The organism is Grimontia sp. SpTr1 (assembly GCF_947387585.1).
Lineage (GTDB): Bacteria > Pseudomonadota > Gammaproteobacteria > Enterobacterales > Vibrionaceae > Enterovibrio > Enterovibrio indicus.
This window is the reverse complement of the sequence record NZ_CANDOD010000009.1, coordinates 1-56,849: the sequence shown is the minus strand read 5'-3', so window position 1 is coordinate 56,849 and position 56,849 is coordinate 1. Positions and strand designations below refer to the sequence as shown.

The following is a 56,849-nucleotide window of genomic DNA, read 5'->3' as shown; positions in this document are numbered from 1 at the left end:
CAGGTTCATCCCTGATGCCACAAAAGAAAAACCCGGACGCGCTTGAGCTTATCCGTGGTAAGACGGGTCGCGTTTACGGCGCTATGTCTGCGATGATGATGACAGTGAAAGCACTGCCGCTCGCCTACAACAAAGACATGCAGGAAGACAAAGAAGGGCTGTTCGACGCGCTCGACACCTGGTTTGACTGTATTGAGATGGCTGCGCTTTGTTTTGATGGCATCAAAATCAACAAAGACCGCACGCTGGAAGCGGCGATGCAAGGTTATTCCAACGCGACTGAGCTTGCAGATTATCTGGTTGCTAAAGGCATTCCTTTCCGTGAAGCGCACCATATCGTGGGTGTCGCTGTGGTCGCCGCCATTGAAAAAGGTTGTGCGCTGGAAGAGCTTTCTCTTGATGACATGAAGCAGTTCTCGCCAGTGATTGACGAGGATGTTTATCCCATCCTCACCATCGAATCCTGCCTTGAAAAGCGTTGTGCGCTGGGTGGCGTGGCGCCGAATCAGGTGGAATATGCCATTAGTCAGGCAGAAAAGCGTTTGGAAAAACGTTACTCGCCAAGCGTGAAAGTACGTGGCGCGCGCCTTACTGACCTCGATGCGATTGAAGGCATGGTGGTTTACTGGGCGGGGCTGGGTGAAAACCTGCCGCGTGAACGTAATGAACTGGTTCGTGATATTGGTTCTTTTGCGGTTGCTGAGCATCAGGGTGAAGTGACAGGTTGTGCGTCGCTCTACGTTTATGACTCGGGCCTTGCGGAAGTGCGCTCTTTGGGCGTGGAAGCAGGCTGGCAGAACCAAGGGCAGGGCAGCGCGATAGTTCAGCATCTGCTGAAAAAAGCGAGCGGCATGGCCATCAAGAAAGTGTTTGTGCTGACCCGTGTACCAGAGTTCTTTATGCGTCAGGGCTTTATTCCAACTTCTAAATCTTTGCTGCCTGAAAAGGTGATGAAAGATTGCGACCGCTGTCCACGCCTTCATGCGTGTGATGAAGTGGCGCTGGAGTTTACCTTTGATCAGGACAGGTTGATTGCGAAAGCTAACGTCGCTTAAACAAGCATCGAATAAATAAAAACCGGCTTAGGCCGGTTTTTTTGTGTTTTCTAGGTGCTACTTTTTGGGTTCGGGCGCATTCATCCGAAACGGCATCAGAATGAGGTGAAGGGTGAGTAAAATAGCGCTGGCACCTGCACCAAAGAGCAAGGTGATGGACTCTATCGATGTCGGTGTGTCACTGAACCCGATAAACCATATCGGCCACAGCACCAGATTCATCACAGCAAGTTGAATCATGCAACGTTTGCAGCGTCCGAGTTTGGCTCGGATGGTGAGAGAAGCGTCTTTGCAGAAGCGGCAGCTCATGAATAGTAAGCCTTAAAGTATCAACTTGTTGCAGCCTACAAAGAAAAAAGCCCTCCGTAAAGGAGGGCAAATCATAAACCGAATCTTGGGGAGAGTCCGGTGTGCAAGCAAGGGGATTAACTTGTTATTGGAATCTTTTTTAACAGCCTGGACCGCAATCCAGGCAGTGTTTGATCATTTCAGGACCTAAGTGCAGTTTGGCGTTCAGGTCACGAAGTGCGGTACGTACACCTTCTTCAATCACCGGGTGATAGAAAGGCATATCCAGCATCTGTGAAATGGTCATTTGGTTTTGGTGTGCCCAAGCCAACAGGTGTGCTAGATGCTCTGCATTCGGGCCCATCATCTCTGCGCCAAGGAAGCGACCGGTACCCTGCTCACCGTAAACGTGCAGCACACCTTTGTTTCGTAACATGACACGTGAGCGGCCTTGACCTTCAAACGACACAACACCGGTTTCGAAACAGCCACAGGTGCCAAGACGTGAGGTGATTTCTTTGTAGGTTTCACCCACCATGGCAATTTGTGGATCAGAGAACACAGCAGCGATTTTGCTTCGGCGCAGACCCGCACGAATATCTGGGAATCGACCTGCGTTGTCGCCGGCGATTCGACCCTGATCCGCTGCTTCGTGAAGCAATGGGATCTGGTTGCTCGCATCTCCTGAGATGAAAATCGACGCGACACTGGTTTGCATGGTGTACGGGTCAGCCGTTGGTACACCGCGTGCATCGAGTTCCATGCCTGTGTTTTCAATGTCCAGCTTGTCGACGTTAGGACGACGACCGGTTGCTGCCAGCACATAGTCCACTTCCATACGTTGTTCCTGACCTTGCTTGTCAAGGTAACGGATATGGACTTTTTCGCCTTCGCGCACCATTTCTTCGACTTTAGCGTCAGCGTCCAGATAGAACTCTTCGTTGAAGGCTTTATCTGCGTAAGCCATTACCGTTGGGTCAGTTAAAGGACCTACCTGACCGCCAACACCGAAGACTTTCACTTTCACGCCAAGGCGATGCAGTGACTGACCAAGCTCAAGACCGATAACGCCTGGACCGAATACAGCGACAGATCCTGGCAAATCATCCCAATCGAATACGTCATCATTCACAATCAGACGGTCACCCAAATCATTCCATGGCGCCGGCCAGGTTGGGCGTGAACCCGTTGCAATCACAATGCGTTTTGCTTCGATGCGGGTGTGGTCGTCGACAACCAGAGTGTTGTCGTCAACAAATTTGGCGTAACCGGCGATTTTGTCTTCTGCCGGGATTTCATCAACACCTTCGAGAACAAAGCCAACGAAACGGTCACGTTCGCGTTTCACACGATCCATCACTTCACGGCCATTGATTTTAATTTCACCTTGAGGATGCACGCCAAAACCGGGCGCTTTTTCGATGTGGTGAACGGCTTCAGCAGCGGCAATCAGAAGTTTCGATGGCATACAGCCAACGCGCGCACAGGTCGTGCCATAAGGACCGCCTTCGATGATCACGACATTGTCGGTGTGTGCTTTGGCTGCGCGGTAAGCACCCAGACCTGCGGTACCTCCACCAATGACGGCGACATCTACATTCAAGGTTTTCATTATTATTCTCCAGGTAAATCCGGTTACAAGCTTTAGGATTAAGTAGGGCAGCCTAAGCTGCCCTGTTCGGTGTTATGCGAAGTATGCTTCCAGCTCGTCGCTGCCACCGATGTGCTTACCGCCAATGAATACTTGTGGCACTGTTGCGCGACCGCTTACTGCACGCAGGCTCACAGTGGTAGCATCCTGACCCAGCACAATCTCTTCAAACTGTAGCTTGTTGTCGATCAGCAGTTGTTTCGCTTTCGCACAGAAAGGACAACCTGGTTTGCTGAATACCGTAATTGATTCTTGCAGTTTATGGTTTGGCGCAATGTGGCCCAACATAGTGTCAGCATCTGAAACCTTGAACGGGTCGCCCGGCTCGTTTGGTTCGATGAACATCTTCTCTACCACGCCGTCTTTTACCAGCATGCTGTAGCGCCATGAACGCTCACCAAAGCCCAAATCGTCTTTCGCTACTGCCATACCCATGCCACGGGTGAACTCTGCATTGCCGTCTGGGATGAAAGTGATGTTTTCTGCTTCCTGGTCTGCTTTCCAAGCGTTCATCACGAACGTATCGTTTACAGACACACAAAGAATGTCATCAACACCGTGCTCTTGGAACACTGAGTACAGCTCGTTGTAGCGAGGCAGGTGCGTTGAAGAACACGTCGGAGTGAAAGCACCTGGCAGGCTGAATACAACAACCGTTTTACCGGCAAACAGCTCGTCAGTGGTTACGTTTACCCACTCATCACCCTTGCGGGTTGGGAAGGTAACGCTTGGTACTTTCTGACCTTCTTTGTTAATAAATTCCATGGTAATACCCCTTAAATAAATTTTGTTTTTCAGTTCTTTAATCCGGTGTTCCCGGTTGATGTGTGTATATTAGGGCGAAAGGGGTAGATAGTTCTAATTGATTGGGTTTATCATTTTAATAAGTAAAATCTATCAAAGAGGTTTGGTGTGAATATTCGCGATCTCGAATATCTGGTGGCTCTGTCTGAGCACCAGCACTTCAGAAAGGCAGCGGAAGCCTGTTTCGTCAGCCAGCCAACATTGAGCGGCCAGATCCGTAAGTTGGAAGATGAATTGGGTGTGGTGCTGCTGGAGCGCACCAGCCGAAAAGTGCTGTTCACTGACGCTGGCATGCAGCTTGTCCGTCAAGCACAAAAAATCCTGATGGAAGTGAAAGTGCTGGAAGAGATGGCAAGTCAGCAAGGCGAAGAAATGGCGGGGCCGCTGCACATTGGGTTTATTCCGACTGTCGGCCCGTATCTGCTTCCCCATATTGTGCCAGCGCTGAAAGAGGCATTCCCAGAACTTGAACTTTTCCTTCACGAAGCACAGACCCATCAACTTGTGCAGCAGTTGGAAGAGGGGAAACTGGACTGCATTATTCTGGCATCCGTTAAAGAAACTGAGCACTTTAAGGAAATCCCACTGTATCTCGAGCCGATGTTGCTGGCGTTACCGGAAGGTCACAAGTGGTCAAAGGCTGAAACCGTGCCGATGGATGACCTTCGTGGCGAAACACTGTTGATGTTGGCAGATGGGCACTGTCTTCGCGATCAGGCAATGGGCTTTTGTTTTGCAGCAGGCGCGAAGGAAGACTCGCGTTTCCGAGCGACCAGTCTGGAGACCCTTCGCAACATGGTGGCGGCAGAAACGGGGATCACTCTGCTGCCGAAGCTTTCTGTCCCTGAGAGTATGCAGCGTGATGGTGTGGTGTATGTGAAAGCCGTGGATCCTGAGCCTCAACGCTTGATCACCTTGGACTACCGTCCCGGTTCGCCGCTAAGAGCACGCTATGAAAAACTGGCGAAAGTCATTGCTGATGCCATGGGTAAAGTCTGTAATCCGATAGGCTAACCCCAACCGGTTACGTAGAAAAAAACAAAGGCGCCGATGGGCGCCTTTGTTGCTTCTTTATAACTTAGAAAAGCTCTTCACCTTCCGACTCGTAAATATTTCCGCTGCTGGCGGCAGAGGAAACATAGTCAGTTGGCTCGGTGCCCTTCTCGAAGTATTCGAACATTGAGCTTGCATCATTTTTGCGTGTCAGCAAGCCGGTATCACGGTCAATGCGCACTTTCACGATATCGGCTGGAACTTCTTTGCGTTGCTCTGGTACATCAACCAGCGCATCAACCATAAAGTCTATCCAGGCGGGTTGCGCGGTTTTTGCCCCTGCTTCCGCACCGGAAATCTGTGAGTTATCCAGATTCGCATTGCGCGAGGTTTTACCCAACTCGCGTGAATGGTCATCAAAACCAACCCATACTGTTGCGACCATACCTGGCGCAAAGCCGCTGTACCATGCATCTTTGGAGTCGTTGGTGGTGCCCGTTTTACCCCCGATATCACGGCGGTTAAGCGGTTTCTGTGCGCGCCAGCCGGTACCGTTCCAGCCAGTGCCCTGACGCCAGTCGCCGCCACCCCAGATGTTCGCTTCCATCATTTCACGGGTCAGGAAGGCATTTTGCTCACTGATGACTTGTGGCGCGAACTCTGGCTCGTTTTCCATCGCTGCGGTTTCATCCAGCAGGTTTTCCTCTTCCATTAGGTTATCGGAGCTGAGTTTAGACGCATTACTGTCGCAGTTATCACGGCAGATAGTTTGTGGATGTGCGGTGAAAAGCAGCTGTCCAAACGGGTCTTCAACCTTGCTGATGAAATAGGGCTTGAGGTAGTAACCGCCGTTAGCAAACACGCTGAAACCTTGTGCTACTTGCATTGGTGTCAGGCTGCCTGCACCCAAAGCCAGAGTTTCAGAGCGTGGCAGCTCTTCATGCTTGAAGCCAAAACGGGTTAGGAAGTCGATGGTCTCATCCAAGCCAACTTTGCGCAGCACACGAACCGCCATCACGTTTTTAGAGGTTGCCAGACCGATACGTGCACGGGTTGGACCAATGTAGGTTGGTGGTGAGTTTTTAGGACGCCACGCTGTACCTTGGCTTGAGTCCCATTTGTTGATGGGAGCGTCATTGATCAAGGTGGCGAGCGTCATTCCCTGATCCAATGCTGCCGAGTAGATAAATGGCTTGATAGCAGAACCTACCTGACGGACGGACTGGGTGGCACGGTTAAATTTGCTGTGAACGAAGTTAAAACCACCGACCAATGCTTTGATTGCCCCGTTTTCCGGTGACATGGCCACCATGGCGGTGTTGGCGTCCGGTACCTGACTCAGGTGCCAAGCATCGTCGACCTTGCGTACCCAAATTTGTTCACCCACAGCCAGAATATCTGCGGCCTGTTTCGGGGCAGTGCCTTGACGGGTGTCGGTTTTGTAGCGGCGCGCCCACTTCATGCCATCCCAAGGCAGGGAAACCGTCTTGCCGTCTTGCAGCTCCACCTCAGCCGTTTTGCCTTCTACTTTGATGACAACTGCCGGGTTGAGCACACCGTAGGTAGGTTGTTTTTTCAGGTGGTCAGCTATCTTTTCTGCATCCCAAGGTTCTGCGCCGTCTTTCCAAAGTGTTGCGACCGCACCTCGGTAACCGTGACGTTCGTCGTAGGACAACAGGTTGTTGATGGCGGCTTTTTCAGCGGCATTCTGCAGACGTGAATCGAGCGTGGTATACACCTTCATGCCGGATTCATAAACGTCTTCACCGTATTTCTCTACCGCCCAGGCGCGTGCCATTTCTGCCATGTAAGGTGCGTTCAGTTCGATTTCTGCACCATGGTAGCGGGAAACAATCGGCTCGTTTCTCGCTTGTTCGTACTCCGAACGGGTGACATAGCCTTCATCCAGCATACGTTTCAGCACCACGTTACGACGGTTCGTCGCACGTTCTACCGAGTAAATCGGGTTCATGGTAGACGGCGCTTTTGGCATACCGGCTAGGGTAGCAAGTTCGCTCAGCGTCAGATCTTTCAGGTCTTTGCCAAAGTAAACACGTGCTGCGGCGCCAAAGCCATACGAACGGTAACCAAGGAAAATCTTGTTGACGTAAAGCTCCATGATTTCCTGTTTCGTCAACAATTGCTCGATGTGGATCGCGATAAATATCTCTTTGATTTTACGCATAATCTTCTTTTCGTTAGAAAGGAAGAAATTACGAGCTAACTGTTGGGTGATGGTACTCGCACCCTGTTTGGCGCTGCCCGACATGGCGACCACGATCGCAGCACGGGTGATACCGATAGGGTCGATACCCGGGTGATCGTAGAAACGGCTGTCTTCTGTGGCGATCAGCGCGTCAATCAAATCTTGTGGGATGTCGTCGTAAATAACTGGAATACGACGTTTTTCACCAAACTGGGAAATCAGTTTGCCGTCTGCGCTGTACACCTGCATCGGAGTTTGCAGTTCAACATCCTTGAGTGTGGCAACATCTGGCAATTCCGGTTTTACGTAAACGTAAAAACCAAAAATTGTACCCACTCCAAGTAATATGCAAATTATTGCAAGGATAAGCAGTCGCTTAATGAACTTCACTTGATATTTCCCGTAAGTTTTCAGTCGAGTCGTTCAAACATTTAGTGTCCGTAGTATAAAGAGAACTGAACAAAAAATAACGAACCTGCGGAGAGAACTTTCAAAAAAGTTACTTGATGCTGACTTTTAAGAAGGTGGCATTTCAAATGTTTGCTGGAAAAACCGCTATGGGGATCGATGTTGGCACACATTCTATTCGTGCTGCGATGATCCAAAAACGTGGCAAGGCATTAAGGCTTCAGGCTCTCGTTGTAGCACCGCGACAATCCTCCTCTCTCAATGACACCCTTAAGTTGGTTAAGAAGCAACTGCGCAAAGCCTGCGGTGTGCCTTGGAACTGGCCACAAGCTCAGATCATGGGCGTCCCTCAAAGCAGTGTGGCAATGAAGCGATTCCCGATAGCACTCGATATTCCGGAGCATGAGCAATACGTTCAGGTCGGCCTCCAGCTTAGTGAGAGTCTGGGGATGCCGATGGATGAACTGCTCTATGATTACCGCCCTCTGCCGGAAAGTGATGGGGTGGAGGTCTATGCCTGCCGCAAGCCGATGCTCAAAGAAACCCTTTCCGGACTCGAGTCTGCAGGCTTTTCGCTTTCAGTGATTGAGCTTCAAACCCATGCTCTGATGCGTCTTTATAAACAACATATGACCGCCCGGCCGGATGTCGGCGCTTCGCTGATGGTGGATGTTGGCACAGAGCGTCTTCAGATTTGTTTGGGTGACACCAAAGACGGCCATTTCTACCGAGAATTGCCAGTGCCCTTTGAGCAAGGCGATCAAAGTGCCGAGGATCTCCGTGAGCAATACACCCAACAGCTTGCTGAGACCATTCAACGTCAATATCAACTGGCCTCTACCCAGTTGCAGGGAGCCCGTGTATCAACGGTTTGGCTCTCAGGCGATGGGGCGAAAAAGATCGACATCTTTAAACTGGAAAGTGCGCTAGGTTGGCGGGTCAGGGCATTGAATCCACTTCAAGGGCTGAGCTATTCGCCAAAGCTTGTCGACAATCTGAATGAATCAGCGGCGGCTTGGTCCACATCGATTGGACTGGCACTGAGGGGAGTGGAAGATGAACGTTAGTATCAACCTCCTCCCTTGGCGTGAAATGCAGCGTCAGGCGACCCGTCGACGCTTTTTCAATAAATCCGTATTGGTCTTGGTATTGGTTTCCTTTTGCGTCATTGGTGGCCGTTGGGTTGTTTACAACCAACTCACTCTCCAAGAGGAGAGAAATGCGCGTTTGCAGCAGGAAATCGATGAGCTGAATGCCACTCTCCGGGATTTTGCTAAACGAGAAGTGGAGCGTGATGAGCTTCATCGCCGCCTGACCCTCGTAAATTCGCTACAAAAGCAGCGCAACAATGCCACGCTGCTTTTCAATCTGCTGCCACAAATTACACCGGATGGGGTGGTACTCGATAAAGTGTCGATGACCGCAGGTACGGTGACCATTGAAGGGCGAAGCCGCGATAACGCCAAACTCGCCAGTCTGTTAGCCCTGCTTGAAGCTGACTCTGGTGCCAAGAACGTGCAGATCCATTCCATTATTAACAACGCAGCGAAATCGTCCCTGATCGCCAAAAACTTTAAGGCTACCTTTGATCTGGCAGATTACATGTCGCTCGAGTTGCCAAAGGAGGAAAACAATGGCCGCTGATTGGCGTGATTGGGAAATCGATGAAATCCCAGAATGGCCAGCCACAGCACAAAATGTGCTGCTAGGTCTCTTAGCCATTTTAGTGTTGGCTGCCGCTGTTTTTTTTGTCGTCCTCCCTGCAAAGCAAGACGTGGAGTTGGCTAAACAAGATGAAAACCTGCTGCGTACTCAGTTTCGCATCAAAGCTGAGCAAGTGGCTGCGTTGCCAAATGTCGATGAGCAGGTTGAAGAATTGCAGCGCTTTTACGGTCACCTCACCAAACAATTGCCTGCCGAAGATGAGTTGGCGCTGCTGCTTGCCGGTATTAACGATACGGGCCTTCAATACAACCTCAATTTCCAAAAGCTGAACTGGAAACCGGGTCAACGCGTTGGCTGGTTGTATCAGGTGCCACTGGATATTGAGCTTACGGGTGAATATGCCGACATGGGAGAGTTCTCTGCCGCGCTGGCGCGCTTGCCTCGTATTGTAGCTTTGCAGGATTTCACACTGTCCCGTGAAAACGAGAAAGTCGATACCCTAAGATTTGCGGTGAATGCCCATACCTATCGCTATGAAAAGCAACAGGAGGTCTCGCAATGAGATACCTGATTGCGACGCTGAGTCTGCTTTTGCTGTCAGGCTGCATGCAGGAGCCGAAAACGCAGGATCTTGAACGTTTTATCGTTCAAACCTATGCCGCTGCCAAGGTGACGGCAACGCCACTTCCCCCTGAGCCGACTTACTTTCCAACACCATTTAACCCTGGCATTGATACTGATCCTTTCGTGCTACCGATTGCCATGGAGGAAGAGCAATTGGTGAAAGGAGACTGCTGGCAGCCAGAAGACCTGCCGGGGAAAGACCCGCTTGAAAGCTATGAGCTGTCGTCGCTTGAATTTAAAGGCGTGATTGGTCTGCCGGGCAGCTACTGGGCGTTGGTCTCTGCACCGGACGAAAGTATTCACCGAGTCGGCTTGGGACGCATGCTTGGCAACAACCGTGGGCGTGTCGACAGTATCAGTCAGCACACACTCTCCATCACAGAACACCTGCCTGACGGACTTGGCTGCTGGCAGGTACGAAACGTTAGATTGGCACTCAACAATAACTAAAAAGGGTAACTCATGATAAGCCTGAGGAAAGGATGCCGGGGTCTGGGAGCAGTTTCCCGCAGCTTGATAGTGATCGCCAGTTTGCTGGCGGCACCATGGTCGTTCGCGGCCAATCAGCTGCAGCACATCGATGTTAAAGCAGGGGAAAGAGGTAAAACCTTGCTGACACTGACGCTTGAAGATAAGTCAGTGGTCACCAACTTCAATAAGCGCGATGGGGAACTGTCGATAAGCCTGAAAGGCACGTCAGTGGAAGATAATCTGATTGGTGTCAGAAGCCTTCAGGATATTGGTAAAGCAACCGCGAATCTGGAAGTGAAACCCGTCGACGATGATGTTGAACTCAATGTTTCCACCGAAGGGCATTTCGGCTACGACTACTATCAGACGGGCAGTGTATTGACGGTTGAGATTTTCCCGTTTGCCTCACTGCCTTCGAAAGAAAAGTCCGCCGCTGCAAAGAACCAGAAAAACAAGAACATCTCCATTAACTTCCAGGATATTCCAGTGCGCTCAGTACTTCAGATGGTGGCAGAGCACAATGGATTTAACCTGGTGGTGTCAGACACGGTACAGGGGAGCCTGACACTGCGCCTTGACGATGTGCCTTGGCAAAAGGCCTTGCAGACCATCTTGAATGTGAAAGGTTTGGATAAACGCCAGATGGGCAACATTCTGCTCGTTGCACCTAAAGCTGAGCTGGATGAGCAGGAACGTTTGGTACTTGAAAAACGCCGTCAGGAACGTGAGTTGGCATCGCTACGCTCTGAGGTGATTCAAATCAAATACGCCAATGCTGTCGACCTAAAAGACATGTTGGGCGGCGGTAGCGGCGGAGAAGGTGAGGATGAAGGGATCAACCTGTTGTCTGAGCGTGGCAGTCTTGCTGTCGATCCTCGAACTAACTCACTCGTGATCAAAGATTTGGCCGACAATATTGACGTGGTCAAATCCCTGATCGAATCGTTGGATGTGCCTGTCGACCAGGTGGAAATCGAAGCGCGTATTGTGACCGTGGACGAAGGTACGCTGGATGAAATTGGTGTGCGTTGGGGGGTTGTAAACAGAAACGGTTCATTCACACAAGGTGGTTCTATTGAGGGCAACCTAGGCTGGGAGAATGGCCTTGGCTTCGATACGGATAGCGGTGACTTCCTCAACATTAGCAATTTAGATGGTGCTGAATCGTCGACGGGTAACATCGATGACTTTTTGAATGTTAACTTGGCAGCGACCAGCCCTAACGCAGCGAGCATTGCCTTCCAAGTAGCAAGTTTGGGTAAAGATTTGTTATTGGACCTTGAACTGTCAGCCCTTCAGGCTGAATCCAAAGCTGAAATCATCTCCAGTCCGCGCCTTTTGACCACCAACAAACGCCCGGCTTACATTGAACAGGGTACCGAACTGCCATATTTGGAAGCTTCTTCTAGCGGTGCAGCAGCAGTGTCGTTTAAAAAAGCGGTACTGAGTTTATCGGTGACACCACAAATTACGCCGGATAACAAACTGGTGCTCGATCTTCAGGTCACTCAGGATAAACCAGCAGGCACGGTTAAAGCTGGTACGGGTGAAGCAATGGCAATTAACACCCAGCGAATTGGTACTCAGGTATTGGTAAATGATGGAGAAACGGTTGTGCTGGGGGGAATTTACCAGCATGAGATGATGGAAGGGGTGGATAAGGTGCCATTGTTGGGCGACATCCCAGGTCTCGGTCAACTCTTTCGTCGTAACTACGAAACCATGGGTAAACGTGAGCTGTTGATCTTCGTTACGCCTAGGATTATGACGCAATAAATTGAAGTAATTCATTTAATTAGCTTGTTTGTTAATCGTGGTATGCAGTGAGGGTAGGAATCCACATTCGTGTGAATTTCTGCCCTTTTCTTGTCCTTTTGGTCGTCGATCGGGAATTTAAAGGCGAAGCGAAACGTATTTTAAGTTGCCAAACGCCCAGTCGACCTGAGATAATTTTTGGTCTGATCACGAATATACTGTGAGGAATTTGGCGCCTCGGGCTTTCTGATAGCGAGCCTGCGGGCGGTGTTGTTTTCATTAACCGCGCGTAAACTGCTTAAAATGGCTGAAAAACGAAATATCTTTCTTGTAGGTCCAATGGGGGCTGGCAAAAGCACAATTGGTCGACACCTAGCACAACAACTACACATGGAATTTTTCGACTCTGACACTGTGATCGAAGAGCGCACAGGTGCAGACATTGCATGGGTTTTCGATGTTGAAGGTGAAGAGGGATTCCGCGTTCGCGAAGAGAACGTCATCAACGACCTGACAGAAAAACAAGGTATCGTTCTGGCAACCGGTGGTGGTTCAATTAAGAGCCGTGAAAGCCGTAACCGTTTGTCTGCTCGTGGTATCGTGGTTTATCTGGAAACCACCATTGAGAAACAACTGGCGCGTACTCAACGCGATAAAAAGCGTCCTCTGCTGCAAACTGAGCAACCACGTGAAGTGCTGGAAGCACTCGCGGGTGAGCGTAACCCTCTGTATGAAGAGATTGCAGACTATGTTGTACGCACTGATGATCAAAGCGCCAAGGTCGTGGCTAATCAGATCATCGAACTGCTGGAAAATCACTAATCGTTAAAGGAACTCCATGGAAAGGATTGACGTAAGCTTAGGCGACAGAAGTTACCCTATTTCTATCGGTGCAGGATTGCTTTCCGATCCCGCGTATTTTTCTGATGCCCAAGGTCGTCGCGTGGTGGTGGTCTCGAATGACACCGTCGCACCGCTTTATGCGGACCTTCTTATGGAAACCCTGAACAAGGCTGGCGGTGAGCCAGCTTTGTTGACCCTGCCGGATGGCGAGCAATACAAAACCCTCGACACCTTTAACACCATTAATACCTTCCTGCTTGAAGGCAATTACGGCCGTGATGTGCTGATTGTTGCTTTGGGCGGCGGTGTCATTGGTGACGTTGTTGGCTTTGCGGCAGCGTGTTACCAGCGTGGTGTGGACTTTATTCAGGTTCCAACCACATTACTGTCTCAGGTGGACTCCTCTGTCGGTGGTAAAACCGCAGTGAATCACCCTCTGGGCAAAAACATGATTGGTGCCTTTTACCAACCTAAAGCCGTTGTCATCGATATCGATGTCATGCAAACCCTGCCTCAGCGCGAGTTTGCCGCGGGTATGGCAGAAGTCATCAAATACGGCATCATTGCTGATCCAGAATTCTTCGTTTGGCTAGAAGATAACTACCAGCCACTCAACGCCTTAGATGCTGAAGCTTTGGTGTATGCGATCAAACGTTGCTGCCAAATCAAGGCAGATGTGGTGGCAGAAGATGAAAAAGAATCCGGTGTTCGTGCTTTACTGAACCTCGGACATACCTTCGGGCATGCGATAGAAGCGGAAATGGGTTATGGCAACTGGCTACACGGTGAAGCCGTTTCTGCCGGTACTGTGATGGCAGCGGTCACCGCGGTGCATCAACAATTGCTGACACAAGAAGATGTTAGCCGTATCACTTCCTTGCTCGAAAAAGCCAATCTCCCCGTGAAAGCACCCGCAACCATGGGCTATGATGCCTTTATTAAACACATGAAACGCGATAAAAAAGTGCTTTCCGGGCAACTACGTTTCGTGCTGCCAACCTCCATTGGTACAGCCGAAGTGGTTGCGAACGTGACTCCTGAAACGCTTGCTGAGGTCATTAAGACACACTAAGCGGGTTTGTATATGACAGGCTCCCATGAAATGATTTCGTTGGATCTGGATAGCCAGATCCAACTTTTATCTAGAATCCAATTTCTTACCCGATTCAGCTCCAACCTTGTTCAGATCACTGGTGAGCCAGGGGCGGGCAAAACGTGGCTCAGCGAACGATACCTCGAAAACTGGGCAAACGAACCCATCCAATCTCTTCTAATCTGTAATCCGAGCCAGCAGGATGCTCAGCATCGTGCCATTATTCTCAGACAAATCGTGCGTGATGGTGTCTTCAACGAGCAAGACTCGATGCTGCAAAGCCTCGATTACATGCTCGAAGGCCGAAGTGTGCATGCTTTGGTCGTGATAGATGACGCGCAGCGCTTGAGTGCCAATCTCATCGCAGAGCTGTGGGCGCTGGTGACCGAAGCACAGCAGCGTGACAACTGGCAGATTAACATTCTGTTATTTAGCCTGCGTGGCAAGCTCAACAAGTGGCTTCACAAAGTGTCTTATGGCCAGGGTGTGAAACCTTTGGAGTTGGAAATCAGCCCGCTGGCAGACAATGAGCGAGAAATGTTCATTGAAGTCATGATGGTCAGTCGCCAGCTTGATGCTGCCCAACGGCGTGCACTCAAACAAAAAGCCGCATCATTGCCTTCTTTACCCGGAGCCCTTCGCGGGCTGGAACAGCAGGAGACCACTGCAATGGAAGAAAAGAAACGTCGCTCGCCCCTCCCTTTGATTTTGCTGGTGGTGCTGTTGTTAGTATTGGGTGGTGGCTTGGTGTGGTGGGCATTGAATCCCCAGATGACATCGGAAGAGACGACTGAGTCTGTTGTGCCGGATGGTGTGAAAGAGCTTTCCGCTATTCTGGATGAAAAAGAAAAGGAAATGGCGGCGCAGCAAGGTGAAGGTCAGGGTGGTGAACAAGCACTGAACAGCAATGCGCAAGTGACAGACGACACTGCGGCCTTGCCGGAGACGCCCTCGGTAGAAGGCATGACGGTTGGACGCCGCGATGAAAACCGCCGTATTGTGGTGCCTGATCGTGTGGTAGACGCCATCATTGATGAGCAGGCTGTCGGGGGTGACGGCACGAGCGCGGTTGAACAGCCGCTTATTCCTGAGTTGGTGCCACCTTCCGAAACCACTGTGCGTGTTGAACCCACACAGCCAGAAGTGACAGCCGAGACTGTGACTGAAGAAACGGCAGCGGTGGCACCTTTGTCACCGCCGGCAACCAGTGCCGATGTGCCTCTGGCGAACCAGTTGCTATTGACGGTTCCTGAATCGCGTTACGCGCTTCAACTCGCGGCATTGCAATCCAAGCAGGCGGTAAACGAGTTTTTGCAAGAATATGCGATTGCTGACCGCGCACTGGTGTACGAAACCCGCCGAAACGGTGAACCATGGTTTATGGTGCTGTTGGGTGACTACCCTTCGGTTACAGAGGCGCGACGTGCAGAGTTGCAGCTTCCGGCGAATATTCAGGCGCTGACCCCTTGGGCTAAATCTTTCGTTCAGATCCATAAAGAAATCGGACTGGTTAACTAATCCGCCTTGGGAATGACAAGGTACGAATTTACGCTGATTGATGGTTAAAAATGAGATACAATCCGCCACCGTTCGAGCAGCAGTGGTGGTGGATACACATTAATGAAAAAGCATCGTGCCTTTCTTAAGTGGGCCGGGGGCAAGTACTCTCTGGTCGACGATATCCGCAAGCACCTGCCGGAAGGAAAAAAGCTGATTGAACCATTCGTTGGCGCGGGCTCTGTGTTTCTGAACACAGACTACGACCAATACCGTCTGGCGGACATCAATCCGGATCTGATTAATCTCTATAATCTTCTCAAGCAAGAGCCGGAGCGTTACGTCGAAGACGCCAAGCGCTTGTTTACCCAAGAGTACAACCAGAAATCAGCCTATCTGGCGATTCGTGAAGAATTTAACCAGACGAAAGATCCTTACCTTCGTTCCCTGTACTTCCTGTACATGAATCGCCATGGTTTTAACGGCCTGTGTCGTTACAACAAAAAAGGCGGCTTCAACGTGCCGTTTGGTTCATACAAGAAACCCTACTTTCCTGAAGCTGAGCTTGAGTTTTTCTCTGAGAAAGCAAAGAAAGCGACCTTTGTGTGTGAAGGGTACCAGCAGAGTTTCAAAAGTGCCCGCCGTGGTAGCGTGATTTACTGCGATCCACCTTATGCGCCTCTGTCGACGACGGCCAACTTCACGACCTATGCGAGCGGCGGTTTCAGTTTGGACGACCAGGCATTGCTGGGTGAGTGGGCGCGTAAAGTGAGTATCGAGAAAAACATTCCGGTGCTGATTTCAAATCACGATACTGCGCTGACCCGAAGCCTGTATCATGGCTCTCACTTCAACATGGTGAAAGTAAAACGCACCATTAGCCGCAATGGTGGTGGGCGTAACAAAGTGGATGAACTGCTGGCACTGTTTGCTCCAGACGTATCAGAGCTTCTTTAATTTGGCATGATGAGCGAAACTAAGCCCATCAGCCCCAGCACAAACACCACGACAAACACGAAACCGACAACGATATAAGGCACCATGCTGGCTTGCTGAAAATCCCGTTGTCGGTTTTTGTCTGACTGCACGCCAAACATCGCTGCAAACACGCTTTTTACCACATCCATCATGCCCACTTTTTCCTGTTGCGGTTTGTCGTTATCCATTGAGTCATCTTCACCATTCATCTTGATTAATCCCAGCTTAGATCAGGGGGAAGGGCTGCGTCTGTCCCAGCTTCAAAATTCAGGGGTTATGGTTTGAATCAGAGGATCTGATAAGACAGATGCCATGCAATCGGGTAGAATTGCGCCGAAATTCGGGTAACACCGACACCACTTTCGGGTAATGCCAATTTACAGTGAGGCTATAGGATGAAGGATTTTCTCATTGCACCGTCGATCCTCTCGGCGGATTTCGCACGTTTAGGTGAAGACGTTGAGCGCGTACTGGCAGCAGGTGCTGACGTGGTGCATTTCGACGTGATGGACAACCATTATGTCCCAAACCTCACCTTTGGTGCGCCAATCTGTAAAGCGCTGCGCGACTACGGCATTACTGCACCCATCGATGTTCACCTGATGGTGAAACCGGTTGACCGTATTATCCCAGATTTTGCCAAGGCCGGTGCCAGCATGATCACCTTCCACGCGGAAGCGAGCGAGCACATCGACCGCAGTCTGCAATTGATCAAAGAGCATGGCTGTCAGGCAGGTCTGGTGTTTAACCCGGCGACGCCGCTGCACTATCTGGACCACGTGATGGACAAGCTGGATATGATCCTGCTGATGTCCGTTAACCCAGGTTTTGGCGGCCAGTCCTTTATTCCTGAAACCCTGAATAAACTGCGCGAAGTGCGTCGTCGTATTGACGAGAGCGGTCGCGATATTCGCCTCGAAATCGACGGCGGCGTAAAAGTAGATAACATCCGTGAAATCGCAGAAGCAGGCGCAGATATGTTTGTCGCAGGCTCGGCTATCTTCGGTCAGCCGGATTACAAAGCTGTGATAGACGAAATGCGAGCGGAACTGAGCAAAGTAGGAAAATAAACCGTGACGGTAAACTTTGACGACATCAAATACATTGCCTTTGATCTGGACGGAACGCTGGTAGATAGCGTGCCGGATCTGGCGGAAGGTATTCGCATGGCACTGGTAGATCACGATCTGCATTCGCCAACCGATGATGAAGTGCGTAACTGGATTGGCAACGGCGCAGAAATCATGCTCAAGCGTGCCCTGAGCCAGAGTGTCACTATCAAGGCTGATATTGATGAAGCACTGTATCAAAAAGTCCGTGAGCGTTTTGATTTCCACTACGCAAACAATGGCCATGACAAAACCATCGTCTATCCGGGCGTGAAAGAAACCCTGACGGCCCTGAAAGCGGCGGGTTACACCCTTGGAGTTGTCACAAACAAACCTTATCAGTTTGTGCCAGAGATCCTGACCGACCTCAATCTGGCGCAGTTCTTTACTGACGTCATTGGCGGTGATTCCCTGCCAACCAACAAGCCGGACCCGGAAGGTCTTCTCAGCCTGCGTGACAAGCACAGCCTGAACAACGAAAACATGCTGATGGTGGGCGATTCGAAAAACGATATCCTCGCCGCGAAAAATGCAGGTTTCGCTTCTGTAGGCCTGACTTACGGATATAACTATGGTGAGCCAATCAGTGACAGCGCACCGGAATTTGTCGCTGACCACTTCAACCAGCTTTTAACGGTTCTCAGCACCGAAAAAACAGCGTAAATTAAAGCTTCGACTATTTTCTCGAAATGACAGCCAGCAGCGATGCTGGCTGAATTGACTGACAGGAACAGAAAGAACATGAGTAATCCTACGACCAAACCCATTGTACTTAGCGGTGTTCAGCCATCAGGCGAACTCAGTATCGGCAACTACATTGGAGCTTTGCGTCAGTGGGAGCAAATGCAGGATGATTACGATTGCCAATACTGCATCGTAGACCTGCACGCGATCACTGTTCGTCAGGAAGCAGAAAAGCTGCGTGAAGCGACGCTGGACTCACTGGCACTGTGTTTGGCTGTAGGCGTAACCCCAGAGAAAAGTAACCTTTTCATCCAGTCTCACGTGCCTGAGCATGCGCAACTGGGTTGGGTTTTGAACTGCTACACCCAAATGGGCGAGCTGAACCGCATGACCCAGTTCAAGGACAAATCAGCACGCCACGCGGAAAACATTAACGCCGGTCTGTTTGGTTATCCTGTACTGATGGCGGCGGATATCTTGTTGTATCAAGCGAATCAGGTGCCAGTCGGTAACGACCAGAAACAACACCTGGAACTGGCGCGCGATATCGCGACCCGTTTCAACAACGTGTATGGCGAAGTATTCACAGTACCAGAACCTTACATCCCACAAGTGGGCGCGCGCGTGATGAGCCTGCAGGATCCGACTAAGAAGATGTCGAAGTCGGATGATAACCGCAACAACGTGATTGGCCTGTTGGAAGACCCGAAAGCGATCGCCAAGAAAATTAAACGTGCAGTGACTGACTCCGATGAGCCACCACGTGTGCTGTTTGATATCGAGAGCAAACCGGGGGTTGCCAACCTGATGGGTCTGATGTCTGTGGCGACCGGTAAAACGTTTGCAGAAATCGAAGCGGAATACGAAGGCAAGATGTACGGCCACCTGAAAACTGACACTGCTGATGCCGTGGTTGCTATGCTGGAGCCAGTGCAAACCCGTTATCAGGAGTTCCGTGCTGACCGTGCGTATCTGGATCAGGTGATGAAAACCGGTGCAGAAAAAGCGTCTGCACGCGCAGCCGAAACACTGAAGAAAGTGTACGAGGCAGTAGGCTTCGTTGCTCGCCCATAATCACTAGATGGAAACCTGAAAAAAAGCAGCGAATTCTCGCTGCTTTTTTTATTTTCGCCGCCATTCCCTTCACGTTCTTCTCCAATTCCTCCGCCTTATGGCTATTTTTGTTGTTATCTGAAACTGTTGATTGCTGAACGCCATTCTGATTATTGAGTGACGCCTCACTCCTGAAATGCAAACTTGGGGATTTCATCACTTAAATGACATGTCGAGCTGTTAAATCATTTGCAGTGTTTATGACTTCACTCGCAAATAAGGACAGCAAATGAAGATCTTTACATGGAGCCCATTGGCTCTAGCTCTCAGTGCAGCACTCCCGGTCAGTGCTGATGTGATCATCACGGAATATGTCGAAGGCTCCTCTAACAATAAAGCTATCGAACTGACCAATACCGGTTCAACGGAAGCTTCTCTCGACAATCTCTCGCTTAAATTAGCCTTCAATGGTGCCACCAGTTTTGGTAACACGATTGCACTTTCCGGCACTCTGGCTGCTGGCGAAAGTTATGTCGTTGCCAATAGCAGTGCAACGGGTGAAGTCACCGGCGTCAGCCAACAAACTTCAGGCTCGCTTTCTTTCAATGGCAATGATGTGGTGGCCTTGGTCGATGAAAATGACAATGTGCTCGACAGCCTTGGCCAACTCGGTAACAGCAGCAACTATGGCAAAGACGTCACGCTGCGCCGCATAGAAGGCAGTACCGGACGTACAGATGCGTCTTCAGCCTTTGACGCCTCAGATGAATGGCAGTCTTTTGCTCAGAACGCTTTTGATGGTCTGGGTTGTAGCGGCGTTGATGCCTGTGATGGCGGTGGCGGAGGTGGCGGCACCTTCAGCTGTGAAGGCGAAACCTTGACGCCAACCTATGCGATTCAAGGCAGTGGTGATCGCAGCCCACTGGTACCAGATGGCAGTTTTGAAGCTGAGGGTACCTACTATGTCGAAGGTGTTGTTACCGCGGTAACAGAGAGCCTCTATAAAGGCTTCTGGCTTCAGGATGCTAACGGTGATGGCGACAACGCAACCTCAGATGGTCTGTTCATCTTTACGGGAGATGCCCCTCAGGGTATTGAGCCTGGCATGCAGGTTTGTGTGGCGGGTACTGTCAAAGAGTTTTTCAATCTCACTCAACTGGATGCGTCCGACAAGCAGTGGGAGGTGATTGATACCGTGGGCGAGCTTCCTGTCACTGATTTGGCAGTGGAAGAGGGTGAAACGCTGGATGCGGCGCTTGAACGTCATGAAGGCATGAAAGTGCGTCTGACGCAGGAAAGTGAACTGGTCGTGACCCGTAACTTCGGATTTGATTACGATGCTTTCCGAAACAACATGGTACTTTCATACGAAGCGCCCAACTTTAAACCGACACAACTGTATATTGCTGGTTCTGATGACGCGGTAGCCTTGGCTGCAGCTAATGATGCAAACCAACTGTTTGTGGAGTCAGACCGCAAAGCGCCGAATGGTGTTGTGCCTTACTTCCCGGGTCTGGATGCTGAGCAGGGTTATATTCGTATCGGCGATACTGTCACTAACCTCGAAGGTGTGATTGGTTACAGCTTCAGTGATTACCGTTTGGTGGTGACCAATGAGCTGGTGGCGAGTGACTTCGTGCGTGAAGAAGATCGCACCTCAGCGCCAGAAGCGTTTGCTGACACCAACCTGAAAGTGGCCAGCTTCAACGTACTGAATTACTTCACCAGTGCGAGTGCCATAGGCGGCGATCTTAATGTTACCTGTCAGGATCAGGCAGATGCTGATGCTTCCCGTGGTTGTAACCGTGGTACCAAAGACGCCGCAGAGTTCGCGCTGCAGCAGGCGAAAATCGTCAATGCATTGACCGCCATGGATGCAGACATCGTTGGTCTGATGGAAATCGAAAATAACGGTTTCGGTGAAAACGGCGCACTGGCAAATTTGGTGGCTGAGCTGAACGCCCAGTTTGCCGATGAAGCTGATCACTACGCGTATGTGACGCCTGCAGAAGCCGATTTGACCGAAGGTACATTCCTTGGCAGTGACGCCATTCAGGTAGCGCTGATTTACCGTCCAGCGCGCGTAGAGCTGAAAGATGATGCCATGGTTATCCGTATGCCTGAGCAACATATCAGTGGTGAAAACCCTGACGGCGAAACCCGCCAGTTGGATAAATTCCAGCGTGACAGTCTGATGCAGTCTTTCAACCTAAAACGCGGTGAAACCCTGTCTATTGCGGTCAGCCACTTTAAGTCGAAAGGTTCTGGTTGTTACGAGGATTGGGTTGCTGGTGAGTTTAGTGACGATCCGGCCGATCTTCAGGGGCGTTGTAATGAGTTCCGCGTTTCTGCCGCAGAAGCCCTAGGTAACGCTCTGGCAGGCGTGAAGGGCGATGTGATTGCGCTGGGTGATTTCAATGCCTATGCGCAGGAAGACCCAATGCGCGTGCTGACCGATTACGATGCGGATACCGCGGAGCGTAAGATTGTCACTGCAGCAGGCACCTCGATTGCTGGTGTGACGCTGGATGAAACGGCGCGTGAAGTGGGTGACGGTTTTGGATACGTCAACTTGGCAAGTTATGCATTGGGCGATGAAGCCTTTTCTTACACCTTTGATGGCGAGCTCGGTAGTCTCGACCACGCGGTGGGCAATGCCAGCGTGCTGGAGAAAATCACAGGCGTGGAAGACTGGCACATCAACTCAGTGGAAAGCACCCTGTTTGAATATTCCGGCCGTTTCACCGGTGATTTGGTCAAATCGACAAACCCATACTCGTCGTCAGATCATGACCCTGTGATCGTCAGCCTGAATTACCCGGACAAGCCGCAGAAGTTCAAGCTGCGCTTTAAGAACAAGAGCTTCTTCTGGGTTCAGCCGACGGTGAACGGTGAAGTGAATGAAAACCGTCCTTGGCTGCGTTGGAAAACCAACATGAAATACACCGAAAAGAGTGAATTTCTGAAAGACCTGGGTGTTGGGTACGGCGACTCCGTCGAGTTGGGCTTCCGTCTATGGGGCTTTATTGCGATTCCATGTGGAGATGCCGTGCTGGAAGAAAACACACGCGCTGTGTTTAAAGGATTCCAGTGTAAGATCAAATAGTCCTCTACCTATCCTGCCACAGGCTCCTTCGGGAGCCTGTTTTTTTCCGCCCTTTTAATGGGTTGCCTGCTGAATCTTGACTAAGCTTTAGTTATGTCTCATAGACAAGGCAGTGTCTTGTATTTGTGATGTTGAATGTCAGGTGCCTATATTCACCCAGTCACCAGACGGCATTGCAGCATCAATTTTTTGGCTTCGGAAGCTTTCATGTCGATCATTGAATCACTATCGATGTTCCTGTTACCGGCGGCAAGCGAGCAGCTATTGCCAATGGGCTATATTGACCCCTGGCTCCAACTTTTGGCGGCCATGGCAGCGTTTATTGCCGCTTCCATGACCTTCATTCATCGTCCGCTGGAAGAAAAGAAACTGCATTGGTTCAAGGTGTCTCCAGTACCTATCAATGCACTGACACTGACGGTCGCCATGTCGTTGGTTCATGTTGCCAACGTTACAGCCAGTCCGACCTACCAGTCCTTGGGTTTCCAGCCAGCTCTGTTGTATCTGCCATTGGTGTTGACCTTCGGGCTCAACTTTTCTGCGCTCAGGATGATCTCGTTTGCCAAGAACAGTCCATTTCGAATCCTGGTGGCATCTGGCCTCATCACGCTGGCCATGGTATTGCAGAATCTGATGGCTTTTACTGGCGTGAATCTGACGTCAATCTATCAACTTGACGCCGCGATTTATTCTCTTGCTGTCGTGGTTTCAGGTTTTCTGGTGACCATTGCCCTTTGGAGCCGCTTTTCAACAGAGAAAACCGGGTTTTGGGATAAAAACCTTACTGCCGGGCTACTCAGCGGTGCTTGTTTAACGGTTGGCTCGCTGGTGATGGCGTTGGCGTCTTCAGAAGCGGTCGTGTTGTCGCGTCAGCCTCTTCGTGATGAAGCCCTTCTGTTCACTATTCTCGATGTGGTGCTGGTGCAGGCATTTCTTGCCATGTTTGTGATTGTCTTCAATCAGTTGGCTAATGCCTGGCTTTGCAGCCATGCTGAGGCGCACCTATTCAGCAAACGGGAGGAGCAGCTTTCCTCCATCCTGCAAACCGCGACGGAAGCCATTGTGGCGATTGACCGCAAAGGCAATATCACCTATTTCAACAAATCCGCCGAGCGTGTTTTCGGTTGGCACTCTACAGAAGTGCTTGGCAAAAATGTGCGTCTGTTGGTGACCGATGAGCATCAGCACCGCCACGATATGTACATTCACAACTTCCTCGAAAGGGGAGACGCATCCGTAGTGGGATCGGTACGGGAAGTCACGGCCAAACGGCGCGACGGTTCGCAACTGCCCGTCAGGTTGTCTATCGGCCATCATGGTTCTCAAGGGCAACATGAATTTGTTGCCGTGATTTCAGATATCTCGGAACAACGCAGTATGGCTTGGGCGCTTCGGGAAAATGCCAAACAGTACCGGGCGTTGGTTTCCAACCTACCATGTATGGCGTTCAGGGAAATGACCGGAGCGACCCGACATATCGTTTATATCAGTGACGCGGCGAAATCATTGACCGGGTATAGCGCATCTATCCTGACCGGGGAAAATGGCGTTTCCCATTTTGTCGACCGCATTCACCCCAGTGATACCGCCAGCTATCGAAAAGTGCGGGAGCTGGCTTCCCGGCGCAATGGAAAGTACGACTGTGAATACCGCTTTCTGACCCGGGATGATGAAGAGAAATGGTTCTGGGAAATTGGTCACAGCTACCGCGCGGAAGATGGCAGTACCTGGATAGACGGTGTGATCATTGATGTGACCGAAAAGCACGAAGCAGAAGAGGCGTTCGAGGAAAAACTGCGTCTTGCGGAAAAGGCGACTCAATCCAAAGCCTCTTTCCTTGCCAACATGAGCTACGAGTTCCGCTCACCCATGAATTCTATTCTTGGCCTGACGGAAGTCTTGATTGAAGAAACGGCAAGTCCTGCTCATCGACATCATCTGGAAGTGATTCGTGAGTCTGGCAACAGTCTGTTGAAGCTTATCAACGATATTCTCGATACGTCGAAACTGGAAAGCCAATCCCTGCCGCTCGATATCGCTGATTTCTCGCTGGTGCAGCTTTGCCGCCAGATTGAGTTCATCGCCCGAGAGACGGTTCAGGCGCGCGACCTTTACGTCAGCTTGCATTACAACGACGCACTCTGGGAGCACTATGTCGGTGACTCTCGACGCATTAAGCAGCTGCTGCAAAACCTGATGCGAAGCGCTCTGACCAAAACGGAAAAGGGCAACGTCGCCCTCCATGTTGTGCCAACCAATGACATCGTGCGCTTCGCGGTTGCCAGTTACGCCTATAACCAGAAAGAAACCAACCAGGAAGAAGCGGTGAACACCGGGCAGACACTTTCTGCGACACTGGTGACCCAGCTCATTGAGTTGATGGGAGGACACCTCTGGTTTGATGGCGAATCGATTCATGGCTCTGTGGTGTATGCCGATTTGCCCCTGATCCCGGCGCAAAGTTCCTCGAGAATGCGCGAGCTGCCTGCCGCCAATTACGCCTTGCCGCCGCTGGAAGTGTTGGTCATCGATGATGTGCAGCGCAACCAGCAGGAACTCAGGGATATGTTGCTCCGTCAGGGTGTGAAGGTGCTGACATTTACCGACCTTGAAGCGGCGGAAGATGTGTTGAAAACACAACCTGTGGATGCGGTTTTTCTCGATGCTTACCTCAGTGAAGAACATTATCCGTCCCCGCAAACCCTGCGTGCCTGGGCTGAGGTGTGTCGCAGTGAGCGACTGAAAGTGGTCGCGATGAAGCTAGCGGCAGACCCCACGACCGACAGCGAGTGGGAGGCACTAGGGTTTGATTACACCATCGACAAACCGTTTATCAGCAATGATGTCTTCGCTATGCTGGCAAACTGTTGTGGCGGGGAGGGCGCTGACAATGTTGCCGTACTCACTCCCCCGACTGATGAGGCCGAACTCTTTGATGATGCATGGGCATTCCAGCATTGGCCTACCACCGACATTTTGCTCAGTGTGATCCGGGAGTTCTACACCACCTATGGCGGGCTACCGGAGACCATCCAGCATCTTTTGCTAGAGCAGCCGGAAGCACTGGAGCCTTTATTGAAGCAAGCCAAAGAATCGGCGAAGTGCATCGGTTTTCCAGCGATAGAGCAGCGAGTGACTAAGTTGCTGGGTTATGTGGAAGCCGGTGATGTTGCAAAAGCGGAGTCTAAGTTGGAAGCCCTGCAGCAAACATTGCAAGAAACCTTTGACCGGGCGCTGGCTTACCTTGGCATCAGGGCTCACGAGCTGGAAGAAGGCGCGTTGGATAGCCCAATGTCCCAGGAACAGTTTGAACGCAAAACCGAGGTCTTCGTCAGCAAACTGGCTGAAGGTCAGTATGACGATGAACTCTATAAAGAACTGGTACCAATGATGGCGGGGCTGGTTCCCCCCACCTTGCTGTCGCAGTTTGTGGCATCGATAGAAAGTTTTGAGCTGGATGAAGCTTATCGACTGATTCTGGCCGTGACAGAACAAATGCCAATGTCACAGAACACAGGAGTACAAGGCTATGGCGTATAAAGTGCTTGTGGTGGATGATGAACCCAGCAATCTCCATGTGATGCGAACTATCTTGCAGTATCAATACACGCTGATTTTCGCCAAAAGTGGCGAGCGGGCGATTGAATTGGCAATGCAACAGCGCCCGGATTTGATTCTTCTGGATATCATGATGCCTGGCATGAATGGCTACGAAGTCTGCCGCGCACTGAAAACCGAAAAAGCAGTCAGCCATATTCCGATCATCATCGTATCGGCACTGGATGAATACCAAAGTGAAGTGGAAGGCTTGAAAAGCGGCGCGGCGGATTTCCTGATAAAGCCCGTGTCGCCAGAACTGGTAAAAAGCCGCGTCGCGAACCTTTTAGGGGAAGCACGAGCTACCATCATGCGGGAAAACTACCAACTGGTGATAAACCAAATTGCTGCAGTCGCCGCGCTTCACAACAACTACGTGGAAATCACCGCGCCCCGGATTGCAAAGTTTTGCGAGTGGTTGGCAGTAAAATATGGCCTGACCAAATCCAAAGCTGAGGACATTGGTCTGGCCTATCCGCTTTGTCAGATAGGGGAGCTTTGGGACGATGGCGGCAACAACACGACAGCAGAAAGTCGGAGTTTGCTGCTGCTATCAGAGGCCACCAAAGGATTTGCCTGTGTCGCCGCAACTTTGCTGACCTACAAAAATACCCGCTGGGATGGCTCCGGTTTCCCCGAAATTGAAGGGGATAAAATTCCTGAAGAATGCCGGGTGGTAACGGTGGCTGAAGCGATCGACAAAGAGATCGAAAACCTCGAAGGCAGCGTCTCAGAGAGGGTGAAAGGGGCGATTTTAGCGCTCTCCCAAGAAGCGGGAACCCTTGCTGACCCTAGGCTCATCCACATTCTGGACGAAAACAGCGAAGAGCTTTGTAGCCTCTACTTTGATTGGCTGGCCTCACCGTGGCCAACGCCCATTCTCCCTATCAACGAGTTCTGATGCAGTGTGAATAAGCCTGTGTTAGCATTTGCGCCCAGTCCCGCTGATGTATGGCGGGCAGGACGTGATGGGAACCTCTGTGCTGTTGATTATTGATAACTACGATTCATTTACCTACAACCTGTATCAGTACTTTTGTCAGTTGGGTGTCGAGGTCGAAGTGATCCGCAACGACGCCATTACCCTGGCCGACATTGAAGCCATGTCTCCTTCACATCTGGTCATCTCTCCAGGCCCTTGCACGCCGGATGATGCGGGTATCTCCCTTCAAGCGATTGAGCACTTTGCTGGAAAACTGCCGATTCTTGGCGTGTGTCTGGGACATCAGGCGCTGGCGCAAGTGTTTGGTGGCAAAGTGATCCGTGCCAAGCAGGTCATGCATGGTAAAACCAGTCCGGTTATCCATCGTAATCTCGGCGTGTTTCACTCGCTGAACAATCCGCTGACAGTAACCCGATACCACTCGTTGGTGGTGGAAGCGGATACATTGCCTGAGTGTTTTGAAGTGACGGCATGGACAGAAGTGGAAGGTGAGTTTGATGAAATCATGGGTATTCGCCATAAAACCCTCGACCTTGAAGGTGTGCAGTTTCACCCAGAAAGCATCTTGACCGAACAAGGCCACCAACTGCTGCAGAACTTCCTCTCCCGCAACTGAGCTCTCGTTTGGTTTACAGTGCTCAGACCTGTGTTGAAAGCCGATCATCATCACTCTTTTTACATTTTTGTTTCGCCGTTTTCCTACCGTTAACAGTGAAACCTTATTCACTCCCTTCGTGCTATCTCTCGTTTATTTCCCAACAGGAAAGACAGTCTTACCGCTTGTTCTATTAATCATTTACCCTTCTTCACGCATAAATATGGCACTTGTGTGAATTTCCCATAGTTTATTGCGCTAGATTATAAAATTTTCTGCTATTGATGCGGTTAATGAAATGTAAATACTATGCTTATAGCAGAATCGACAGAAGGATATGAGCGATGACAGCCGAACATAAAGTAGAACGTAAACTGTTCGATGAAGTGATGGTGCCATGTTATGCACCCATGAATATGATCCCGGACAGAGGCAAGGGTGCTCGTATTTGGGATCAGGATGATCGTGAATACATCGATTTTGCCGGCGGTATCGCCGTGAGCTGCTTGGGACATTGCCACCCAGTGATGGTGGATGCACTGAAAGCCCAAGCCGAAAAACTGTGGCACCTTAGTAATGTCATGACTAATGCACCTGCACTGCGTCTGGCGAAAAAGCTGACTGAAGTGAGTTTTGCTGAGCGTGTTTTCTTTGCTAACTCTGGTGCAGAAGCTAACGAAGCAGCGCTGAAACTGGCACGCCGCTGGGCCGTGGACGTCCACAGCCCAGAGAAGAGCGAAATCATCGCCTTTACCCAAGGTTTCCACGGCCGTACTTTCTTCACCGTCACCGTGGGTGGTCAGGCTGCATACTCCGATGGCTTCGGACCAAAACCGGGCAACGTCACCCACCTGCCTTACAACGATTTGGATGCACTGGCTGCCGCCATGTCTGACAAAACCTGCGCCATCATGATGGAACCACTGCAAGGTGAAGGCGGTATCGTCACCCCAGATCCCGCTTTCGTTCAAGGTGTTCGTGAGCTGTGTGACAAGCACAATGCTCTGCTGATTTTCGATGAAGTTCAGACAGGTAACGGCCGTACAGGGACTTTCTACGCGTATGAGCAAACCGGTGTGACGCCAGACATCCTGAGCACGGCGAAATCGCTGGGCGGTGGCATCCCAATTGGTGCCATGCTGACCACTGAAAAACTGGCTGCTCACATGAAAGTCGGTACCCATGGCTCCACTTACGGTGGTAACCCGCTGGCATGTGCGGTTGCCGAAGCGGTGGTGAACGAAGTGAGCAAGCCGGACGTGCTGGCTGGTGTGAAAGAGCGTGAAGGTTGGTTCCGTGAAGGGCTGGAAGCACTGAATGCGAAGTACAAGATGTTCAGCGAAATTCGCGGTAAAGGCCTGCTGATTGGTGCTGCCCTCAACGAGGAGTGGAAAGGGCGCGCCCGTGATGTGCTGCTGGCTGCTGGCGAAGAAGGTTTGCTGTTATTGGTTGCCGGTACCAATGTGGTACGTATGACCCCATCACTGGTTATCACCAAAGAAGAAGCAGAAGAAGGTTTAGCGCGACTGGATCGTGCACTGGCAAAACTGACGGCGGCATGATCGCCCAACGTTTTGACCACTCATTGCATCAGGAGGAAGTAAGATGCTGGTAATTCGACCAATCAGAGAAACGGATTTTGACGCCTTAATGCTTTGTGCAGAGGAGTCCGGACACGGTTTTACGTCGCTCCCTGTTGACGAAACCCTGATTAAAGGCCGTATTGATCACTCGCTGGACAGTTTCGCCCGTAACGCACAAGCACCGGGCATGGAAGGTTACCTGATGGTAGCGGAAGACACTGAAACTGGCGAAGTGGCAGGCACCACCGGCATTGAAGCGGCCATCGGGTTGGACAACCCGTTTTACAGCTACCACATCAGTAAAATCGTTCACCATTCACGTCGTCTGGATGTGCATAACGTGGTGGAAGTACTGACCTTCGGGAATAACTACACGGGTGCAACGGAAATTTGCACCCTGTTCCTACGCCCTGAGTTCCGTCAGGGGCTGAACGGTAAATTACTGTCTAAATGCCGCTTCCTGATGTTGGCCCAGTTCCCGGAAAAATTCTCCGACGTCATCTTCGCAGAAATGCGCGGTGTATCTGATGAAGACGGAAACTCGCCATTCTGGGCTTGGCTTAAAGAGCATTTCTTCTCGATTGATTTCACCTTGGCAGACTACCTGACAGGAACGGGCCAGAAAGGCTTCATCGCTGATCTGATGCCTAAGCTGCCAATCTACGTGAGTCTATTGAGTGAAGAAGCGCGTGAAGTGATTGGACAGGTGCATGAGAAAACCCGTCCGGCACTTCGCCTTCTGGAAAAAGAAGGTTTCACTTGCCGTGGCTATGTCGACATTTTCGATGCTGGCCCAACGGTAGAGTGCCTTCGCCAGAACATAGATTCTATTCGGCGGTCATTCACCGCAAGAGTGAAGATCGCCGAGCACAGCAGCGCACAGGATTATTTGATCTGTAACAGTGACTTTGAAAACTTCCGCGCCACTGCAACCAAGGTTGGTGTCGATGAAGAGCGCAATGAAGTGCTCATCAGCAAGGAAGTGGCAGAAGCGCTGTTTGTACAAGATGGAGATACCGTGCGTCTGGTGTCGGTTTAGGAGAGACGATCAATGACACAATGGATTGAGAACAAAGCCATTGAGGGTAAGGGCGACGCGTTCGAATCGCTCAACCCATTTAACAGCGAAGCGGTCTGGTCCGGCAAAGCGGCCACGCCTGAGCAAGTGGAAGCGGCGGTTGATGCCGCGCGTTGTGCGTTTATCAGCTGGAAAAAAACGCCGTTTACCGAGCGCCAGGCGCTGGTGGAGCGTTTCGCGGAAAAAGTAAAAGAAAATAGCGAGCATATTGCGAAAGTGATCGCTGAAGAAACAGGTAAACCACTGTGGGAAACGCGCACAGAAGCGGCGGCCATGGTCGGAAAAATCGGTATCTCTTTGCGTGCCTATCAGGAACGTACTGGTGAACGGGCAAAAGACGTAGCGGGCACACAAGCGGTGCTGCGTCATCGCCCGCTGGGTGTGATGGCGGTATTTGGCCCATATAACTTCCCTGGGCACTTGCCGAATGGTCACATTGTTCCGGCATTACTAGCGGGTAACACTGTGGTGTTCAAACCCTCAGATCTGACGCCGAAAACGGCCGAAGAAACCTTGAAGCTTTGGATTGAAGCGGGTCTGCCGGAAGGCGTGATCAACATGGTTCAGGGTGGTCGAGAAACCGGTGAAGCGCTGGCGCAATCAAAAGGCATTGATGGCCTGCTGTTTACCGGCAGCGCCAATACTGGCCATATCCTTCACCGTCAGTTCGCGGGTCAGCCGGGCAAAATGCTGGCGCTCGAAATGGGCGGCAACAACCCGATGGTGATTTCCAATGACTACGGCGAAGTAGATGCCACGGCATACACCATCATCCAGTCAGCCTTTATCAGTGCAGGCCAGCGTTGTACCTGTGCCCGTCGACTCTATGTACCTAAGGGTGACAAGGGCGATGCCTTGCTTTCCCGTTTGGTCGAGATGACCAAGAACATCCGCGTCGGTGGCCAGTTCGATGAGCCAGCACCGTTTATGGGCGCGCAGATTTCTGTTCGCGCCGCAGAAGGCATTCTGGCTGCGCAGGCGAATCTTGAGTCTCTGGGTGGCGAACCACTGCTGAAAGCCGAGTTGCTGCACGATGCTGTGGTGTCTCCAGGCATCATTGAAGTGAGCAAAGTCGCTGAGCTGCCAGATGAAGAATACTTCGGTCCGCTACTACAGGTGGTTCGTTATGATTCGCTGGAACAGGCCGTCGAGCTTGCCAATGACACCCGCTACGGACTGTCCGCAGGTCTGGTGTCCACGGATGATGCGGAGTGGGATTACTTCCTCGACCATATCCGCGCAGGCATTGTAAACCGCAACCGACAGTTGACGGGCGCAAGTGGTGATGCACCGTTTGGTGGACCTGGCGCGTCGGGTAACCTTCGTCCAAGCGCTTACTACGCGGCAGACTACTGCGCTTACCCGATGGCATCGATGGAAGGTGAAGACGTTTCACTGCCAGCACAATTGAGCCCAGGGCTCTCGCTTTAATATTCCGCAATCACAAGCATTCAGGAGGATGTGATGGAACGCGTTCAGGCTTTATTCGACGGACTTTGGAAAGATTACACTGCACGCCTGTGCCCTTCAGCCGCAAAGGTTCATCAACTGCTGGAAGAAGGCACGCCGCTGCTGAATGACCACATTGCACTGCGTACCTTTGCGTTGCCAAAAGTGGGTCTCGACAGGCTGGCTGCGCCTTTCATTGCTATCGGCTATGAGCCAAAGGGCGAATATGAATTCAAAGCTAAGAAGCTGTTCGCACGCCATTTTGAACATCCGAACCCTGATGCACCTAAAGTTTTCATCAGTGAGCTGTTGGTCGGTCAATGCTCTTCAGAGCTTCAACTGGCAGTTCGCTCGCTGGTGGACCAAGTGGATGATGCCGCATTAAATGATCCTGCTTTCCTTTACGGTGGCCGTTTGTGGGATATCGACTTTGATACTTACAAGAAACTGGCTGATGAAAGTGAATATGCAGGCTGGTTGTCAGCGCATGGCTTTGGCGCCAACCATTTTACTGTCAGTGTGAATCAGCTGAGTACGTTGGACACAGTAAAAGGCGTCAATGACCTGCTGCGCCAGTCTGGCTTTGCCATCAATGAGTCTGGCGGGGAAGTGAAAGGTAGTCCGGAAGTGTGTCTGGAGCAGTCATCGACCATGGCTGACAAAGTGAGTGTGGTTTTCAGCGACGGCGAACAAACCATTCCTGGCGGATTCTACGAATTTGCCAAGCGTTACCCGCTGGCTGACGGCTCTCTCTACCAAGGTTTTGTCGAAGCATCAGCAGACAAAATCTTCGAGAGTACCGATCAGTAACGCTTCATCAGTGAAAGGCTAACTCAGTAGGATTGCGTGGTTGGCCAATCTTCCGCTGAAGGCGTGTCTAAACGACGTCTGTCTTCGCCTAGCATGCACTGAATGTGGTAGTGCGATGGGTCGCTAAAGCCAGTCAACTCAGTGCTGAGGTGGCCCGGGGTAGCGGAAACTGGCGTTTGCTGAGACGGTTGTGAAAAGTGCTGGATTTCCATGTCCATGTCGATGTTCCCTAATACAACGACTGCATGCGAATGCATACATAGCTTGCATTGAAAATTAGCACTGAATAATGACATTCGCTGGAAAATCGACGTGATCACGATCACGCTGCAAACAAAAAAGCCACCGCATAAACGGTGGCTTTCTTTTTAGGCTGAGTACGCTTAGCGAGTACCGTATACCACGATGGTTTTACCGTGTGCAGAAATCAGGTTCTGTTCTTCCAGCATCTTCAGGATGCGGCCAACGGTTTCACGTGAACAGCCAACGATTTGACCAATTTCCTGACGGGTGATCTTGATTTGCATACCGTCTGGGTGAGTCATTGCGTCTGGTTGTTTTGCCAGGTTCAGCAGCGTCTGAGCGATGCGACCAGTTACGTCCAGGAACGCCAAGTCACCAACTTTCTGGCTGGTCACTTGCAGACGGCGAGCCATCTGAGAAGACAAGCGCATCAGGATGTCTGGGTTAACTTGGATCAGCTGGCGGAATTTCTTGAATGAGATTTCTGCAACTTCACATGGAGATTTTGCGCGAACCCAAGCGGTACGCTCCTGATCTTCCTCAAATAGGCCAAGTTCGCCAATGAAGTCGCCCTGGTTGAGGTAAGAGAGGATCATCTCTTTGCCTTCTTCATCCTTGATCAGTACAGCCACAGAGCCTTTCACGATGTAGTACAGCGTTTCTGCTTTCTCACCCGCGTGGATAAGAGTACTTTTCGAAGGGTACTTATGAATGTGGCAGTGTGAAAGGAACCACTCTAGTGTTGGGTCTGTTTGAGGTTTTCCTGGAACCATATATCTCATTTCCTCTGCAGTTGTTGCCTGATGAGTCTTCCTTAGCCCACCGTCCTGCGGCACAAGTCCGTTGGATAGCATAAAGTGTCGGCAGTCAGGCTACAAGCTCTCTGTTTGAGTCATTGAGTTTATCCTTTTTCCAGCACGATTTCTTGATTTTGATATGGACTTCTCCCCCTATTAAAGGCTAAAAACGTGGACAAGATCACGACCCTGAAAGTAAATGGAGGTAAGAAATGCAAGCAAGCGTCAAATGGTGTGGAAATGAGACCTTCCTCGGACTGTCAAATTCCGGCCATAGCATTGTGATGGATGGAAACGGTGGTGCAAATGCCCCAAGTCCGATGGAAATGGTGCTGATGGGCGCGGGCGGATGTAGCTCTGTCGACGTGGTTGCAGCACTGAAAGAAGGTGCACAGCAGGTGGTTTCTTTTGTGGCTGAGCTAAGTGCTGAACGCCGTGAGCAAGCACCAAAGCTGTTTACCAAAATCAATATTCACTTTGTCGTGACAGGTAAAGCGCTTGATGAAAGCCTGGTAGCCTCTGCGGTGAAAGACAGCCTCGAGAAATACTGCTCTGTTTGCTTGATGCTAGGTGCAGGAGTGGAAATGACCCACAGTTATGAGGTGATTGAGGCGGCTTGATCATGTAACAAAAAGCCTGAACATCAAACGGTAAGAATGAAAAGGAGGGGTAGCCCTCCTTTAGTTTATCTGTGGTGTGTCGAGATCATCAGACAGAGCATTTCTCACCTCATCACTGATCGTCACGCTGAGTTCGAGTGCAGGATGATCAACGCCCGCGGTCAGTGCGTCACCTTTTTTCAGGGCGGTGATCATCGGGGGTGTCAGCTCGAATCGCATAAAGTGCACGCTCGAGGTTTTTTCGTCATTGTCGCGTTCAAGGTCCTCATCGCAGATAGGGTAAACCTTCGCATCGTTGCCGACTCTCAGCCAGACCTTGTTCTCCACGCCAATGAGCTTGGCGAGTTCTACTTTCCTGATTTCTGGGTCAGCATACTCAATCATCATGGTAGCTTTCAGATTGCTGCCATCAGGGATCAGAGGATTGTAGGCATCCAATTCTTCCGCAATGCCCTCTGGCTCGAAGATGCGTTCAATACGCAGCATTTCCTGAATCTGGTATTGGATGGTCTGACGGTTTTCAAAAATCAGCCTTGCATGATCACCAAGCTTCACGAAGCGGTGTTTTTTGTGCTCCATGATTTGGTGGCGGAATTGGGCGCGTGCACGGGCGTAATCCTCCAGCGTCATTAAGTCATCTGCAGTCAGTTTTTCCATGGTTTTCGCTCCCTGTTACAGGCCGTAGGCCTTCCTTAATAAGGTCATGGGGTGAATGGGTTTATCCACCTCCGCCAGTTTGGCAATGTGCGCACCTGCCATCGGGCAGTCACTGGCAAAGTAGTCGGCGTTGGCTTGTTTCACTTTCTTTGCCACGGGACGACCAATTTTCACTGCCTTGTCATGCGTTTCCACTTTCACCGCGTAAGTCCCGTCGTGACCCGAACAGCGTTGCTCCGGTGCAACCTGAGTGCCAGGCACCAAACGGAGTAGATCTGCGGTTTTTAGGCCAATATTCTGCACGCGAAGATGACAGGCAACGTGGTAGCTGATGTCACCAAGCGGCGTATCGAACTCGGTGTTGAGTTTGCCGGCTTTGTGGCGAAGCATCAGGTATTCGAAGGGGTCATAGAAGGCATCACGGACTTTGGCGACATCCGGGTCATTGGGAAACAAGAGCGGAAGCTCCTGTTTGAACATCAGCACGCAGGATGGTACCGGTGCGATAAGGTCGAACCCTTTCTCCACCATCGCAAGAAGCTGCGGAATATTTTCTTCTTTGGCGCGCTGAACGCTTTCTAAATCGCCCAGTTCCATTTTGGGCATACCGCAGCAACGCTCTTTGCCGACCACTTCGATATGGATATTGTTCTTCTGAAAGACCTTGTAGAAATCCTCACCGAGTTCTGGACTGTTGTAGTTGCCGTAACAGGTGGTGAACATAGCCACCTTCCCTGTGGTTTCGCCAACAGGTTCTGGCGTGATGTCTTTCACCATTGAGGCAACACGTTTTCGCATGGTGTTGCTGTCGTATGTCGGCACAATAGCGTCTTTGTGCACGCCGGCTTTCTCAAGCACGCTTCTAAATGCATTGTTTTTGTTCATCGCGTTCACGGTGACATCCACGATGGGAATCGTTGCCATGCCACCTACCATATCTGTGCTGGAAAGCAGTTTGTCCCGCAGCGATGCACCTTGCTCGTGGAATTTCACCGCTTTGGCGCGAAGCATCAGGTGAGGGAAGTCTATTTCCCACTCATGCGGCGGAACATAGGGGCATTTGGTCATATAACACATGTCACAGAGGTAGCATTGATCTGCGACTTTCTGGTAATCCTTCTTATCAACGCCATCGACTTCGAAGGTTTCGGATTCATCAATGAGGTCAAACAGGGTGGGGAATGAATCGCAGAGGCTCACGCAGCGGCGGCAGCCGTGGCAAACGTCAAAGACGCGCTCCATTTCTGCTTCGAGCTTTTCGCGATCGTAAAAGTCTGGGGATTGCCACTCAATTGCGTGGCGGGTGGGGGCGTCAATGCCTCCTTCGCGTTTTTCTTTCATGACGTGTCCCTGCTACTGGTTGTGCCGGTTTTCGGCAGTCACTGTGCGTTATCGTCATTAGCGCCTATTGCGCTCTGAAAGGGCGGACTGGCCGCCCTTTTTGTGCGACTAGCTGTCGAGGTTGTCGAGTGCTTTCTGGAAGCGGTTCGCGTGGCTTCGCTCTGCTTTGGCGAGCGTTTCAAACCAGTCCGCGATCTCATCGAAACCTTCGTCGCGCGCCGTGGCGGCCATGCCCGGATACATATCGGTGTATTCGTGGGTTTCACCGGCAATCGACGCTTTGAGGTTTTCTGCTGTGTTACCCATAGGTAACCCTGTCGCAGGGTCGCCCACCTCCTCTAGGTATTCCAGATGGCCGTGTGCGTGGCCCGTTTCACCCTCGGCCGTTGAGCGGAAAACGGCGGCGACATCGTTGTAGCCTTCAATGTCTGCTTTTGATGCGAAATAGAGATATCGACGGTTTGCCTGACTTTCACCGGCAAAGGCGTCTTTGAGGTTTTGCTCGGTTTTGGTTCCTTTCAGTGACATGGCTCTGTCCTCTTTTATGACATTGTCTTGCTTCTGCTGGTTAAAAAGTAACCAGTAAGATTAAGTTAAGGACAGGTTTGTTATTCGGTCTAATGAATAAAAACGTAATCCGCGATAGATTTTATCGATGGCGGATTACGTTTAAACGTGGTAGATGAGTTCAGTGGTACTAGCTGATTTTGCCGGTTTCAATCAGCTGCTGGATAAGGGGACGAATAATCAGTTCCATGGCGAAACTCATCTTGCCGCCCGGCACAACCAGGGTGTTATGACGGGACATAAAAGAACCTTGGATCATTGAGAGCAGATAAGGGAAATCGACTTTCTTGATGCCACGGAAACGGATCACCACAAAACTTTCATCCAAGCTTGGGATGCCTTTTGCGTTGAGTGGATTCGAAGTATCTACCGTCGGGACACGCTGGAAGTTGATGTGGGTTCGGCTGAACTGCGGTGTGATGTAGTTCAGGTAGTCGTCCATCGAACGAACAATGGAATCCATTACCGCTTCGCGAGAATGCCCGCGGTCGCGGGTGTCGCGGACAAACTTCTGGATCCACTCCAGGTTCACGATTGGCACCATACCGATCAGCAGATCGACGTGCTGGGCGACGTTAATCTCACCTTCTACCACACCGCCGTGAAGTCCTTCATAGAACATCAAGTCAGTGTTTTCCGGCAAGTCCTGCCAAGCTGTAAAGGTGCCCGGCATTTGGTTGTAAGGTACCGCTTCATCAAAGGTATGGAGATAACGGCGAAACTGCCCCGTGCCTTCCTCACCGTATTCCTTGAAGAAAGATTCGAGCCTTGGGAAGTCGTTGGCAGTTGGGCCGAAGTAACTGATATGACGGCCCTGTTCTTTGGCTTTACGGATTTCCACGTCCATTTCAGGACGGGTATACCGATGAAAACTGTCACCTTCCACCCAAGCGGCGCTAATCTTCATCATGTTGAAAATCTTGCGGAATGCGTCTGAGGTGGTGGTCGTCCCTGCGCCGGACGAACCGGTGACTGCAATAATGGGGTGCTTTGCAGACATGACAAACCCTGTCAATTTAGAAAGATGGCAACAGTTAACAGGGTCTCGATGGCTTGGTCAAGCGATGGATATTAGGCAAGTGATCGCACAGGTTTGATATCCACCGTTTCGTGTAACTCAGAAAACACCACAACGGCTTCTTTGTTTTTGAGCAGATTGTAGACCTGTTCCACCTTTTCCTCGAAGCTTGCTTCCTGCTCGCCGTAATCTGTCCCTTCACGCAGCACAAAGTGCTCAATCAGGTTTCTAAGGGTCTCTTCGGGGATCTCTTGCCAGGGAACAATCATGGTGGCTTTACCTACTACAAAAAACGGTGCCGGAAGGTGGCGTTAAACACGATATCCGTGCTGTTATCGTGATTGAACATATTCTCTATAGCCACCAATTCTATCGCACTGTTATTAAAAAGGTAGCGATAACCCAGCGCAAACTCGTGCACCAAGGCATTAAGTTCACCCAGCCCTGCACCGGCTGCTTTGCCTTGCGATATCAGGTATTCGCCTATCAGCTCATGATGCGTGAACCATTGATACTGGTAGCTGATACCCGCGTTAATACCCCAGGGTTTTACCTCAACAAAATGCTGGGGTTTATCCGGTCGGTGGACGAGCGACACCATGGCGGTCAGCCGGTGTTTCTCTCTTTGGTAGCCATAGTTGAGCTGAGCAGACTGCTCGAAGGAAGTGTTGGCAAACACGCCATGGCTGACCCGGTTAAAGAACAGGGTGACACCCGCACTCACCGCATGGTGCATGTCTTCATAGAGTGTTTGCTCGCCATACAGATTGATGGCACTGAGTAAGGGATCGCCAGTGAAGTCTTCGACTGGCGCGTCCATGGTGCTGGGGACATAGATATAGAACCTGTCTTCATCGACTTCGGTGCGACCGTTTTGGTCGATGCCAAAAATGCTATGGAACTTTTCCGTTAGGCCATCCAATCGGTTGTTTGCCGCATAGCGGTATTGCAGCCAAACCCCAATCCGTTTTTCCTCATCCAGCGCATGAACGAAGCCGCCCATAAACTGGTTGTGATAGTAGTCGAAGTTGTATTCCTGTGAAGGTGCCCAAACGCTGCCAATAGCGACGGAAGCGAAGGCATCTGTTTGTCCCGCTTTTAATTGAAACGGGTCTTGGAGTATCGGTGTGAGCCCAGTGGTTTGCAGCGGTGCCTGACTTTGGGCAATCAGCGGCCCAAAGCGCAAAGGGTCTGTGTTTTCTGCCTGCGCAGCGAAGGGGAGCCACCATAGCAGCATAAAAGCAGTGCGAGATATTGCCATCGTCCACCTCTCTCGCCCTGCTTTCTTGGTGTTATTGCGCCTTTATTCGGCGTCGATGTGCAAGGCTAACCAGCGTGGCACCTCTTTTTCCAGCCAGAAGTCTGGTGCATTCAAGGTACCGGAGACAAATCCGACGTGACCGCCATATTCGGTCAGGTGATAGTCAATGTTGTCCGGTAGCGGCGCTTTGGGGATCACCGCTTCCGTCATAAAGGGATCATCTTTAGCATGGATCACTTTGAGCGGAGCCGCAATTTCCTGCAACACACCTAAGCCACTGCATTGGCGATAATAATCCTCAGCATCGTTGAATCCGTGCAGTGGTGCAGTGACGGTTTGGTCGAACTGATAGAGGTTCGATATCGCCACTTTCTCCCCGCTTTTCAAGTGCCCGATTTGCGGGTGGCGGGCAAGCTTGTTACCGAGGGTGCGGTTCATTGAGCGGAGCAGATACGCTTGATAGACGCGGGAAAACCCCTTACGAATGCGACTTGAACATGCCGCCAGATCCAAAGGTGGACTGATGACACATCCAGCTTTGATGATGGGATCGTCTTTAAACTCTGCCAGATAGCGCACCAGCATGTTGCCACCGAGGGAGACGCCGGTAGCGACTTTGGTATTGGCAGGGAATCGTTTGTTTAGATACTCGAGGAAAAAGCGGGCATCCCCCGTTTCACCAGAGTGATAGCTGCGTGGCATTTTGTTCAGCGAGCCGCTACAGCCGCGAAAGTGCATTAAAACACCGACCCAACCTTGCTGTTTAAAGGCATTGAGCAATCCGTTGGCATAAGGGCTGTAAAAACACCCGGCAAGGCCGTGAAACAGCACCACAATAGGTTTGTCACCAACGCTGGCGGGGTCTTGCGTCCAGCTGATATCCAGAAAATCCCTATCCGGCGTTTCAAGGCGTTGCCAGACCGGTTCAAAGACCGCTTTCCTGCGCAAAAAGCGCGGAAGCAGGGTTTGGACATGTGGGTTTTTGCCGCCTTTCATCGGCACGAAAGGCTTGCTTGCTGTTTGTTCCATTTCTATCTCTTACAACGCAAATTCAGTCAGTGGTGGATTCGCCAACAGCTTGGCGAGCTTCTCGCAGCCCTGTTCAAGTAACTCACGACTGGGTGGTGCGCTCACAGCAATCCGCACCGTCGGTGGCGCGGAATATCCCGCAGGCACAAAAAGCTCAGACGATTTCAGCTCCAGGCCTTCCGCTTTGCTCGCCGCCAGAAACTCACTGAGAGACCAGGCTTCGGGTAATGTTAGCCAGCCGTGAAACGCGTTGGGATGGTAACGCATAGACTCAGTACCAAGATAGCGGGTGACGATTTCCCACCGTGTTTCCATTTCAGTACGAATGGTTTCAAGGATCTGGTTTGCTGAGCCATTCTCCAAAAGGATTGATGCCATGGCGGTTAAAAGCGGGCTGATCATCCAGCTGTGGTTTTGTAGCGCGTTAACGAAGTGGGGATAGAAGCGTTCCGGCAGATGCAGGAAGCCGAGACGAAGACCGGGAGCCAATGTTTTCGCCAACCCACCAATATATATCACATTGTCAGCAGCCAGATTGACCATCGGCGAGGGCCGTTCGCGGGGAAGCAGGCCGTTGATGTCATCTTCCACGATCATCAGTTGCTGTTGTTCACACACCTCGATGAGTGCGTGACGACGGGCTTCACTCATGGTCGCTGTCGTCGGGTTTTGCAGGGTTGGGGTGAGGTACACCAATCTCGCCTGATATTGCTGACAGGCTGCGCTTAAGGATTCTGGCAACATGCCTTCATCGTCCATCTCTACGGGCTTCACCGTGAGTTGCAACTGTCTGGCAAGACTGAGTAAACCGGGATAGGTGAACTTATCGGTAAGGATGGTATCCCCGGCTCGACAAAGGGTCATCAGGCAAAGCTGCATGGCATTTTGCGCGCCGGAGCAGAACAGCAAACGCGACGGTTCGGCGTTCACCTGATGCCCATTCAACCAGTCGGCCAGAATTTCACGGTGACGCACAATGCCGGAAGGCGGCTGATACAGCATCAGACTGTTGAGTTCCTGCGGGTGGGCAGCAAGTTGCTCCAGTGCCTCCGCGAAGAGATCGGCACGGTTAATCGTTGGTGGCACGTTGTAGCCAAAGCTCAGCACATCTTGTCGATCAGGATCGGAAAAAGACCACAGTGGGCGGTTGTTCTCGCAAATGTAGGTGCCTGCACCGACTTTGGCTTCGACAATGCCTCGTCGCTCCGCTTCTGCATACGCGCGGGTGACCGTTCCTACGGTGACTGACAACGCATCCGCCAGTGCGCGGTGGGTCGGCAGTTTTGTTCCCGGTGCCAGTTCTTTGCTAACCACTTTATCCGCAATGGCATCGGCTATTTGCCGATACATAGGAGCTCCGGACTTCTCCAATGCAATATTTATGATTGTCATGGTGACAATAAACCTTTTGATCTGATTTTTGATCCCTGATAGCGTGAATTTTGAACAATTAATAGGTCAATTTCAATTTTTAGCCTGAATTGTATCGATACAATGTGAGCAGGGAGACAATTCATGATGGAACTATCTTTTTTGGCGACACTGGCGCTTTTTGCAGCGACCATGACAGGCACGCCAGGACCAAACAACATGATGCTGACAGCATCAGGGGCAAACTTCGGATTTCGACGCACAGTGCCACACCTTATTGGCATTTCATTGGGGGTGGCGTCATTGATTGGTGTGGTTGCCGCCGGACTTGGCGCAGTATTTCAGCTCTACCCTTGGGTACAGGAAGGGATGAAGCTGCTGGCCAGTACTTATCTTCTCTATCTTGCCTGGCGTATTGCGAAGGCGGGCGCACCTTCTGAAGATGCTTCCAGCGATCGCCGGCCGATGACCCTGATGGAAGGAGCATTATTCCAGTACGTCAATCCCAAGGCGTGGGCAATGGCGGTGAGTGCGGTGGGTACCTTTACCTTAGCGGGCGGAGATTATTGGATATCTTCCATGGTGATTGTCATTACTTTTCTCATCGTGGGCTTGTCTCTCACATCTATTTGGGCGGGCTTTGGCGTCTGGGTGGGGAAAGTGCTGTCTTCAGAAAAAAGCTGGAAAGTGTTTAACCGCGTGATGGGCACCCTGACCGCATCCTGCTTAATCTTTATTTGGCTGTAAGCAGGGAGTCTCGTATGTCTGTACTTAATTTTTCTTATGCCACCATCAAAGATGCCGAGAAATTCGGCGAATATGTGTTAGCGGCCAAAGTGCTGCTCGACCAAGCTGGTGTGGAAGTGGTGGTTCGAGGAAATTGCGTGGGGACTTTCCGGGGTGACAAAGCGGAAGAGCATGTCACCGCCGTTTTTCGCTATCGGGATATTGAAGCTGTTGAACGTTTTTACGCTTCTCCGGCGTATCTTGAATTGGTGCCACTTCGTGATGAATCCTGTGAGATGACGATAGTCCTTTACGACGAGCAGGTATGAAGTCCTTTCATCAACGCCGGATAAAGGTAATGTGCATCCCCATCTAACTGCGAGCAGTACATCTCCAAAGAGGAAGAGGTGTTTTCTTCCCACACTTGTTGGTTAACACAGGCGAGCAATTCCTGCTGCTGGAACTTCTCTAATGTCAGCTCATAGTTAAGCATTTTCTGGTAAGCCCCGCGCGAAAGCTGTGGCTTGAGGTCACGTCGCATCAATCGATAGCGGGTGAGCAGGGTTTCTGACTGAACCAATGATTGGCGAAGTTGAGCGAGTGATGAGGCCGAAAGGGAAAACCCGGCGTCTTCCAGCCAGGCTAACAGCAGAGCGAGGTTCACATTGCCTTTGAACTGATCCTGAAGTTTAAGGCAGGCGTGTTTGACCTCTTGCTGTCCATAATGATGCAGACAAAATTGCCACAGCCCATCGGCTGTGGCTTGCTGTTTTAGCGGCCTTGGAACTCCGCTTCCATTTGCTCCAGTTGTTCCTGAAGATCCATCCATTCCAGTTCGACCTCTTCGAGCGATGATTTCGCGTCTGCCTGCTGGCGCAGCAATTCGGTAAGTTTCTCTTTGTTGGACGCTTCATAACTAGAAGGTTCCGCCAGTTGAGATTCTACTTCAGCAATTGTTGCAGAATACTTTTCGAGTTTTGTATCCAGCGTGTCAATTTTCTTGCGGATAGGCGCGGTCTGTTTGCGAAATTCTGCTTCCAGACGTTTTTGTTCTTTACGGGCTGCTTGAGTATTTGTACCTGCAGGTTTGGCGTTTTCTGCCTGTTCCTGACGACGCTCAGAGCGCTGCAATTCGTTCAGCCATTGGTGGTAATCATTCAGGTCGCCATTGAATGGCTCAACCTTGCGGTCATGCACCAGATACAGATCGTCAGTGGTTGCACGGAGCAGGTATCTGTCGTGGCTCACGATAACCATGGCGCCTTCAAACGATTGCAGTGCCATCGTCAGTGCGGCACGCATGTCGAGATCAAGGTGGTTGGTGGGTTCATCGAGCAGCAACAGGTTCGGTTTTTGCCAAACAATCAATGCCAGCACCAAACGTGCTTTTTCGCCGCCAGAGAAAGGGGCAATCACATCCAGCGCTTTGTCGCCATGGAAGCCAAAGCTGCCGAGGTAATCGCGAAGTTGTTGCTCTGTCGCTTCCGGTGCCAGACGCATCATGTGCTGAATGGCCGTTTCATCATCACGCAATGTTTCTAACTGGTGCTGGGCAAAGTAACCAATCTTCACACCCTGCGAATAACGCAGCTCACCAGCCTGTGCGGGCACTGTGCCTGAAAGCAGTTTTATCAGCGTTGATTTACCCGCGCCGTTACGGCCAAGCAGACCAATGCGGCTGCCTGGCACCAGATTCAGGAAGATTTTTTCCAGAATCATGGTGTCGCCGTAACCTGCGCACACCTCTTCCATCATCAGGATAGGATTAGGTAGAGCAGATGGCTCACGGAATTCGAAACTGAATGGGTTGTCAAATTGCGCCGGGAGCATTTTCTCCATGCGTTCAAGCGCTTTAATCCGGCTCTGCGCCTGACGGGCTTTACTGGCTTTATAGCGGAAGCGGTCAATGTACGACTGCATGTGCGCCATTTGCTTTTGCTGCTTCTGGTACATCGCCTGTTGCAGGATCAGCTTTTCTGCACGCATGGTTTCGAAGGCTGAGTAGTTACCCGTGTACTCGTTCAGCAGCTCATTTTCGATATGGATGATGCGGTTAACCACTGGGTCAAGGAAGTCGCGGTCATGGGAAATGAGTACCAGAGTGCCGCGGTAGTTTTGCAGCCACTTCTCCAGCCACATCACGGCGTCCAAATCCAAGTGGTTGGTCGGTTCGTCGAGCAGCAGTAAGTCTGAGCGACATAGCAGTGCCTGCGCGAGGTTCAGGCGCATACGCCAACCACCGGAGAACTGGGTGAGGTTCCAGCTCATCTGATCCTGACGAAAGCCAAGACCGTCCAGTAACTCTGCCGCACGGGCGCGAATGCTGTAGCCGCCGACGGCATCAATTTTGTCATGAAGGGTGGCGACCTTGTGGCCGTCATCCGCTTCTTCAGCAGCACGAAGGGCCTGCTCCAGCGCGCGGTATTCGCGGTCCCCGTCAATCACATATTCAATCGCTTCGCGTTCCAGCGCTGGGGTTTCCTGCGCTACCCACGCCATTTGCCAGCCGCTTGGGAAGTTACAACTACCCGCATCAAGGGACAGCTCCCCTTTAAGCAACGCAAACAGGGTCGATTTACCGCAGCCGTTTTTGCCGACCAGGCCGACTTTATCGCCCGGGTGGATAGTGGCAGAGGCATTGTTGAGCAGCGGTTTGCCACCACGAAGTAGCTGAATATCAGAAATAGTGATCATGACTCTTGGCGGCTCCGGCCGCAGGAATGTGGGGTCGAAAAACTGGCGCTGTTATATCACACGACGGCGATTTACTTAAGAGAGGCGCAAAAATGGACCACGGCAGAGCGGTGAAATGCGGGACGATTTACCGTATGGTTGAAGGATGACGTCAAAGCCGCAGAGTTGGCAGTTTTGTGTCATGATAAAAAGACTATAAAAAATATTATGTTACCTCTTCGCTCTACCACACATTGGGCGTTGGAAAGCTTAAAAGGATTTTGCTGCCAAATGGGAACCCCGACAACGTCTTTATTTAAATCGAAAGTGCTGGTGGTCTTTGCTCATCCAGACCCGCACGAGTCTGTCGCCAACAAACGGATGATTGAGGCTGCCCGTCAATTTGATCATGTCAAAGTACACGACCTCTATGCAGCGTATCCTGACTTTATTATTGATGTTCACCATGAACGTGAGCTTCTTCTAGAACACGATGTGATTGTGTTCCAACATCCACTTCAAATGTACTCCTGCCCTTCGCTTTTAAAAGAATGGATTGATGTGGTGCTTGGTAAAGGCTTTGCCCATGGTGGCGGTAATGCGCTGGCTGGGAAGATTTGCCGCTTTGTCATTACCACTGGCGGTGCTGCGGAAGCCTTCAGCCAAACCGGTTACAACAAATACAGTATGGAAGAACTGTTACAGCCGTTTGAGCTGACTGCACTCCTTTGCCAGATGCGTTGGGTCGATCCGCTTGTGCTTCACTGGGCTCGCCGAGTGAGCGATGAAGACAGGGAAGCTCATGCCGAACTCTACGCCGATTGGCTCTGTCATCCTGTGTCGGAGGTGGTGTAATGGGACATAACTACCTTCTAGACGCTCTGATTTTCCTTGCTGCTGCTGTGGTGGCAGTTCCCCTTGCCCAGCGCCTCGGAATTGGCTCTGTGCTTGGGTATCTGATCGGCGGCGTGGTGATTGGCCCTTGGGGGCTTGGCCTGATTACAGACGTAGAAGCGATTCTGCACTTTGCCGAGCTTGGCGTGGTGCTTCTGCTGTTCCTGATTGGTCTGGAATTGAATCCAAAGAAGCTGCTGCAGATGCGAAGGCCGATCCTTGGCTTTGGTGGCTCTCAGGTCTTTATCAGTACCGTGGTGATTGCTCTGATTGCCTATTACTGGGGTGTCGGTCGTGTTGATGCCTTGGTTGTCGGGATGGGACTGGCGCTGTCATCCACTGCCATCGCCATGCGGATTATCGAAGAACAACGCTTGATGCGCAGCGAAGCCGGGCAATCAGGCTTTGCGGTGCTATTGTTTCAAGATATCGCAGTGATCCCCATGCTTGCGGTGCTTCCTGCGATGGCAGGTGGAGCGGGTGGCAGCTGGCTGGATGTGGGCATCATGCTGGGAGCGATCTTGGTGCTCTTGGTCGGTGGTCATTACCTATTGCGTCCTTTGCTACGCTGGGTGGTGCTAAGCCGCGTCAAAGAGATGTTCACCGTGACTGCTCTAATGCTGGTGATTGGCATCGCCATTGGTATGCAGTCACTTGGACTTTCTATGGCGCTAGGCACCTTCTTGGCAGGTGTGCTGTTGGCAGAGAGTGAATATCGCCACGAGCTGGAAATCGCCATCGAGCCCTTTAAAGGCTTGTTGCTGGGCCTCTTTTTCATCGCCGTAGGCATGGCGGTTGACCTTGGTTTACTGCTCCAATATCCGCTGGAAATTTTATCTGCGGTCGCTGGCTTGATTGGCGTAAAAGTCGCCATCATATATGGGTTAGCCCGCGTCTTTGGTGGTAGCGAGAAATCCCGCAGTCACGTAGCTTTACTGCTGAGTCAAGGTGGGGAATTTGCGTTTGTATTGTTTACTGCAGCGCGAAGTGAAAACCTGCTGACGCCAGAGCTCAATGCTTTCCTGCTGGTGGTGGTGAGTCTGTCTATGATGACGACGCCAATATTGCTGATGCTGCAATCCAAATGGTTTGCCCGCACCATTAATGCCGAAGCCTCAATGCCAGAAGCTCAGCAGTTTGACCACGATGGTGCGCGCGTCATCATCACTGGCTTTGGCCGTTTTGGTCAGGTGGTGGGTAGATTGCTGTTCGCCAACAAGATCAAACTGACCATACTGGAGCGCGATCCTTCGCAAATCGCCTTGCTGCGTAAGTTTGGCTACAAGGTGTATTATGGGGATGCAACCCAGCTTGATTTATTGAGGGCTGCAGGGGCGGCAACGGCAGAGGCCATCATCGTTTGCGCGGATTCGCCGGAAGAAGTGATGGAAATCGTCGAACTTTGTCAGCAACATTTCCCGAATCTGAAGGTGCTCGCACGGGCTCGAAGCCGTGTTGAGGCAAACCAACTACTCGATCATGACGTGGTGGGTTTTTCCCGGGAAACTTTTTTAAGTGCGCTTGATTTAGGGAAACAAACATTGATCGCACTGGGCATGCACCCGTATAAAGCCAAACGCGCAGAGGCATTTTTCAGAAAACTGGATGAAATGCGATTACACGAAATGCAGCCCCACCACAGTGAAGATTCCATGGCTGCATCCCGGACCAAAGAGGCGCGAGTGGAGCTTGAAGAACTGTTCGACCTCGAAATGAAAGGGGATACCGAACGCCACCAGAGCTGGAACCGGGATAGTTAACAATAAGAACGAAGGCAAGGAAGTACATGGCCAAGAAACGATTTATCGCTGGCGCGACCTGTCCATCATGCAGCGCAACGGACACGATGCGCTGGTGGCAAGAGCACCACGTGGAAGTTGTGGAGTGCGTGCAGTGCGGTCATACCGACAGACGCTCACCGATGTCTGCGGAAGAGAAGCAGCCCGTTGCGCAGCAGCAGGATGCTCAGGTTATAGGGATATTTAAACCGCAATAACGAATCCCATAGTCGAAGTCAGTTTATTTCTGTATTATCGGCGCCGAAATGAGCAGGTGTCGCTGTGTCGACACCCTTGAACCGCTTCCGGAGTTAAGATGAAAATCACTAAAGACGTGGTAGTAAGCATTGCTTACCAAGTGAAAAACGAAGACGGCATCGTGGTTGATGAATCAACCAAAGAAATGCCACTGCAGTACCTGCAAGGTCACAATAACCTGATCGTAGGTCTGGAAAATGCATTGGAAGGCCGCGAAGCTGGCGAATCTTTCGAAGTGACTGTTGCGCCGGAAGAAGCGTACGGCGAATACCTGGATGCAATGGTTCAGCGCGTACCTGCTGATGTGTTCCAGGGCGTTGACGAAATCGTTGTTGGTATGCGCTTCCTGGCGGATACTGACCAAGGTCCAATCCCAGTTGAAGTGACTGATGTTGACGGCGATGAAGTCGTGGTTGACGGTAATCACATGCTGGCTGGCCAAACCCTGACGTTCAGCGTGGAAGTGGTTGAGCTGCGTGCGGCGACGGAAGAAGAAATCGCACACGGTCACATCCACCAGTCTGGCGGCTGCTGCGGTGGTCACGACCATGACGACGAAGGCGGTTGCTGTGGCGGCGAAGACAAAGGCGACGACCACGAATGCTGTGGCGGTGGTGGCTGCGGCTCTCACTAAGCCTTAGGCTTGCAGCTATCGCTGGTAGCTGGGTCTGAAAAGAAAGCGCTAATCGATCAGTCGGTTGGCGCTTTTTTATTAGGCAATTTCATATTAATCTCATCGGATATCCACTCTCACTTCGAAAGGAATCATCATGACCCGCCCCTTTTCTATCGCCATACATGGTGGTGCTGGCACCATTGAACGCCGTCTGATGACACCAGAGCTGGAAACTGCTTATCGTAAAGCACTGGCGCAGTCAGCGACGGCAGGGTATGCCGTTCTGGAACAGGGTGGAACTGCGGTTGATGCGACAGTCGCCGCTGTGACTGTGATGGAAGACAGCGAGCTTTTCAACGCAGGCAAAGGGTCGGTGCTTACCCATGAAGAAACCGTTGAGATGGACGCTTCTGTCATGGATGGCAGAAACCTTGAAGCCGGCGCGGTAACCCTGATTCGCCATATCAAAAACCCAGTACAACTAGCCCGTGATGTGATGCAAAAAAGCCCTCATGCGATGTTGGCGGGTGAGGGCGCCGAGTCCTTTGCATTCAAAGAGTGTGGCTACGAGTACGTCGAGCAGGATTACTTTTTCACAGATCGTCGCTACAACGAACTGAAAACGATGAAAAAAACCGGCGGCGTTGCGCTATCGGAAGCGCGCTATCCGGATGAAAAGAAACACGGCACAGTCGGAGCGGTAGCACTCGACAAAGAAGGCAATCTGGCCGCTGCAACCAGCACGGGCGGACTCACCAACAAACGCTGGGGCAGAGTCGGTGACACACCGATCATTGGCGGGGGGAATTATGCCCGTAACGGCAATGTGGCGGTTTCTGCAACCGGTATGGGCGAACTTCTGATGCGCTGCACGGTTGCAGGCGATATTGCCGGACGCATGCAATATGGTAAGGCATCGATAGAGCAAGCCTGCCGTGATGTGATTCATGGTGATTTCCTGAGCCTTGGCGGAGAAGGCGGAGTGATTGCCATTGATGCTGACGGACAGGTGAATTTTGAATTGAATTGTCCGGGCATGTACCGCGCAACGGTGAACGAGAAAGGTGAAGCGTTGGTGGCTATTTTTGCGGACGAAGAGCTTCAGGTCCTAGGAGCCTAGGACCTGTTTTTTAGTAATGCGGTGGCGGTGTTTCTTCCGACATGCTGGCAATGTTTGCCGGCTCCATCGCTTTCAGCTTGGTTACCAAAAAGGTTATTTGCGTTGCCATCTTGTCGATGGTCTTTTGCTGCTGGGTGATCGCATCATTCAGCTCTTCAATCGTGTGTTCCTGAAAAGCCTGTTTGATCTCCAGATCGTCAATTTGTTTCTGCAGACGCAGTTCTGTCTCGGTCATTTTGGTATCTCAAATTACTCTGCTATCCACGCCTGAGCGATACCGGCGGAAGTGCCGGAAATCACGCGACCAGTTGGATCGATGGCGACATCATACACGACTGCACTGGGTGGACGCGTATTTTGTTGCTCTTCCGCCAACCAGCGGCCGAGATTGTCCCCGCTTTCTACATCCCAAAACTCTACCCGTCGTCCCGGCGTGCCGGTCACCAGTTTGGTGCCATCATCTGAAAAACGGGCGGTTGAGAAATTCGGATGGCGGTGGAACATATTGAGCTCGGTTTTCGGCTCGCCCGTCGATAAATCCCAGATGATGGCGGTGTCATCACCATCTGCAGAGAAAGCGAATTTACCGGTGCGGTGCAACTCTACGCGGGTAATACGATGCTCATGGGGAAACTCATTGAGGATTTGTCCGGTTTCAGTGCTCCAGAAAAAGGCGTTGTGGTCATTTCCGCCTGACATGGCGAATTTTCCATTGGGCGCGAGCGACACACTGTTCACTTTATCTTGGTGGGCAAGGAACTCTAGGCGTCTTCCTGTGCCTAAGTCCACGAACAGGGCTTTGCCATTCGAAAGGGCAAGCAGGACTTTTTCGCCATTATTGCTGATATCAACGTCGCGGATAATGCCGTCGGAAATCGACCACAGACCTTCGGCTTGTCCCCATGCCAAATCCCATACCGCAAAGTTTTGCGATGTGGCGGTAATGGCGTAGCGGTTGTTGTCTGAGATCTGACTGGCGAGCACGGTGTTTTTATCCGGGTCTTGATCGCCGAATTCGGCCAGCTTTTTATTTTGTACCAAATCCCACAAATCAATGCCGTGGGACGTGGAAGCGATGAGCGCGAAGCGGCCGTCTCGGCTAAGGCTGAAACTGGTCACGCCATCAGGATCCAGCGTCCAGCGCTGGGCTTCATGGGTAGAGTGAAAGCAGCCGGAAAGTGCTAACAGTGTCAGAAATAAGCAAATTGCGCGGACGAATTGTCGCATTGCCCTTGTGTTCCTTATCTTGGACCCCTATAACGTCGAGTATATTGATCGTTTCGGGCTTTCGCATCGTTATCGCGTAAGCGAATAAAAGAAATGTGGGTTTTATACCAACGGAGTCACTAATGAAATCAGTTTTTAAAATGTCGCTGCTGGCTGCCACTGTTGCACTAGCTGTGGGTTGTCAGGAAGAAGCGAAAGACGAAACCGCAAAAGTTGAAGCGCCTGTTGCTGCTGAAGCTGTAACGTTCGCCACTGAAGATGACAAAGCGGCATACGCGATTGGTGCGTCCCTGGCGCAGTACCTGAAAGCCAATCTGGACCAGCAAGAAGAATTGGGCTTGGCTTTGAGCAACGACTTGGTTCTGCAAGGTGTGCAGGACGCATTTGCTGACAAATCCAAGCTGACCGAAGAAGAAGCGCAGCTGGCGTTGCAAGCGCTGGATCAGCGTGTTGCCCAACTGGCTCAGGAAAAAGCTCAGGAAAAAGCAGCAGAAGCAGTGAAAGTTGGTGAAGACTTCCGAGCACAGTTTGCGAAGACTGACGGTGTGAATACCACAGATTCTGGCCTCATGTACCTGGTAGAAACAATGGGTGAGGGTGATAAACCAGCGGCAGAAGACACTGTTGTCGTTCACTACAAAGGCACCCTGACTGACGGTACCCAGTTCGATAGTTCTTACGATCGCAACCAGCCAGCAACTTTCCCGCTAAACCGCGTGATCCCGGGCTGGACTGAAGGCGTTCAGCTAATGCCTGTAGGTTCTAAGTTCAAGTTCGTTATCCCGCCTGAGCTGGCATACGGCTCTCAGGATACGCCAGCGATTCCTGCCAACTCGACGCTAGTGTTCGAAGTTGAGCTGTTGGAAATCAAAGGCAAAGGTGACGAAGCGAAAGGTTAATCCCTCGATTGCACGTTTGCTTACAAAGAGAACCCCGGCTTTTGTCGGGGTTTTTTTATTTTCTTGATCTAAGTCTGTTAGACTTATCGCTAGATTTTAAAGTTTGCAGCTTTCGTTTATCTTTGCCTGCGGTAAACGAAATCCATCACAAAGGAAGATAAACCTGTGGTATCGACAGACAGCTTTGGTGCGGACGTGATCGTCGAAAGTGACTTTATCGAGAGTAATCCTTTCACTGACACCGATCGCGTTATCCTGAAATCTTATGAAGCCGTGGTAGATGGTCTTGCAGCCCTGATTGGTCAGCACTGTGAAATCGTGCTGCACTCGCTGGAAGATTTGAACACCTCTGCTATCAAAATTGCCAACGGCGAGAACACTGGCCGTCAGGTGGGTTCGCCTATCACTGATTTGGCACTGCGTATGTTGCGTGATATTGAAGGATCTGAGCGAAACTTCTCACGTGCTTACTTCACGCGTGCCAAAGGCAACACTCTGATGAAATCTATCACAGTGGCCATCCGCAATGCGGACAACCGCGTGATTGGCCTTCTGTGTATCAACATCAACTTGGATGCGCCTTTCTCTCAAGTGCTGCAAGCTTTCATGCCGACAGAAGAAGCTCGTCAGGCTGTGTCTTCCGTGAACTTTGCCAGCGATGTGGACGAGCTGGTAGACCAAACGGTCGAGCGCACCATCGAAGAGATCAACGCAGACAAATCTGTGTCGAACAATACCAAGAACCGCCAGATTGTGATGGAGCTGTTCGATAAAGGTATTTTCGATATCAAAGATGCCATCAACCGTGTGGCAGATCGCCTTAATATTTCCAAACACACGGTTTATCTCTACATCCGTCAGCGAAAAGGTGAGGACGGCGAAAAATGAGCCTGAGTTATGTGCTGGTGGTGAATGGCCCAGTATACGGGCGCCAGTCATCGCTCACCGCGTACCGCTTTGCCAAAGTACTGATAGAAAAAGGACACACGTTAACGCGTGTGTTTTTCTATCAAGATGGTGTGTCCAACGCTTCCTCACTGACAGTGCCAGCCAATGACGAATTTGATTTGGTTGCTGCTTGGCAATCACTGTCAAAAGAAAGTGGCGTCGAGCTGGAAACCTGTGTTGCCGCTGCACTGCGTCGTGGTCAGGTGAGCGAAGAAGAGGCGAAACAGCATGCGCTCACATCATCCAACATGGCGGATAGCTTCTCTCAGGCAGGTCTTGGTGCGCTTTCAGAAGCCCTGCTGACTGCTGACCGCGTGATTCAGTTCTAGGTGCTGTTATGAAAAAGATAGGTTTTGTTTTCTCTTCTGCGCCTCATGGCAGCGCGTCTGGCCGGGAAGGGCTCGATGCGGTGTTGGCAACTTCCAATTACAGTGAAGATCTTGTCCTGTTTTTCGTCGGTGATGGTGTGATGCAATTGCTGGCGGGCCAAAAGCCGGATGAAGTGCTGAGTCGCGACTATATTTCTACCTTCAAAATGCTGTCACTGTGCGATGTGGAGGAGATCTACGTGTGTGCTGACTCTTTAGCTGAGCGCGGTTTGAGTGACCATCCCCTTGTTATTACGGTAGAAAAAAGATCACCAACGGACATTGCTGCCTCACTGGGCCAATGTGCCAAAGTGCTCCAGTTTTAAGGATCGTCAATGCTTCATACCGTTAATGCTTCCCCTTATGCCTCATCTGCTCTGGCGAATTGTCTGCGATATTCCGAGAAACACAGTGAGATCCTTTTGCTGGAAGATGCTGTTGTCGCTGGGATCCTTGGAGGGCAGTGGCAAGAAAAACTGGTTTCGTCAGGGCGCAGGATTTATGTGCTTCAAGAAGACGCTATGGCCCGCGGCATCGAGCATCAAATCGCCTCACAATTTGAACTTATTGATATGGAAGGGTTTGTTGAACTAACAACTCGGCATGTCACGCAAATGAAATGGTGATTTAGCCGTCTATCTACTAGCGTAATAGTCTGGGATTGTAGCGGTTATAAAACGATCAAAGCAAAGATCGTTGTATAAATCTTGACACCCCATTTGACGACGCCTAAAATTTCGCGTCCCTACTTTTGTGGGGCATAGATTTTTCACACTTATACGTAAGTAATATCAGGAGCTATTTAATGGCAACTATTAACCAGCTGGTACGCAAGCCACGCATCAAGCAAGTTGCAAAAAGCAACGTGCCTGCGCTGGAAGCGTGTCCGCAAAAACGTGGTGTATGTACTCGTGTTTACACCACTACTCCTAAAAAACCTAACTCGGCACTGCGTAAAGTATGTCGTGTTCGCCTGACCAACGGTTTTGAAGTTACTTCATACATCGGTGGTGAAGGTCACAACCTGCAAGAGCACTCAGTTGTTCTGATCCGCGGTGGTCGTGTTAAAGACCTTCCAGGTGTGCGTTACCACACCGTTCGTGGTGCACTTGACTGTGCAGGCGTTAACGACCGTAAACAAGGTCGTTCTAAGTACGGTGTGAAGCGTCCTAAGTCTTAATGGAATCCGTTAAGTAAGGCCAAACACTAATTAATTTGTAATTTTGAAAAAACTGAAAAGTTTTGGATAAAACCTGAAGAAGACAACGGAGAATTTCCATGCCACGTCGTCGCGTAATTGGTCAGCGTAAAATCCTGCCGGATCCTAAGTTCGGATCAGAGCTGCTGGCAAAATTTGTAAACATCGTAATGGTTGACGGTAAAAAGTCGACTGCTGAAAAAATCGTTTATGGTGCACTGGACATCATGGCAGAGCGTTCTGGTAAAGATCACCTGTCTGTGTTCGAAGCCGCTCTTGAAAACGTACGCCCTGCGGTAGAGGTTAAATCTCGCCGTGTTGGTGGTTCAACTTACCAAGTGCCAGTAGAAGTACGTCCTGTACGTCGTAACGCTCTGGCGATGCGTTGGTTGGTTGAAGCTGCGCGTAAGCGTGGTGAAAAATCTATGGCTCAGCGTCTGGCTAACGAAATGCTGGATGCATCTGAGAACAAAGGTACTGCTGTTAAGAAACGTGAAGACGTTCACCGTATGGCAGAAGCGAACAAAGCATTCGCTCATTACCGCTGGTAATACCTTTTTGGGCGCGACTTCGGTCGCGCCTAAACCACACTCTAAGGATACCCTTAGTAAGAGGATACTACTGTGGCTCGTAAGACCCCTATTGAGCGCTACCGTAACATCGGTATTTGTGCGCACGTAGACGCAGGTAAAACTACAACAACAGAGCGTATCCTGTTTTACACCGGTCTTTCTCATAAAATTGGTGAAGTGCACGATGGTGCAGCAACCATGGACTGGATGGAGCAGGAGCAAGAGCGTGGTATCACCATCACCTCCGCTGCGACTACAACTTTCTGGCGCGGTATGGATGCGCAATTCCCTGAGCATCGCATCAACATCATTGATACCCCAGGACACGTTGACTTTACCATCGAGGTAGAGCGTTCCCTGCGCGTATTGGATGGTGCAGTAGTTGTATTCTGTGGTTCTTCCGGTGTTGAACCTCAGTCAGAGACCGTTTGGCGTCAGGCTGACAAATATGAAGTTCCTCGTATGGTTTTCGTCAATAAGATGGACCGTGCAGGCGCAGATTTTCTGCGTGTGGTTGAGCAAATTAAAGTTCGACTGGGCGCAACTCCAGTGCCAATTCATCTGAATATCGGCGCTGAAGAAGACTTCCGCGGTGTTATCGACCTTATCAAAATGAAGGCGATTAACTGGAGCGAAGCTGACCAGGGTATGAGCTTCACATACGAAGACATCCCGGCAGACATGCAAGAGCTGGCTGATGAGTGGCACCAGAATCTGGTCGAAGCCGCTGCTGAAGCAAACGAAGAGCTGATGGATAAGTACCTCGAAGAGGGTGAACTGACCGAAGCTGAAATCAAGCAAGCTCTGCGTGAACGTACACTGAATAATGAAATCGTACTGGCGACTTGTGGTTCTGCATTTAAGAACAAAGGCGTTCAGGCGGTTCTTGATGCTGTTATTGAGTTCCTTCCTTCCCCTGTTGATGTGAAAGCGATCAAAGGTGAAGACGAAGATGGCAACGAGATCGAGCGTCACTCTGACGACAACGAACCGTTTGCAGCTCTGGCATTTAAAATTGCTACAGACCCATTCGTGGGTACTTTGACCTTCCTGCGTGTTTACTCAGGTGTGGTTAACACTGGCGACACTGTGTACAACTCAGTGAAGCAAAAGCGTGAACGTTTCGGCCGTATCGTTCAGATGCACTCAAACAAGCGTGAAGAAATCAAAGAAATTCGCGCGGGTGACATTGCAGCAGCCATCGGTCTGAAAGACGTCACTACAGGTGACACCCTGTGTGCACAAGAATCAAAAGTGGTTCTTGAGCGTATGGAGTTCCCTGAACCAGTTATTCAGATCGCTGTAGAGCCACGCTCTAAAGCAGACCAGGAAAAAATGGGTATCGCGCTGGGTAAACTGGCGGCAGAAGATCCATCATTCCGCGTTGAAACCGATGACGAGTCAGGCCAGACCCTGATCTCAGGTATGGGTGAGCTTCACCTGGACATCATCGTAGACCGCATGCGTCGTGAGTTCAGCGTAGAATGTAATGTAGGTAAGCCACAGGTGGCATACCGCGAAACCATCCGTGGTTCGGCTGAAGTCGAAGGTAAATTCGTCAAGCAGTCTGGTGGTCGTGGTCAGTACGGTCATGTTTGGCTGAAACTGGAACCATCTGAGAAAGGCGAAGGTTTTGTCTTCGTCGACGAAATCGTTGGTGGTGTGGTACCGAAAGAATATATCGGCGCTGTTGCTAAAGGTGTTGAAGAGCAGATGAGTAGCGGTGTACTTGCTGGCTACCCAGTGCTTGATATCAAAGCAACGCTTTTCGATGGTTCGTACCATGATGTTGACTCCAACGAAATGGCGTTTAAGATCGCTGCATCTATGGCATTCAAGAAAGGTGCACTTGAAGCGCAACCTGTCATTCTTGAGCCAATGATGAAAGTGGAAGTTACCACTCCAGAAGACTGGATGGGTGACGTAGTGGGCGACCTGAACCGTCGTCGTGGTCTGATTGGTGGTATGGATGAAGGTCCTGCTGGCTTGAAGATCATTCGCGCGCAGGTGCCACTGGCTGAGATGTTTGGTTACGCAACTGACTTGCGTTCAGCGACTCAGGGCCGCGCATCTTACTCTATGGAATTCAGTGACTATGCTGATATTCCTAAGAACATCGCTGATTCAATCATCGCAGAGCGTTCTTGATTGATAGGTGGTTTTAATGCTGGCATTATTGGCCCGCATTAATAAAAACTTCTGATCGCACTCACGACGGTGGGTGCGGCTCACAACTAGGAAGGAACACGATCGTGTCTAAAGAAAAATTTGAACGTACGAAACCGCACGTTAACGTTGGTACTATCGGCCACGTTGACCACGGTAAAACC

Annotated in this window: 57 protein-coding genes (1 of these 57 running past the window's edge); 38 read left to right on the top strand and 19 right to left on the bottom strand. The window is 51.0% G+C overall.

Going from position 1 to position 56,849, the window contains the following annotated elements; genetic code table 11:
* Positions 1-1,055, top strand: the 3' portion of a protein-coding gene (argH, locus tag QL223_RS13860) for an argininosuccinate lyase (protein ID WP_046307673.1). The gene continues 823 nt to the left of window position 1, outside the view; the window shows 1,055 of its 1,878 coding nt (coding positions 824-1,878); the start codon falls outside the window, past its left edge; it ends in the stop codon at positions 1,053-1,055.
* A gap of 57 nt (positions 1,056-1,112) precedes the next feature.
* Here the strand turns inward: argH and QL223_RS13855 are convergent, their stop codons facing one another.
* The 3 genes from QL223_RS13855 to QL223_RS13845 all read right to left on the bottom strand — a co-directional run bounded on the left by QL223_RS13855 (position 1,113) and on the right by QL223_RS13845 (position 3,759).
* Positions 1,113-1,364 carry a DUF3624 domain-containing protein gene (locus QL223_RS13855; protein WP_281545073.1) on the bottom strand — a complete coding sequence of 84 codons (252 nt, stop codon included), beginning with the start codon at positions 1,362-1,364 and terminating at the stop codon, positions 1,113-1,115.
* Positions 1,365-1,503: 139 nt separating this feature from the next.
* A complete protein-coding gene (locus tag QL223_RS13850; protein ID WP_281545072.1) occupies positions 1,504-2,955 on the bottom strand; it encodes a dihydrolipoyl dehydrogenase in 1,452 nt (483 codons plus the stop codon).
* 72 nt (positions 2,956-3,027) lie between these two features.
* A complete protein-coding gene (locus tag QL223_RS13845; RefSeq protein WP_046307677.1) occupies positions 3,028-3,759 on the bottom strand; it encodes a glutathione peroxidase in 732 nt (243 codons plus the stop codon).
* Between the two features lie 147 nt (positions 3,760-3,906).
* On the opposite strand from QL223_RS13845, the gene oxyR reads away from it, so the two are divergent.
* Entirely contained in the window at positions 3,907-4,812 is a 906-nt protein-coding gene (oxyR, locus tag QL223_RS13840) for a DNA-binding transcriptional regulator OxyR (protein WP_002535235.1), read from the top strand.
* 64 nt (positions 4,813-4,876) lie between these two features.
* Here oxyR and QL223_RS13835 read toward each other — a convergent pair whose 3' ends face one another.
* Positions 4,877-7,387 (bottom strand): PBP1A family penicillin-binding protein, encoded by a 2,511-nt coding sequence (locus QL223_RS13835; protein ID WP_281545071.1) that lies wholly within the window; start codon positions 7,385-7,387, stop codon positions 4,877-4,879.
* Positions 7,388-7,533: 146 nt separating this feature from the next.
* Between QL223_RS13835 and pilM the strand changes: the two genes are divergently transcribed.
* The 9 genes from pilM (at position 7,534) to QL223_RS13790 (ending at position 16,310) form a co-directional block, all read left to right on the top strand.
* Positions 7,534-8,472 carry a pilus assembly protein PilM gene (pilM, locus tag QL223_RS13830; protein ID WP_281545070.1) on the top strand — a complete coding sequence of 313 codons (939 nt, stop codon included), beginning with the start codon at positions 7,534-7,536 and terminating at the stop codon, positions 8,470-8,472.
* Positions 8,462-9,049, top strand: a complete 588-nt coding sequence (locus QL223_RS13825; RefSeq protein WP_002535231.1) for a PilN domain-containing protein — start codon at positions 8,462-8,464, stop codon at positions 9,047-9,049. Before pilM ends, QL223_RS13825 begins: the two co-directional genes overlap by 11 nt.
* Entirely contained in the window at positions 9,039-9,632 is a 594-nt protein-coding gene (gene pilO / locus QL223_RS13820) for a type 4a pilus biogenesis protein PilO (RefSeq protein WP_002535230.1), read from the top strand. The genes QL223_RS13825 and pilO overlap by 11 nt, the downstream gene beginning before the upstream one ends.
* Positions 9,629-10,144: a pilus assembly protein PilP gene (locus QL223_RS13815; RefSeq protein ID WP_002535229.1), complete on the top strand. Its 516-nt coding sequence runs from the start codon at positions 9,629-9,631 to the stop codon at positions 10,142-10,144. The genes pilO and QL223_RS13815 overlap by 4 nt, the downstream gene beginning before the upstream one ends.
* A 12-nt stretch (positions 10,145-10,156) precedes the next feature.
* Positions 10,157-11,941: a type IV pilus secretin PilQ gene (gene pilQ / locus QL223_RS13810; protein WP_281545069.1), complete on the top strand. Its 1,785-nt coding sequence runs from the start codon at positions 10,157-10,159 to the stop codon at positions 11,939-11,941.
* Positions 11,942-12,223: 282 nt separating this feature from the next.
* The gene (gene aroK, locus QL223_RS13805; protein WP_039849459.1) at positions 12,224-12,742 is read left to right on the top strand and encodes a shikimate kinase AroK; all 519 of its coding nucleotides are present in this window, start codon (positions 12,224-12,226) and stop codon (positions 12,740-12,742) included.
* Between the two features lie 16 nt (positions 12,743-12,758).
* Complete coding sequence (aroB, locus tag QL223_RS13800) at positions 12,759-13,835, top strand: 3-dehydroquinate synthase (RefSeq protein ID WP_002535225.1); 1,077 nt, start codon at positions 12,759-12,761, stop codon at positions 13,833-13,835.
* A gap of 30 nt (positions 13,836-13,865) precedes the next feature.
* Positions 13,866-15,374 carry an AAA family ATPase gene (locus QL223_RS13795; RefSeq protein WP_281545068.1) on the top strand — a complete coding sequence of 503 codons (1,509 nt, stop codon included), beginning with the start codon at positions 13,866-13,868 and terminating at the stop codon, positions 15,372-15,374.
* 102 nt (positions 15,375-15,476) lie between these two features.
* Positions 15,477-16,310 (top strand): Dam family site-specific DNA-(adenine-N6)-methyltransferase, encoded by an 834-nt coding sequence (locus tag QL223_RS13790; RefSeq protein ID WP_281545067.1) that lies wholly within the window; start codon positions 15,477-15,479, stop codon positions 16,308-16,310.
* Here QL223_RS13790 and QL223_RS13785 read toward each other — a convergent pair.
* Positions 16,307-16,540, bottom strand: a complete 234-nt coding sequence (locus QL223_RS13785; protein ID WP_281545066.1) for a DUF2970 domain-containing protein — start codon at positions 16,538-16,540, stop codon at positions 16,307-16,309. The two genes, QL223_RS13790 and QL223_RS13785, sit on opposite strands and share 4 nt — an antisense overlap.
* Before the next feature lie 186 nt (positions 16,541-16,726).
* Between QL223_RS13785 and rpe the strand changes: the two genes are divergently transcribed.
* From rpe to QL223_RS13730, 11 genes are all read left to right on the top strand, one after another.
* Complete coding sequence (gene rpe / locus QL223_RS13780; RefSeq protein WP_002535219.1) at positions 16,727-17,401, top strand: ribulose-phosphate 3-epimerase; 675 nt, start codon at positions 16,727-16,729, stop codon at positions 17,399-17,401.
* Between the two features lie 3 nt (positions 17,402-17,404).
* Positions 17,405-18,103, top strand: coding sequence for a phosphoglycolate phosphatase (locus QL223_RS13775; protein WP_281545065.1), 699 nt, complete (start codon positions 17,405-17,407; stop codon positions 18,101-18,103).
* 78 nt (positions 18,104-18,181) lie between these two features.
* A complete protein-coding gene (trpS, locus tag QL223_RS13770) occupies positions 18,182-19,198 on the top strand; it encodes a tryptophan--tRNA ligase (RefSeq protein ID WP_046303478.1) in 1,017 nt (338 codons plus the stop codon).
* A 268-nt stretch (positions 19,199-19,466) separates the two neighbouring features.
* Positions 19,467-22,283: an ExeM/NucH family extracellular endonuclease gene (locus QL223_RS13765; RefSeq protein ID WP_281545064.1), complete on the top strand. Its 2,817-nt coding sequence runs from the start codon at positions 19,467-19,469 to the stop codon at positions 22,281-22,283.
* Positions 22,284-22,490: 207 nt separating this feature from the next.
* Positions 22,491-25,823, top strand: coding sequence for a PAS domain S-box protein (locus tag QL223_RS13760; protein WP_281545063.1), 3,333 nt, complete (start codon positions 22,491-22,493; stop codon positions 25,821-25,823).
* Positions 25,813-26,781 carry a response regulator gene (locus QL223_RS13755; RefSeq protein WP_281545062.1) on the top strand — a complete coding sequence of 323 codons (969 nt, stop codon included), beginning with the start codon at positions 25,813-25,815 and terminating at the stop codon, positions 26,779-26,781. The genes QL223_RS13760 and QL223_RS13755 overlap by 11 nt, the downstream gene beginning before the upstream one ends.
* A gap of 79 nt (positions 26,782-26,860) precedes the next feature.
* Complete coding sequence (locus QL223_RS13750; RefSeq protein ID WP_281545141.1) at positions 26,861-27,439, top strand: aminodeoxychorismate/anthranilate synthase component II; 579 nt, start codon at positions 26,861-26,863, stop codon at positions 27,437-27,439.
* Positions 27,440-27,762: 323 nt separating this feature from the next.
* Positions 27,763-28,980 carry an aspartate aminotransferase family protein gene (locus QL223_RS13745; RefSeq protein ID WP_281545061.1) on the top strand — a complete coding sequence of 406 codons (1,218 nt, stop codon included), beginning with the start codon at positions 27,763-27,765 and terminating at the stop codon, positions 28,978-28,980.
* 43 nt (positions 28,981-29,023) lie between these two features.
* Positions 29,024-30,040: an arginine N-succinyltransferase gene (gene astA / locus QL223_RS13740; RefSeq protein WP_002535206.1), complete on the top strand. Its 1,017-nt coding sequence runs from the start codon at positions 29,024-29,026 to the stop codon at positions 30,038-30,040.
* A 12-nt stretch (positions 30,041-30,052) separates the two neighbouring features.
* On the top strand, positions 30,053-31,510 hold the full coding sequence (gene astD / locus QL223_RS13735) for a succinylglutamate-semialdehyde dehydrogenase (RefSeq protein ID WP_281545060.1): 1,458 nt from the start codon (positions 30,053-30,055) through the stop codon (positions 31,508-31,510).
* Positions 31,511-31,543: 33 nt separating this feature from the next.
* Positions 31,544-32,338 carry a DUF1338 domain-containing protein gene (locus tag QL223_RS13730; protein ID WP_002535203.1) on the top strand — a complete coding sequence of 265 codons (795 nt, stop codon included), beginning with the start codon at positions 31,544-31,546 and terminating at the stop codon, positions 32,336-32,338.
* A 23-nt stretch (positions 32,339-32,361) separates the two neighbouring features.
* Here the strand turns inward: QL223_RS13730 and QL223_RS13725 are convergent, their stop codons facing one another.
* Together QL223_RS13725 and crp are read right to left on the bottom strand one after the other, a co-directional pair.
* Entirely contained in the window at positions 32,362-32,595 is a 234-nt protein-coding gene (locus tag QL223_RS13725; RefSeq protein WP_231590855.1) for a hypothetical protein, read from the bottom strand.
* A gap of 126 nt (positions 32,596-32,721) precedes the next feature.
* Positions 32,722-33,354, bottom strand: coding sequence for a cAMP-activated global transcriptional regulator CRP (gene crp / locus QL223_RS13720; protein ID WP_002535199.1), 633 nt, complete (start codon positions 33,352-33,354; stop codon positions 32,722-32,724).
* A gap of 236 nt (positions 33,355-33,590) precedes the next feature.
* Between crp and QL223_RS13715 the strand changes: the two genes are divergently transcribed.
* Positions 33,591-33,998, top strand: coding sequence for an OsmC family protein (locus QL223_RS13715; protein ID WP_281545059.1), 408 nt, complete (start codon positions 33,591-33,593; stop codon positions 33,996-33,998).
* 60 nt (positions 33,999-34,058) lie between these two features.
* Here QL223_RS13715 and QL223_RS13710 read toward each other — a convergent pair whose 3' ends face one another.
* The 8 genes from QL223_RS13710 to QL223_RS13675 form a co-directional block, all read right to left on the bottom strand.
* Positions 34,059-34,655, bottom strand: a complete 597-nt coding sequence (locus tag QL223_RS13710; protein ID WP_281545058.1) for a DUF3501 family protein — start codon at positions 34,653-34,655, stop codon at positions 34,059-34,061.
* 15 nt (positions 34,656-34,670) lie between these two features.
* Entirely contained in the window at positions 34,671-35,996 is a 1,326-nt protein-coding gene (locus QL223_RS13705) for a heterodisulfide reductase-related iron-sulfur binding cluster (RefSeq protein ID WP_281545057.1), read from the bottom strand.
* A gap of 108 nt (positions 35,997-36,104) precedes the next feature.
* On the bottom strand, positions 36,105-36,524 hold the full coding sequence (locus QL223_RS13700) for a rubrerythrin family protein (RefSeq protein ID WP_002535192.1): 420 nt from the start codon (positions 36,522-36,524) through the stop codon (positions 36,105-36,107).
* A gap of 169 nt (positions 36,525-36,693) precedes the next feature.
* A complete protein-coding gene (locus tag QL223_RS13695) occupies positions 36,694-37,563 on the bottom strand; it encodes a phosphoribulokinase (protein ID WP_251877191.1) in 870 nt (289 codons plus the stop codon).
* 71 nt (positions 37,564-37,634) lie between these two features.
* On the bottom strand, positions 37,635-37,850 hold the full coding sequence (locus QL223_RS13690) for a YheU family protein (RefSeq protein WP_002535189.1): 216 nt from the start codon (positions 37,848-37,850) through the stop codon (positions 37,635-37,637).
* A gap of 14 nt (positions 37,851-37,864) precedes the next feature.
* Positions 37,865-38,842, bottom strand: coding sequence for a DUF3187 family protein (locus QL223_RS13685; protein ID WP_281545056.1), 978 nt, complete (start codon positions 38,840-38,842; stop codon positions 37,865-37,867).
* Between the two features lie 42 nt (positions 38,843-38,884).
* Positions 38,885-39,871, bottom strand: coding sequence for a hydrolase (locus QL223_RS13680; protein ID WP_281545055.1), 987 nt, complete (start codon positions 39,869-39,871; stop codon positions 38,885-38,887).
* Positions 39,872-39,880: 9 nt separating this feature from the next.
* Entirely contained in the window at positions 39,881-41,263 is a 1,383-nt protein-coding gene (locus tag QL223_RS13675) for a PLP-dependent aminotransferase family protein (RefSeq protein WP_281545054.1), read from the bottom strand.
* 123 nt (positions 41,264-41,386) lie between these two features.
* Between QL223_RS13675 and QL223_RS13670 the strand changes: the two genes are divergently transcribed.
* Complete coding sequence (locus tag QL223_RS13670) at positions 41,387-41,989, top strand: LysE family translocator (RefSeq protein WP_281545053.1); 603 nt, start codon at positions 41,387-41,389, stop codon at positions 41,987-41,989.
* 14 nt (positions 41,990-42,003) lie between these two features.
* A complete protein-coding gene (locus QL223_RS13665) occupies positions 42,004-42,297 on the top strand; it encodes a DUF1330 domain-containing protein (protein ID WP_281545052.1) in 294 nt (97 codons plus the stop codon).
* Here QL223_RS13665 and QL223_RS13660 read toward each other — a convergent pair.
* Entirely contained in the window at positions 42,279-42,797 is a 519-nt protein-coding gene (locus QL223_RS13660) for a TIGR02444 family protein (protein ID WP_281545051.1), read from the bottom strand. The two genes, QL223_RS13665 and QL223_RS13660, sit on opposite strands and share 19 nt — an antisense overlap.
* The gene (locus QL223_RS13655) at positions 42,740-44,662 is read right to left on the bottom strand and encodes an ABC transporter ATP-binding protein (protein ID WP_281545050.1); all 1,923 of its coding nucleotides are present in this window, start codon (positions 44,660-44,662) and stop codon (positions 42,740-42,742) included. Before QL223_RS13655 ends, QL223_RS13660 begins: the two co-directional genes overlap by 58 nt.
* Positions 44,663-44,932: 270 nt before the next feature.
* Between QL223_RS13655 and kefG the strand changes: the two genes are divergently transcribed.
* The 5 genes from kefG (at position 44,933) to QL223_RS13630 (ending at position 49,307) form a co-directional block, all read left to right on the top strand.
* The gene (gene kefG, locus QL223_RS13650) at positions 44,933-45,496 is read left to right on the top strand and encodes a glutathione-regulated potassium-efflux system ancillary protein KefG (RefSeq protein WP_002535180.1); all 564 of its coding nucleotides are present in this window, start codon (positions 44,933-44,935) and stop codon (positions 45,494-45,496) included.
* Positions 45,496-47,295, top strand: coding sequence for a glutathione-regulated potassium-efflux system protein KefB (gene kefB, locus QL223_RS13645; protein ID WP_281545049.1), 1,800 nt, complete (start codon positions 45,496-45,498; stop codon positions 47,293-47,295). Before kefG ends, kefB begins: the two co-directional genes overlap by 1 nt.
* Before the next feature lie 26 nt (positions 47,296-47,321).
* On the top strand, positions 47,322-47,531 hold the full coding sequence (locus tag QL223_RS13640; RefSeq protein WP_002535178.1) for a YheV family putative zinc ribbon protein: 210 nt from the start codon (positions 47,322-47,324) through the stop codon (positions 47,529-47,531).
* 98 nt (positions 47,532-47,629) lie between these two features.
* Positions 47,630-48,205, top strand: a complete 576-nt coding sequence (slyD, locus tag QL223_RS13635) for a peptidylprolyl isomerase (protein WP_281545048.1) — start codon at positions 47,630-47,632, stop codon at positions 48,203-48,205.
* A gap of 136 nt (positions 48,206-48,341) precedes the next feature.
* Positions 48,342-49,307, top strand: coding sequence for an isoaspartyl peptidase/L-asparaginase (locus QL223_RS13630; protein WP_281545047.1), 966 nt, complete (start codon positions 48,342-48,344; stop codon positions 49,305-49,307).
* Positions 49,308-49,317: 10 nt separating this feature from the next.
* Here QL223_RS13630 and QL223_RS13625 read toward each other — a convergent pair whose 3' ends face one another.
* Together QL223_RS13625 and QL223_RS13620 are read right to left on the bottom strand one after the other, a co-directional pair.
* A complete protein-coding gene (locus QL223_RS13625) occupies positions 49,318-49,542 on the bottom strand; it encodes a SlyX family protein (RefSeq protein WP_002535174.1) in 225 nt (74 codons plus the stop codon).
* 14 nt (positions 49,543-49,556) lie between these two features.
* Positions 49,557-50,534, bottom strand: coding sequence for a hypothetical protein (locus tag QL223_RS13620; RefSeq protein ID WP_281545046.1), 978 nt, complete (start codon positions 50,532-50,534; stop codon positions 49,557-49,559).
* A 122-nt stretch (positions 50,535-50,656) separates the two neighbouring features.
* Between QL223_RS13620 and fkpA the strand changes: the two genes are divergently transcribed.
* The 8 genes from fkpA to fusA all read left to right on the top strand — a co-directional run bounded on the left by fkpA (position 50,657) and on the right by fusA (position 56,667).
* The gene (gene fkpA, locus QL223_RS13615) at positions 50,657-51,433 is read left to right on the top strand and encodes an FKBP-type peptidyl-prolyl cis-trans isomerase (RefSeq protein WP_002535170.1); all 777 of its coding nucleotides are present in this window, start codon (positions 50,657-50,659) and stop codon (positions 51,431-51,433) included.
* A gap of 165 nt (positions 51,434-51,598) precedes the next feature.
* Positions 51,599-52,321, top strand: a complete 723-nt coding sequence (locus QL223_RS13610) for a transcriptional regulator (RefSeq protein WP_002535169.1) — start codon at positions 51,599-51,601, stop codon at positions 52,319-52,321.
* A complete protein-coding gene (gene tusD / locus QL223_RS13605) occupies positions 52,318-52,710 on the top strand; it encodes a sulfurtransferase complex subunit TusD (protein ID WP_281545045.1) in 393 nt (130 codons plus the stop codon). Before QL223_RS13610 ends, tusD begins: the two co-directional genes overlap by 4 nt.
* 8 nt (positions 52,711-52,718) lie before the next feature.
* The gene (tusC, locus tag QL223_RS13600; protein ID WP_046307171.1) at positions 52,719-53,075 is read left to right on the top strand and encodes a sulfurtransferase complex subunit TusC; all 357 of its coding nucleotides are present in this window, start codon (positions 52,719-52,721) and stop codon (positions 53,073-53,075) included.
* Between the two features lie 9 nt (positions 53,076-53,084).
* Entirely contained in the window at positions 53,085-53,375 is a 291-nt protein-coding gene (tusB, locus tag QL223_RS13595) for a sulfurtransferase complex subunit TusB (protein WP_046307169.1), read from the top strand.
* A gap of 179 nt (positions 53,376-53,554) precedes the next feature.
* Positions 53,555-53,929, top strand: coding sequence for a 30S ribosomal protein S12 (rpsL, locus tag QL223_RS13590; RefSeq protein ID WP_002535163.1), 375 nt, complete (start codon positions 53,555-53,557; stop codon positions 53,927-53,929).
* 98 nt (positions 53,930-54,027) lie between these two features.
* Positions 54,028-54,498 (top strand): 30S ribosomal protein S7, encoded by a 471-nt coding sequence (rpsG, locus tag QL223_RS13585; RefSeq protein ID WP_002535161.1) that lies wholly within the window; start codon positions 54,028-54,030, stop codon positions 54,496-54,498.
* 72 nt (positions 54,499-54,570) lie between these two features.
* The gene (gene fusA / locus QL223_RS13580; RefSeq protein ID WP_002535160.1) at positions 54,571-56,667 is read left to right on the top strand and encodes an elongation factor G; all 2,097 of its coding nucleotides are present in this window, start codon (positions 54,571-54,573) and stop codon (positions 56,665-56,667) included.
* The last annotated feature ends 182 nt before the right edge of the window (positions 56,668-56,849 follow it).

Bases quoted from the DNA above. Each gene is read 5' to 3' on its own strand.
- trpS (WP_046303478.1), top strand. From the start codon at position 18,182: ATGAGTAATCCTACGACCAAACCCATTGTACTTAGCGGTGTTCAGCCA.
- astA (WP_002535206.1), top strand. From the start codon at position 29,024: ATGCTGGTAATTCGACCAATCAGAGAAACGGATTTTGACGCCTTAATG.
- kefG (WP_002535180.1), top strand. From the start codon at position 44,933: ATGGGAACCCCGACAACGTCTTTATTTAAATCGAAAGTGCTGGTGGTC.
- QL223_RS13855 (WP_281545073.1), bottom strand. From the start codon at position 1,364: ATGAGCTGCCGCTTCTGCAAAGACGCTTCTCTCACCATCCGAGCCAAA.
- QL223_RS13620 (WP_281545046.1), bottom strand. From the start codon at position 50,534: ATGCGACAATTCGTCCGCGCAATTTGCTTATTTCTGACACTGTTAGCA.
- QL223_RS13850 (WP_281545072.1), bottom strand. From the start codon at position 2,955: ATGAAAACCTTGAATGTAGATGTCGCCGTCATTGGTGGAGGTACCGCA.
- QL223_RS13790 (WP_281545067.1), top strand. From the start codon at position 15,477: ATGAAAAAGCATCGTGCCTTTCTTAAGTGGGCCGGGGGCAAGTACTCT.
- aroB (WP_002535225.1), top strand. From the start codon at position 12,759: ATGGAAAGGATTGACGTAAGCTTAGGCGACAGAAGTTACCCTATTTCT.
- QL223_RS13760 (WP_281545063.1), top strand. From the start codon at position 22,491: ATGTCGATCATTGAATCACTATCGATGTTCCTGTTACCGGCGGCAAGC.
- rpsL (WP_002535163.1), top strand. From the start codon at position 53,555: ATGGCAACTATTAACCAGCTGGTACGCAAGCCACGCATCAAGCAAGTT.
- QL223_RS13665 (WP_281545052.1), top strand. From the start codon at position 42,004: ATGTCTGTACTTAATTTTTCTTATGCCACCATCAAAGATGCCGAGAAA.
- QL223_RS13755 (WP_281545062.1), top strand. From the start codon at position 25,813: ATGGCGTATAAAGTGCTTGTGGTGGATGATGAACCCAGCAATCTCCAT.
- QL223_RS13815 (WP_002535229.1), top strand. From the start codon at position 9,629: ATGAGATACCTGATTGCGACGCTGAGTCTGCTTTTGCTGTCAGGCTGC.
- astD (WP_281545060.1), top strand. From the start codon at position 30,053: ATGACACAATGGATTGAGAACAAAGCCATTGAGGGTAAGGGCGACGCG.
- rpe (WP_002535219.1), top strand. From the start codon at position 16,727: ATGAAGGATTTTCTCATTGCACCGTCGATCCTCTCGGCGGATTTCGCA.
- QL223_RS13765 (WP_281545064.1), top strand. From the start codon at position 19,467: ATGAAGATCTTTACATGGAGCCCATTGGCTCTAGCTCTCAGTGCAGCA.
- pilQ (WP_281545069.1), top strand. From the start codon at position 10,157: ATGATAAGCCTGAGGAAAGGATGCCGGGGTCTGGGAGCAGTTTCCCGC.
- QL223_RS13825 (WP_002535231.1), top strand. From the start codon at position 8,462: ATGAACGTTAGTATCAACCTCCTCCCTTGGCGTGAAATGCAGCGTCAG.
- fkpA (WP_002535170.1), top strand. From the start codon at position 50,657: ATGAAATCAGTTTTTAAAATGTCGCTGCTGGCTGCCACTGTTGCACTA.
- crp (WP_002535199.1), bottom strand. From the start codon at position 33,354: ATGGTTCCAGGAAAACCTCAAACAGACCCAACACTAGAGTGGTTCCTT.
- QL223_RS13715 (WP_281545059.1), top strand. From the start codon at position 33,591: ATGCAAGCAAGCGTCAAATGGTGTGGAAATGAGACCTTCCTCGGACTG.
- QL223_RS13745 (WP_281545061.1), top strand. From the start codon at position 27,763: ATGACAGCCGAACATAAAGTAGAACGTAAACTGTTCGATGAAGTGATG.
- QL223_RS13655 (WP_281545050.1), bottom strand. From the start codon at position 44,662: ATGATCACTATTTCTGATATTCAGCTACTTCGTGGTGGCAAACCGCTG.
- QL223_RS13630 (WP_281545047.1), top strand. From the start codon at position 48,342: ATGACCCGCCCCTTTTCTATCGCCATACATGGTGGTGCTGGCACCATT.
- QL223_RS13625 (WP_002535174.1), bottom strand. From the start codon at position 49,542: ATGACCGAGACAGAACTGCGTCTGCAGAAACAAATTGACGATCTGGAG.
- QL223_RS13700 (WP_002535192.1), bottom strand. From the start codon at position 36,524: ATGTCACTGAAAGGAACCAAAACCGAGCAAAACCTCAAAGACGCCTTT.
- QL223_RS13725 (WP_231590855.1), bottom strand. From the start codon at position 32,595: ATGCATTCGCATGCAGTCGTTGTATTAGGGAACATCGACATGGACATG.
- QL223_RS13675 (WP_281545054.1), bottom strand. From the start codon at position 41,263: ATGACAATCATAAATATTGCATTGGAGAAGTCCGGAGCTCCTATGTAT.
- QL223_RS13785 (WP_281545066.1), bottom strand. From the start codon at position 16,540: ATGAATGGTGAAGATGACTCAATGGATAACGACAAACCGCAACAGGAA.
- QL223_RS13710 (WP_281545058.1), bottom strand. From the start codon at position 34,655: ATGGAAAAACTGACTGCAGATGACTTAATGACGCTGGAGGATTACGCC.
- QL223_RS13680 (WP_281545055.1), bottom strand. From the start codon at position 39,871: ATGGAACAAACAGCAAGCAAGCCTTTCGTGCCGATGAAAGGCGGCAAA.
- QL223_RS13730 (WP_002535203.1), top strand. From the start codon at position 31,544: ATGGAACGCGTTCAGGCTTTATTCGACGGACTTTGGAAAGATTACACT.
- QL223_RS13845 (WP_046307677.1), bottom strand. From the start codon at position 3,759: ATGGAATTTATTAACAAAGAAGGTCAGAAAGTACCAAGCGTTACCTTC.
- kefB (WP_281545049.1), top strand. From the start codon at position 45,496: ATGGGACATAACTACCTTCTAGACGCTCTGATTTTCCTTGCTGCTGCT.
- aroK (WP_039849459.1), top strand. From the start codon at position 12,224: ATGGCTGAAAAACGAAATATCTTTCTTGTAGGTCCAATGGGGGCTGGC.
- QL223_RS13640 (WP_002535178.1), top strand. From the start codon at position 47,322: ATGGCCAAGAAACGATTTATCGCTGGCGCGACCTGTCCATCATGCAGC.
- QL223_RS13660 (WP_281545051.1), bottom strand. From the start codon at position 42,797: ATGGATGGATCTTCAGGAACAACTGGAGCAAATGGAAGCGGAGTTCCA.
- pilO (WP_002535230.1), top strand. From the start codon at position 9,039: ATGGCCGCTGATTGGCGTGATTGGGAAATCGATGAAATCCCAGAATGG.
- tusB (WP_046307169.1), top strand. From the start codon at position 53,085: ATGCTTCATACCGTTAATGCTTCCCCTTATGCCTCATCTGCTCTGGCG.
- tusD (WP_281545045.1), top strand. From the start codon at position 52,318: ATGAGCCTGAGTTATGTGCTGGTGGTGAATGGCCCAGTATACGGGCGC.
- QL223_RS13705 (WP_281545057.1), bottom strand. From the start codon at position 35,996: ATGAAAGAAAAACGCGAAGGAGGCATTGACGCCCCCACCCGCCACGCA.
- tusC (WP_046307171.1), top strand. From the start codon at position 52,719: ATGAAAAAGATAGGTTTTGTTTTCTCTTCTGCGCCTCATGGCAGCGCG.
- slyD (WP_281545048.1), top strand. From the start codon at position 47,630: ATGAAAATCACTAAAGACGTGGTAGTAAGCATTGCTTACCAAGTGAAA.
- pilM (WP_281545070.1), top strand. From the start codon at position 7,534: ATGTTTGCTGGAAAAACCGCTATGGGGATCGATGTTGGCACACATTCT.
- QL223_RS13685 (WP_281545056.1), bottom strand. From the start codon at position 38,842: ATGGCAATATCTCGCACTGCTTTTATGCTGCTATGGTGGCTCCCCTTC.
- QL223_RS13795 (WP_281545068.1), top strand. From the start codon at position 13,866: ATGATTTCGTTGGATCTGGATAGCCAGATCCAACTTTTATCTAGAATC.
- QL223_RS13695 (WP_251877191.1), bottom strand. From the start codon at position 37,563: ATGTCTGCAAAGCACCCCATTATTGCAGTCACCGGTTCGTCCGGCGCA.
- QL223_RS13670 (WP_281545053.1), top strand. From the start codon at position 41,387: ATGATGGAACTATCTTTTTTGGCGACACTGGCGCTTTTTGCAGCGACC.
- QL223_RS13690 (WP_002535189.1), bottom strand. From the start codon at position 37,850: ATGATTGTTCCCTGGCAAGAGATCCCCGAAGAGACCCTTAGAAACCTG.
- rpsG (WP_002535161.1), top strand. From the start codon at position 54,028: ATGCCACGTCGTCGCGTAATTGGTCAGCGTAAAATCCTGCCGGATCCT.